55 protein-coding genes, 1 tRNA gene and 4 pseudogenes are annotated in these 49,812 nt (G+C 43.2%); 35 read left to right on the top strand and 25 right to left on the bottom strand.

All coding sequences use genetic code 11. The annotated features are described in order from the left end of the window. The first annotated feature begins 260 nt into the window (after positions 1–260). From PN470_RS13065 to PN470_RS13040, 6 genes and pseudogenes are all read left to right on the top strand, one after another. Entirely contained in the window at positions 261–494 is a 234-nt protein-coding gene (locus tag PN470_RS13065) for a DUF433 domain-containing protein (RefSeq protein ID WP_016514551.1), read from the top strand. A gap of 192 nt (positions 495–686) precedes the next feature. Then, positions 687–926: pseudogene (locus PN470_RS13060) on the top strand (hypothetical protein). Positions 927–991: 65 nt separating this feature from the next. Beyond that, positions 992–1,186 carry a hypothetical protein gene (locus tag PN470_RS13055; protein WP_016514552.1) on the top strand — a complete coding sequence of 65 codons (195 nt, stop codon included), beginning with the start codon at positions 992–994 and terminating at the stop codon, positions 1,184–1,186. Positions 1,187–1,235: 49 nt separating this feature from the next. After that, positions 1,236–1,556 carry a DUF6883 domain-containing protein gene (locus PN470_RS13050; protein ID WP_002743275.1) on the top strand — a complete coding sequence of 107 codons (321 nt, stop codon included), beginning with the start codon at positions 1,236–1,238 and terminating at the stop codon, positions 1,554–1,556. 12 nt (positions 1,557–1,568) lie between these two features. Beyond that, on the top strand, positions 1,569–1,805 hold the full coding sequence (locus PN470_RS13045) for a DUF4926 domain-containing protein (protein ID WP_103111593.1): 237 nt from the start codon (positions 1,569–1,571) through the stop codon (positions 1,803–1,805). Between the two features lie 210 nt (positions 1,806–2,015). Further along, positions 2,016–2,969 (top strand): DNA cytosine methyltransferase, encoded by a 954-nt coding sequence (locus PN470_RS13040; RefSeq protein ID WP_271936271.1) that lies wholly within the window; start codon positions 2,016–2,018, stop codon positions 2,967–2,969. 151 nt (positions 2,970–3,120) lie between these two features. On the opposite strand, the gene PN470_RS13035 is transcribed toward PN470_RS13040, so the two are convergent. Then, positions 3,121–3,771, bottom strand: coding sequence for a restriction endonuclease subunit R (locus PN470_RS13035; RefSeq protein ID WP_272104647.1), 651 nt, complete (start codon positions 3,769–3,771; stop codon positions 3,121–3,123). A gap of 284 nt (positions 3,772–4,055) precedes the next feature. Here PN470_RS13035 and PN470_RS13030 point away from each other — a divergent pair, with 284 nt between their 5' ends. The 9 genes from PN470_RS13030 to clpB all read left to right on the top strand — a co-directional run bounded on the left by PN470_RS13030 (position 4,056) and on the right by clpB (position 10,825). Further along, positions 4,056–4,442, top strand: coding sequence for a Pepco domain-containing protein (locus PN470_RS13030; RefSeq protein ID WP_103111590.1), 387 nt, complete (start codon positions 4,056–4,058; stop codon positions 4,440–4,442). 44 nt (positions 4,443–4,486) lie between these two features. Next, positions 4,487–5,908 (top strand): GUN4 domain-containing protein, encoded by a 1,422-nt coding sequence (locus PN470_RS13025; protein WP_272104645.1) that lies wholly within the window; start codon positions 4,487–4,489, stop codon positions 5,906–5,908. A gap of 48 nt (positions 5,909–5,956) precedes the next feature. Continuing rightward, the gene (locus tag PN470_RS13020; protein ID WP_002775450.1) at positions 5,957–6,169 is read left to right on the top strand and encodes a type II toxin-antitoxin system HicA family toxin; all 213 of its coding nucleotides are present in this window, start codon (positions 5,957–5,959) and stop codon (positions 6,167–6,169) included. Then, positions 6,169–6,375 (top strand): type II toxin-antitoxin system HicB family antitoxin, encoded by a 207-nt coding sequence (locus PN470_RS13015; protein ID WP_052276613.1) that lies wholly within the window; start codon positions 6,169–6,171, stop codon positions 6,373–6,375. The genes PN470_RS13020 and PN470_RS13015 overlap by 1 nt, the downstream gene beginning before the upstream one ends. Before the next feature lie 161 nt (positions 6,376–6,536). Then, on the top strand, positions 6,537–6,737 hold the full coding sequence (locus tag PN470_RS13010) for a hypothetical protein (RefSeq protein ID WP_016516387.1): 201 nt from the start codon (positions 6,537–6,539) through the stop codon (positions 6,735–6,737). Then, the gene (locus PN470_RS13005) at positions 6,731–6,943 is read left to right on the top strand and encodes a hypothetical protein (RefSeq protein ID WP_002743287.1); all 213 of its coding nucleotides are present in this window, start codon (positions 6,731–6,733) and stop codon (positions 6,941–6,943) included. The genes PN470_RS13010 and PN470_RS13005 overlap by 7 nt, the downstream gene beginning before the upstream one ends. 34 nt (positions 6,944–6,977) lie before the next feature. Further along, a complete protein-coding gene (locus PN470_RS13000; protein ID WP_190538096.1) occupies positions 6,978–7,202 on the top strand; it encodes a type II toxin-antitoxin system RelE family toxin in 225 nt (74 codons plus the stop codon). 81 nt (positions 7,203–7,283) lie between these two features. After that, the gene (locus tag PN470_RS12995) at positions 7,284–7,493 is read left to right on the top strand and encodes a DUF6887 family protein (protein WP_002734197.1); all 210 of its coding nucleotides are present in this window, start codon (positions 7,284–7,286) and stop codon (positions 7,491–7,493) included. 713 nt (positions 7,494–8,206) lie between these two features. Further along, positions 8,207–10,825, top strand: a complete 2,619-nt coding sequence (gene clpB / locus PN470_RS12990) for an ATP-dependent chaperone ClpB (protein WP_103111589.1) — start codon at positions 8,207–8,209, stop codon at positions 10,823–10,825. A 120-nt stretch (positions 10,826–10,945) separates the two neighbouring features. On the opposite strand, the gene PN470_RS12985 is transcribed toward clpB, so the two are convergent. Both PN470_RS12985 and pyk read right to left on the bottom strand, forming a co-directional pair. Continuing rightward, the gene (locus PN470_RS12985; protein WP_256094029.1) at positions 10,946–11,098 is read right to left on the bottom strand and encodes a histidine phosphatase family protein; all 153 of its coding nucleotides are present in this window, start codon (positions 11,096–11,098) and stop codon (positions 10,946–10,948) included. 121 nt (positions 11,099–11,219) lie between these two features. Next, on the bottom strand, positions 11,220–12,641 hold the full coding sequence (gene pyk / locus PN470_RS12980) for a pyruvate kinase (protein ID WP_103111588.1): 1,422 nt from the start codon (positions 12,639–12,641) through the stop codon (positions 11,220–11,222). A 211-nt stretch (positions 12,642–12,852) separates the two neighbouring features. Here pyk and bchM point away from each other — a divergent pair, with 211 nt between their 5' ends. The 5 genes from bchM (at position 12,853) to PN470_RS12955 (ending at position 15,615) form a co-directional block, all read left to right on the top strand. Beyond that, on the top strand, positions 12,853–13,545 hold the full coding sequence (bchM, locus tag PN470_RS12975; RefSeq protein ID WP_103111587.1) for a magnesium protoporphyrin IX methyltransferase: 693 nt from the start codon (positions 12,853–12,855) through the stop codon (positions 13,543–13,545). Between the two features lie 3 nt (positions 13,546–13,548). Beyond that, positions 13,549–14,316 carry a 3-methyl-2-oxobutanoate hydroxymethyltransferase gene (panB, locus tag PN470_RS12970; protein WP_271936262.1) on the top strand — a complete coding sequence of 256 codons (768 nt, stop codon included), beginning with the start codon at positions 13,549–13,551 and terminating at the stop codon, positions 14,314–14,316. Next, positions 14,309–14,827: a peptide-methionine (S)-S-oxide reductase MsrA gene (gene msrA / locus PN470_RS12965; RefSeq protein WP_103111585.1), complete on the top strand. Its 519-nt coding sequence runs from the start codon at positions 14,309–14,311 to the stop codon at positions 14,825–14,827. The genes panB and msrA overlap by 8 nt, the downstream gene beginning before the upstream one ends. A 27-nt stretch (positions 14,828–14,854) precedes the next feature. Next, entirely contained in the window at positions 14,855–15,163 is a 309-nt protein-coding gene (locus PN470_RS12960) for a carbon dioxide-concentrating mechanism protein CcmK (protein ID WP_002732196.1), read from the top strand. Positions 15,164–15,267: 104 nt separating this feature from the next. Beyond that, complete coding sequence (locus PN470_RS12955; protein WP_002733188.1) at positions 15,268–15,615, top strand: carbon dioxide-concentrating mechanism protein CcmK; 348 nt, start codon at positions 15,268–15,270, stop codon at positions 15,613–15,615. A 67-nt stretch (positions 15,616–15,682) separates the two neighbouring features. Here PN470_RS12955 and PN470_RS12950 read toward each other — a convergent pair whose 3' ends face one another. The 5 genes and pseudogenes from PN470_RS12950 to PN470_RS12930 all read right to left on the bottom strand — a co-directional run bounded on the left by PN470_RS12950 (position 15,683) and on the right by PN470_RS12930 (position 17,948). Continuing rightward, positions 15,683–15,928 (bottom strand): hypothetical protein, encoded by a 246-nt coding sequence (locus tag PN470_RS12950; RefSeq protein WP_002775412.1) that lies wholly within the window; start codon positions 15,926–15,928, stop codon positions 15,683–15,685. A 43-nt stretch (positions 15,929–15,971) separates the two neighbouring features. After that, positions 15,972–16,106 (bottom strand): annotated as a pseudogene (locus tag PN470_RS12945) (element excision factor XisH family protein); the annotation flags it as partial. Positions 16,107–16,110: 4 nt separating this feature from the next. After that, positions 16,111–16,296: a hypothetical protein gene (locus PN470_RS12940; protein ID WP_002734259.1), complete on the bottom strand. Its 186-nt coding sequence runs from the start codon at positions 16,294–16,296 to the stop codon at positions 16,111–16,113. Beyond that, positions 16,272–16,409: pseudogene (locus PN470_RS12935) on the bottom strand (ISL3 family transposase); the annotation flags it as partial. The gene PN470_RS12940 and the pseudogene PN470_RS12935, both read right to left, overlap by 25 nt. A 339-nt stretch (positions 16,410–16,748) precedes the next feature. Then, complete coding sequence (locus PN470_RS12930; RefSeq protein ID WP_016516393.1) at positions 16,749–17,948, bottom strand: hypothetical protein; 1,200 nt, start codon at positions 17,946–17,948, stop codon at positions 16,749–16,751. Between the two features lie 55 nt (positions 17,949–18,003). On the opposite strand from PN470_RS12930, the gene PN470_RS12925 reads away from it, so the two are divergent. The 3 genes from PN470_RS12925 (at position 18,004) to PN470_RS12915 (ending at position 22,056) form a co-directional block, all read left to right on the top strand. Next, a complete protein-coding gene (locus PN470_RS12925; RefSeq protein ID WP_004157994.1) occupies positions 18,004–18,711 on the top strand; it encodes a Crp/Fnr family transcriptional regulator in 708 nt (235 codons plus the stop codon). 126 nt (positions 18,712–18,837) lie between these two features. Next, positions 18,838–19,176, top strand: a complete 339-nt coding sequence (gene cutA, locus PN470_RS12920; RefSeq protein WP_271936257.1) for a divalent-cation tolerance protein CutA — start codon at positions 18,838–18,840, stop codon at positions 19,174–19,176. Between the two features lie 174 nt (positions 19,177–19,350). Further along, positions 19,351–22,056, top strand: coding sequence for a phycobilisome rod-core linker polypeptide (locus tag PN470_RS12915; protein WP_272104644.1), 2,706 nt, complete (start codon positions 19,351–19,353; stop codon positions 22,054–22,056). A 69-nt stretch (positions 22,057–22,125) separates the two neighbouring features. On the opposite strand, the gene PN470_RS22185 is transcribed toward PN470_RS12915, so the two are convergent. The 13 genes from PN470_RS22185 to PN470_RS12855 form a co-directional block, all read right to left on the bottom strand. Continuing rightward, on the bottom strand, positions 22,126–22,338 hold the full coding sequence (locus PN470_RS22185) for a gamma-glutamyltransferase (RefSeq protein WP_334310440.1): 213 nt from the start codon (positions 22,336–22,338) through the stop codon (positions 22,126–22,128). A gap of 12 nt (positions 22,339–22,350) precedes the next feature. Further along, positions 22,351–22,653: a gamma-glutamyltransferase gene (locus PN470_RS22180; protein WP_334310439.1), complete on the bottom strand. Its 303-nt coding sequence runs from the start codon at positions 22,651–22,653 to the stop codon at positions 22,351–22,353. A 48-nt stretch (positions 22,654–22,701) separates the two neighbouring features. Further along, a complete protein-coding gene (locus PN470_RS12905; protein WP_103111580.1) occupies positions 22,702–24,189 on the bottom strand; it encodes a class I SAM-dependent DNA methyltransferase in 1,488 nt (495 codons plus the stop codon). Between the two features lie 24 nt (positions 24,190–24,213). Further along, positions 24,214–24,534, bottom strand: coding sequence for a type II toxin-antitoxin system RelE family toxin (locus tag PN470_RS12900; RefSeq protein WP_002733533.1), 321 nt, complete (start codon positions 24,532–24,534; stop codon positions 24,214–24,216). Then, positions 24,521–24,862: a hypothetical protein gene (locus PN470_RS12895; protein ID WP_272104643.1), complete on the bottom strand. Its 342-nt coding sequence runs from the start codon at positions 24,860–24,862 to the stop codon at positions 24,521–24,523. The genes PN470_RS12900 and PN470_RS12895 overlap by 14 nt, the downstream gene beginning before the upstream one ends. Positions 24,863–24,906: 44 nt before the next feature. Then, positions 24,907–25,305, bottom strand: a complete 399-nt coding sequence (locus PN470_RS12890) for a GxxExxY protein (RefSeq protein ID WP_002734461.1) — start codon at positions 25,303–25,305, stop codon at positions 24,907–24,909. Positions 25,306–25,518: 213 nt separating this feature from the next. Next, entirely contained in the window at positions 25,519–27,030 is a 1,512-nt protein-coding gene (locus PN470_RS12885) for a restriction endonuclease subunit S (protein ID WP_272104642.1), read from the bottom strand. 12 nt (positions 27,031–27,042) lie between these two features. Then, the gene (locus PN470_RS12880; RefSeq protein ID WP_002732274.1) at positions 27,043–27,387 is read right to left on the bottom strand and encodes a HepT-like ribonuclease domain-containing protein; all 345 of its coding nucleotides are present in this window, start codon (positions 27,385–27,387) and stop codon (positions 27,043–27,045) included. Next, positions 27,384–27,782 carry a nucleotidyltransferase family protein gene (locus tag PN470_RS12875; RefSeq protein WP_272104641.1) on the bottom strand — a complete coding sequence of 133 codons (399 nt, stop codon included), beginning with the start codon at positions 27,780–27,782 and terminating at the stop codon, positions 27,384–27,386. The genes PN470_RS12880 and PN470_RS12875 overlap by 4 nt, the downstream gene beginning before the upstream one ends. A gap of 2 nt (positions 27,783–27,784) precedes the next feature. Next, complete coding sequence (locus PN470_RS12870; RefSeq protein WP_272104640.1) at positions 27,785–28,432, bottom strand: Uma2 family endonuclease; 648 nt, start codon at positions 28,430–28,432, stop codon at positions 27,785–27,787. A 30-nt stretch (positions 28,433–28,462) separates the two neighbouring features. Further along, positions 28,463–28,798 (bottom strand): DUF5615 family PIN-like protein, encoded by a 336-nt coding sequence (locus PN470_RS12865; protein ID WP_272104639.1) that lies wholly within the window; start codon positions 28,796–28,798, stop codon positions 28,463–28,465. Beyond that, complete coding sequence (locus PN470_RS12860) at positions 28,791–29,102, bottom strand: DUF433 domain-containing protein (RefSeq protein ID WP_272104638.1); 312 nt, start codon at positions 29,100–29,102, stop codon at positions 28,791–28,793. The genes PN470_RS12865 and PN470_RS12860 overlap by 8 nt, the downstream gene beginning before the upstream one ends. Before the next feature lie 3 nt (positions 29,103–29,105). Continuing rightward, positions 29,106–31,853: a type I restriction endonuclease subunit R gene (locus tag PN470_RS12855; RefSeq protein WP_272104637.1), complete on the bottom strand. Its 2,748-nt coding sequence runs from the start codon at positions 31,851–31,853 to the stop codon at positions 29,106–29,108. A gap of 975 nt (positions 31,854–32,828) precedes the next feature. Here PN470_RS12855 and PN470_RS12850 point away from each other — a divergent pair. Next, positions 32,829–33,209 carry a DUF1830 domain-containing protein gene (locus tag PN470_RS12850; RefSeq protein ID WP_272104636.1) on the top strand — a complete coding sequence of 127 codons (381 nt, stop codon included), beginning with the start codon at positions 32,829–32,831 and terminating at the stop codon, positions 33,207–33,209. 8 nt (positions 33,210–33,217) lie between these two features. Here the strand turns inward: PN470_RS12850 and PN470_RS12845 are convergent, their stop codons facing one another. After that, the gene (locus tag PN470_RS12845; RefSeq protein ID WP_272104635.1) at positions 33,218–35,845 is read right to left on the bottom strand and encodes a chloride channel protein; all 2,628 of its coding nucleotides are present in this window, start codon (positions 35,843–35,845) and stop codon (positions 33,218–33,220) included. 327 nt (positions 35,846–36,172) lie between these two features. On the opposite strand from PN470_RS12845, the gene PN470_RS12840 reads away from it, so the two are divergent. Then, the gene (locus PN470_RS12840) at positions 36,173–36,769 is read left to right on the top strand and encodes a DUF3122 domain-containing protein (RefSeq protein WP_272104634.1); all 597 of its coding nucleotides are present in this window, start codon (positions 36,173–36,175) and stop codon (positions 36,767–36,769) included. Here PN470_RS12840 and PN470_RS12835 read toward each other — a convergent pair. Then, positions 36,748–37,134: a DUF4359 domain-containing protein gene (locus PN470_RS12835; protein WP_002731964.1), complete on the bottom strand. Its 387-nt coding sequence runs from the start codon at positions 37,132–37,134 to the stop codon at positions 36,748–36,750. The genes PN470_RS12840 and PN470_RS12835 overlap by 22 nt on opposite strands. Positions 37,135–37,236: 102 nt before the next feature. On the opposite strand from PN470_RS12835, the gene PN470_RS12830 reads away from it, so the two are divergent. The 4 genes from PN470_RS12830 (at position 37,237) to argC (ending at position 40,150) form a co-directional block, all read left to right on the top strand. After that, positions 37,237–37,309: transfer RNA gene (locus PN470_RS12830), tRNA-His, on the top strand. A gap of 185 nt (positions 37,310–37,494) precedes the next feature. Further along, complete coding sequence (locus tag PN470_RS12825; RefSeq protein WP_002775376.1) at positions 37,495–38,484, top strand: DUF389 domain-containing protein; 990 nt, start codon at positions 37,495–37,497, stop codon at positions 38,482–38,484. Positions 38,485–38,570: 86 nt separating this feature from the next. Beyond that, positions 38,571–38,834, top strand: a complete 264-nt coding sequence (locus PN470_RS12820; RefSeq protein ID WP_002733391.1) for a DUF3146 family protein — start codon at positions 38,571–38,573, stop codon at positions 38,832–38,834. A 254-nt stretch (positions 38,835–39,088) separates the two neighbouring features. After that, the gene (gene argC, locus PN470_RS12815; RefSeq protein ID WP_052277397.1) at positions 39,089–40,150 is read left to right on the top strand and encodes an N-acetyl-gamma-glutamyl-phosphate reductase; all 1,062 of its coding nucleotides are present in this window, start codon (positions 39,089–39,091) and stop codon (positions 40,148–40,150) included. 125 nt (positions 40,151–40,275) lie between these two features. Here the strand turns inward: argC and PN470_RS12810 are convergent, their stop codons facing one another. After that, positions 40,276–41,568 (bottom strand): D-alanyl-D-alanine carboxypeptidase, encoded by a 1,293-nt coding sequence (locus PN470_RS12810; protein WP_271936235.1) that lies wholly within the window; start codon positions 41,566–41,568, stop codon positions 40,276–40,278. Between the two features lie 149 nt (positions 41,569–41,717). Here PN470_RS12810 and plsX point away from each other — a divergent pair, with 149 nt between their 5' ends. The 6 genes from plsX to PN470_RS12780 all read left to right on the top strand — a co-directional run bounded on the left by plsX (position 41,718) and on the right by PN470_RS12780 (position 49,266). Beyond that, the gene (gene plsX, locus PN470_RS12805) at positions 41,718–42,773 is read left to right on the top strand and encodes a phosphate acyltransferase PlsX (RefSeq protein WP_002775371.1); all 1,056 of its coding nucleotides are present in this window, start codon (positions 41,718–41,720) and stop codon (positions 42,771–42,773) included. A 224-nt stretch (positions 42,774–42,997) separates the two neighbouring features. Next, positions 42,998–43,999: a beta-ketoacyl-ACP synthase 3 gene (locus tag PN470_RS12800; protein ID WP_272104633.1), complete on the top strand. Its 1,002-nt coding sequence runs from the start codon at positions 42,998–43,000 to the stop codon at positions 43,997–43,999. A 110-nt stretch (positions 44,000–44,109) separates the two neighbouring features. Then, positions 44,110–45,036 (top strand): ACP S-malonyltransferase, encoded by a 927-nt coding sequence (gene fabD, locus PN470_RS12795; RefSeq protein ID WP_272104632.1) that lies wholly within the window; start codon positions 44,110–44,112, stop codon positions 45,034–45,036. A gap of 895 nt (positions 45,037–45,931) precedes the next feature. Continuing rightward, positions 45,932–47,026, top strand: coding sequence for a fatty acid desaturase family protein (locus PN470_RS12790; protein WP_272104631.1), 1,095 nt, complete (start codon positions 45,932–45,934; stop codon positions 47,024–47,026). 225 nt (positions 47,027–47,251) lie between these two features. Then, a complete protein-coding gene (gene pgsA, locus PN470_RS12785) occupies positions 47,252–47,779 on the top strand; it encodes a CDP-diacylglycerol--glycerol-3-phosphate 3-phosphatidyltransferase (protein ID WP_002743356.1) in 528 nt (175 codons plus the stop codon). 143 nt (positions 47,780–47,922) lie between these two features. Next, positions 47,923–49,266 (top strand): calcium-binding protein, encoded by a 1,344-nt coding sequence (locus tag PN470_RS12780; RefSeq protein WP_272104630.1) that lies wholly within the window; start codon positions 47,923–47,925, stop codon positions 49,264–49,266. A gap of 305 nt (positions 49,267–49,571) precedes the next feature. On the opposite strand, the pseudogene PN470_RS12775 reads toward PN470_RS12780, so the two are convergent. After that, positions 49,572–49,812: pseudogene (locus PN470_RS12775) on the bottom strand (penicillin-binding protein); the annotation flags it as partial.

Raw genomic sequence — 49,812 nt, 5'->3', positions numbered from 1 at the left:
TCAAGGGTTGCGCTTGCTTTGGTTTAACCTGAGCGACTTAGTTTTTGCTGCGCTTTTTTTCTGGCTTGAGATTTTAGGTTCGACAGCAACTCCTTGATTGTTTTTTGAGTTACCCCTTGACAATCAAGACAGTCGCTACAATAATTGCTTATATTAATTTCTGATTAATTGCCAATTCATTGCCGACACAAGAGTTAAAGCGATAACAATTGATTGCTGTATGTAACAATATAAGAGGAGTTTATCTCAGGAGTTCCACAGTGATTAAAGAGCTAGACCGTATTACTGTTGATCCACAAATATGTCTTGGACAGCCAACGATTCGAGGAATGCGTATCACTGTGGGATTTGTTCTGAAACTGTTGGCTAGTCAGTTATCTATTCAGGAAGTCTTAGAGGCTTATCCAGAGTTAGAGGAGGAAGATATTCGTCAGGCTCTTAATTATGCAGCTTGGGCCGTATCCGATTATATCGTTAGCTTCACTTCGGCATGATTTCTTATTCCGAGGCTCTGCCTTGGAACACCATATCTAAGGCTCTACCTTAAACCAGTATTCAGGTAGAAACTGAAGGGATCGTTCCTCGGTAGAATATGGGAACGGGATAAAATTGTCAAATCCATATCTTCTCGTGCATCGATTGAAATATAGTTATTAATTAATATCCATCTCACAACAATTTAAATCATGAAAGGTATTCAGTATATTGTCGATGAAACAGGAGAAAAAACAGCAGTTGTTATCGATCTAAAAGAATGGGGTCAACTGTGGAATGAGTTTTATCAAAATTTACTCGATCGCTCTCCCGTAAACGAAGACTGGATAAATCGATCGCCTTTTCGAGAAAAATTAGATTAAGCTCTGGCATGGAATGCTAATCATCCACCGCAGTTATCAAATCTAGAATTACTAGAGAGCAAACTCTAAAATCATGAGTGAGGTTTTACTTGATTTATCAATAATAATCTAGAGAACTTTTAGAGAAACTACAAATGCTAGAAATTACCAAAAACTATGTATTAGACAAAGATCAAAAGCCGATTGCTGTTCAGATTCCCATTGCTGTATTTGAAAAAATCGAAGAAATCCTTGAGGATTACGGACTGGTAAAACTCATCGAAGAAGTTGAAAATGATCAAATCCTAGACAAAGAAAAAGCCTGGCAATACTGCCCGCATATACTGTAAAATCTATTTTATAGAAGTCTATAAAGAAATTGGCTAAATTACAATATAAATGCCTTATTTAAATCCCAATGCGACAATCCCACCAGCTAAATTAACCCAGTATTTGCTAGTTTTACAACCCAAAGATGATAAATCAGGCTTTCTGGCACAAGCGGGATATAATTTAGACAACTGGCAGGTATTGGAACAAGATTTAAGACGTATTCTTCTCAACGAGGCCACCTTAAATAAACAAACAAAGTTCGGTGATATTTATGAAATTAAAGGACTTTTACAAGGGGTGAACGGGATAAACTTACGAGTCTCTACCTATTGGATTATCGACTCACTTACGAAAGAAACAAGATTTGTGACTTTATTACCAGATTAAAAGAGTTAGACTATGAAATTTGATATGTTTTCCGAAGTTCAATTAACCGAAGATTTGCCAGAATCTAATTTGTCTTGTGGCACTCACGCGATTATCGTGGATTATTGTCCTAGACCCGAAGGCCAAGAGGATGGCTATGTTTTAGAAGTGTTAAATAATCAGGGAAAAGCCTATACAGTTATCGCTGTAGAAGTTTCCAAGATTAAATCAATTCAAAATCTTAAACAGGATGAATTTCAAATTATATAATTCTGTTATTCTTCGCTGTGATTTTCTAGAAAACTGAGGTTCAAGAAGCTTAACCCACCATCCTTTTTTTGTGTATGTCCCCAGGGATGACGACTGTTTTCAGTTTGTTACTCTCAAGCGCCAATGAAATATTTACCGTCCGCTCTTTGGTGAAAGTTAGATAAGTTAAAATCAAAGAGAATATCCCTATCGCTACAATCTCAACTATCAATGAATCTCCTGAAAGATAGTAAAAAAATTCGTTTTGTTGACCTCTTTTGTGGTTTGGGAGGGTTTCGAGTCGCAATTGAACAAGTTTGTCGCCAAAAAAACTTAGAATCTGATTGTGTTTTTTCCTGTGATATAGATAAAGATGCTCAGGCAATTTATCACGCTAATTTTGGCGACCAACCCCGGGGAGATATTACCGAAATCGCTGCCCTAGATATTCCCAATCACGATATTTTAATGGCAGGATTTCCCTGTCAACCCTTTAGTATTTGTGGTAATTTAAAGGGATTTGAAGATACCAGAGGCACGCTATTTTTTGAGATTGCTCGCATTTTAAAAGCCAAACAACCCGCAGCATTTATTCTGGAAAATGTCAAGCAATTGCAGGGACATCAACAGGGAAAAACCTTGCAAGTTATTCTCGATACTTTACAAGATTTAGATTACTATACCGATTATCGGGTTTTGAATGCTCTTAATTTTGGTTTACCGCAAAAACGGGAAAGGATTTTTATCGTTGGTTTCCGAGAAACTAGGGGTTTTATCTGGCCAAAACCAGCTTTATCTAGAACAAGTTTAACAGAAATCTTAGAGGAAAATGTTTCGGATTTTTATTATGCTTCCGAAAAAATTCAAAAAAGTCGCCTGCTGAAAAGAGAGGGAAAAAAACCTTATAGTGAACCGACTATCTGGCACGAAAATAAAGGAGGAAATGTCAGCGCTTATCCCTATTCCTGTGCCTTGCGAGCAGGAGCATCCTATAATTATTTGTTAGTGGATGGGAAAAGACGCTTAACAGCAAGAGAAATGCTCCGTTTACAAGGTTTTCCCGATGATTATCAAATTGTCGGCAGTTATCAAACTATGCGAAAATTAACCGGTAATAGTGTAGCGATTTCCTGCGTAGCTGCTGTGGTTAATTCTGTAATCGAGTCTTGGTTAGATATTGAGTAAGCATCAACTAATTCATTCTCGTTCAATCGACACCTTAGTTAAGTTTATTTTTGACTTAGGAGTTTTAGATAGTGGTAATTATTCAAGACGCTTTTAATTCCCTATATAGACAGTAAAATACTAGGAGATTATAGCCTGTTTAAGTCCTAATTTATGTCTCTAAAATTAGCTGACCCATTGCCTTGAGAATTTGGAGCAGATTAATTGCTGATTCAGGATACATTAAATTAAGTTCTGGCATTATTTGATAAGTGGGGTTAGTTTCTTGTCTGAGATAGACGAACATATATTGTAAGCCATTAGTTGCTAATCCCCAAACTGAGGGTTGTCTTTCTAAGCTATTGTAGGCATAAGTCAATAATTGAGGTAATCCCTGACGCACTTCGATTCCACTCTCTTTAGCTTCAATGACTAAAATCCAAAAAGGGATATCATTGACAGTTGCTATCGAATTATTCACCGTGACAATATCAAACCATCCGCTAATAGTTTTATCTTCATCCACAAGGATAATATTATCAATCCCTTCTTCAACCCTAATCTTAATCGGATAACGATAAAAACCCGCTAACCGCAATAGGGGAAATAGGGTTAAAACTTTAACTTGTCCTTCTGATGCTTTATCTTCCATCAAATAGGGTCGAAAATCGTTGCGGATTTGAACAAGTTCTAATTTTTCTGCCTCGCTGACGGTTTCCAATGTTAAAAGCTCTGTAAATGAAACATCTTCAAGCTTTTCTTGGAAATTAAGATGACGTTGAACATCCGCAAGGGTTAGTTTACTCGTTTTGAGGGTAAGCATTGATTGAGCAAGCAGTACATCGCTGTTCCCATGATAGCGGAAAATAGGTTTCTCGGCTGTTCTTGCTAACAAAATAAGCCAAGACAGAAACACAAATTTAACAATAAAGTTGCTGGGTGGGGTGCGGATTGTTAATGTTGGTTTTTTAAAAGAATTGGTCGCCTTCTAACGCACTTTACACTCGTCGGCCTTTTTTGGGACTGTTAACCCCTATCTCTATAGGTGAGTTAGCAATGGGTAACTAGAATAATAAAGGAGAACCATTGCCGAAAAACGAGAACGCTATGCCAGAAGAAACTATTTGGATTATCACCGCAGAAGATACCCCCGTCACCCCCGATAAAGATGCCAAAGGAAACGACACCTATGACAATCCCTGGGACACGAGGAAAATTATCACCGAAGCTGCGACTCGCGGCGTAAAAGTGAGCATAGAGAAGTTAGAGACAGAACTTTCCCATTTTCTCCAGCTTATCGGCAAAGTCTTCAATCAAGCACAGAAACAGGTCAACGAGCAAACCGGTTTTAAACTCGATGAAGTAGAGCTTTGCGTAGAGATTACCGGGGAGGGTGAGGTAAAATTATTAGGGACGGGGATTAAGACCGGCACCAAAGGCGGATTAACCTTAAAATTCAAGCGAGACGAGAAAAACACACCGACCGCAGACTAATGGCGAACTGGGGATTATTTATCGGGATAAATCAATATAAGCGCTTGAAACCGCTCAAATGTGCCAAGCAGGACGCGGTAGAGATGGCGCGTTATTGTCGTGACGAGATTAATTTTGAGGAAGTTTTCCTGTTTACCGATGAGTCTGACCCAATAACCGCGCCGAATGGTTCCCAACAGGAGACGAAACCGACGTACACAAATCTAATGGCTTTCCTGCACGACTTTTTCGAGTCGCAACGCTTAGAAACCGGCGATAATTTCTGGTTTTTCTTCAGTGGCCACGGATTACGCCATCAGGGACAGGATTATCTCGTTCCCAGCGAGGGACACCCAACCTTAATCGAACAGACGACCATTTCCCTCAATTACGTTACCCAACGTTTACGGAGATGCGGTGCAGATAATATCATTCTCTTTCTCGATACCTGTCGCAACGAGAACGATTTTAGCAATAAATCCGTAGGCTGGCAAAAGCAACAGGGAGTGATAACCATCGCTTCCTGTAGTCCGACGGAGGAATCCTACGAAATTCCCGAACTACAACAGGGTTCCTTTACCTATTCACTTCTAGAGGCTTTACGAATCCAAGGAGAAAATAACTGCGCTACGGTAGAAAGACTCTGTAATCGTCTCCGCGAAAGGATTCCAGAAATCAACCGACAACACAACAAACCCCCGCAAACCCTCCATTCTATTGTCGAACCGCATTATAAAAATCATCTGATTCTGTTACCGAAACAGGCAAAGACTCCCGATATAGAGTTATTGCGAGTGGAAGCTTTAGAGTTGGAAGTGGAGGGAAAGCTAGAGGAAGCGCGACAGTTGATGAGACGAGTTCTGGCTTTGGATACAACCAGACCTAAATACTGGCAAGATTACGACAGAATTAATCGAAAATTAGCACAACAACCCGTCCCACCGTCCCCTAAAACGGAACCGATAAATGGCGAGTCGGCGAAAACGATAACAGAAACCCCGAAACCCGCACCACCCCCAGAAATCGAACTAAAAAGCGAGAAAGGAATCGATTACAGGAAGCTACGGGATTTGCTGAAACAACAGCAATGGAAAGAAGCGGACGAGGAAACCGCAACAGTGATGCTACAGGCTGCCAACCGAACAAAAGAGGGATGGTTACGGGTAGAAGATATCGATAATTTTCCCTGCGAGGATTTGCGAACCATTGACCAATTATGGGTTAAATATAGTGGCGGTCGCTTTGGTTTTTCCGTGCAGGCGAAAATCTACCGCGAACTCGGTGGGACGCGGGAGTATAATGAAAGAGTTTGGAACGCTTTCGGAGATAGAGTAGGCTGGCGAGTGAATAATATCTGGATATACTACAAAGATGTTACTTTTGACCTAAAAGCACCCCAGGGACACCTCCCGCTAATATTTTCTCGAGGTTGGTTGTGGTATTTTTGGCGAGGTTGTGGGTCTCTTCTCTCGCGTCGAGACTTGTAAAATGTAACATATAAAGGTTACAGCCAATTTTTAAGAATCACATATAACATGAAAGTTAGAGATGTAATTAGATTACTAGAACAAGATGGATGGTATTTATCGAGAACAAGGGGAAGCCACCGACAATTCAAACATTCTCTGAAATCAGGTTTAGTTACTGTTCCGGGTAAGCTGTCCGATGATTTAGCGATTAAGACTTTACGGAGTATTTTCAAACAAGCTCAATTGAATAAATATCTAGAAGAAGGAGACAATAACTAATGCGTTACGCGATTATTATCGAAAAAGCTGAAAATAACTATTCCGCTTATGTTCCCGATTTACCCGGTTGTGTTACTACCGGTAAAACCCTAGAGGAAATCACAGAAAATATGAAAGAAGCAATTCAATTTCATCTGGATGGTTTACAAGAGGAAGGTCTGCCAATTCCGCAACCAGCCACCTATTGCGAGTATATTGAAGCGTAACCGATCACCTGCATCCTGTCCGCGACTTTTATCTGTTAACATGGAACTGTAAACATATTACTAATGCTCAAATTCAGAAAAAACTTCTCAATATATGCGCGGATTTCGGCTACAAATTACCGCTAATCTGTACACCTTATGAGTTAATGGGAGAATGAGCTATGTGGGAAGATGAAATACTCGAAGAAATTCATAAGATTAGAGAAGAACACGCCAAGTCTTTCAACTACGATATAAAAGCGATTTGCGCCGATTGGAGGGAGAGACAAGCGAAAAGTGGTAGAAAATTAGTTCGGTTAAATACCGCCCAAAACATGACAAAAAATAGCGAAAATGATACTATTGAGAGAACCAAATGCTAGAAATTAACAAAAGCTATGTATTAGACAAAGATCAAAAGCCGATTGCCGTTCAAATTCCCATTGCTGAATTTGAAAAAATCGAAGAAATCCTAGAGGATTACGGACTAGGAAAACTCATCGAAGAAGTTGAAAATGATCAAATCCTAGACAAAGAAAAAGCCTTACAATATTTAGAATTGCTTAAAAATAAAAATGTAGAAGGTTGAATATAACAAGAGATTTTTAAAAGAATTAACCTCTTTGCCAAAGCACATACAATCTCGTATTGAGTTGATCGTATTTTCCGAGTTAGAAACTGACAATCCTTTTGAATTAGGCTATCTCGATAAAATGAAAGGACATAAAGATAAATATAAAATTAGAGTTGCAGATTATAGGATTGGCCTGACTATTGATAAACCCAATCAAACCATCATCTGTCAACGGGTCGCACATCGTAGAGAAATTTACAAAACTTTTCCTTGATAGAAAAATACCGCTATCTTTATCTGTCAATTGCTTTCTAATCATTTTAATCGATGAACAGGGAAATTGGAACTTTGAATTATGAAAAAATCACCTTCGGAAATGACTAACGCAGAACTCCGTCAGTATCTTTCGGAACATCGAAACGAAGAAGCTATTTTTAGTGAAGCACTAGAAGTATTATTAAGCCGAAAAAAAGACGGGTTTAACTATCCCGCACCTCAAACGATGTCCTATAAAGAAATAGAAACGATTTTCAAGGAAAAATTAAATCAAATAATTGAGGAATAGAAATCGTGCGTTATGCGATTATTATCGAAAAATTGCGATCGCCGATTTTGTAGGGTGCTTTAACGTAGTGTAACGCACCGCTAACTTTAATCATCGTGGGTTATCAATCAAGATAGATTATGATCTGAAATAGCAAACAGTACAAACCCTTGAATTTCCCATGACATTGACAACTGAGGATACTCAAGACAACCAACAACAGATCACTGAGTTACGAGAATTAAAAAAGTAACTTGAGCAATTTAACTAAAAATTCGATAACTATCAAAAAGCTACACAATGGGTAGTTCAGTTAGCATTTAGCTTAATTGCAGCCGCTACTGTAACTGTGATTGTCTCAACTGTGCTAGGTAATACTAAATCCGTTGAGTATAGGCTACATATCAGGATAGGCAAGAGGAGGAATAAATAATCAGTCTTTAATAACCGGATTTAGTAAGTACCTAAGCAAAATTAATTATGCAAGAACTCTAGTAATCAGTGGACATCTTCAATAATTAAGATTTTAGCTTGGTTGAGAGTTTGAACATTTGTACTAAAATTTCCAAGACGCAGTTTAAATCCCTGACAGCTTATAAACTTGAAACTTTAGCCGCTTAAATCGCACCATTGAGGGGAAATCCCCCTTAACTAGGTACGGTAAGCCCCTAGGAGCCGACGAACTGGTCAATCTAGAATAATCTCTAGAGTATAAAAGTAATCTCTTATAGAAAATGCAGCCAACCAATCCACAACAATTTACAGAAAAAGCTTGGGAGGCAATCGTCAAAACGCCGGACATTGCCAAACAGAACAGCCAGCAACAAATCGAAAGCGAACATCTAATGAAAGCCCTTCTTGAACAGGAGGGATTAGCGGGCAGTGTCTTTAGTAAAGCTAATATTAGTCTAGCCCGTTTGCGGGATCGAACCGATGACTTTATCCGTAGTCAACCGAAAATCTCTAACCCCGGCGACTCGATTTATTTAGGTCGTAGTTTAGATAGTTTACTCGATCGAGCGGAAAATTATCGCCGAGAATTTGGAGATGACTTTATCTCGATCGAGCATTTAATTTTAGGTTACGCTAAAGATGATCGCTTCGGGAAAAATATTTTTCAAGAATTCGGACTTACCGAAAACAAACTCAAAGAAATTATTCAACAAGTCAGAGGTAGTCAAAAAGTGACCGATCAGAATCCAGAAGGCAAATACGAAGCCCTAGAAAAATACGGACGGGATCTAACCCAATTGGCACGGGAAGGTAAATTAGACCCAGTAATTGGACGAGATGACGAAATCCGTCGCACCATTCAGATCCTCTCGCGTCGGACTAAAAATAACCCGGTTTTAATCGGGGAACCGGGAGTAGGAAAAACCGCCATTGTCGAAGGATTAGCCCAGCGGATTATTAACCGCGATGTGCCAGAATCTCTTTTAGATCGGGCTCTCATTTCTCTCGATTTAGGCGGCTTAATTGCGGGAGCAAAATATCGCGGAGAGTTTGAGGAAAGATTAAAAGCTGTCCTCAAGGAAGTCACCGATTCCCAAGGCAATATCATCATGTTTATTGACGAAATTCATACCGTTGTCGGTGCGGGAGCCACTCAAGGGGCAATGGATGCGGGCAATTTATTAAAACCAATGTTAGCCCGGGGTGAATTGCGTTGTATTGGGGCCACTACCCTCGATGAATACCGCAAATATATCGAAAAAGATGCGGCGTTAGAAAGACGCTTCCAAGAGGTTTTAGTAGATGAACCAAATGTGGTCGATACTATTTCGATTCTTCGCGGTCTTAAAGAACGTTATGAGGTGCATCATGGCGTAAAAATTGCTGATAATGCTTTAGTGGCAGCGGCACTGCTTTCTAATCGTTATATTAGCGATCGCTTTTTGCCCGATAAGGCCATTGATTTAGTTGATGAAGCAGCGGCCAAATTGAAAATGGAAATCACTTCTAAACCGGAAGAACTCGATGAAATTGATCGCAAAATTCTCCAGTTAGAAATGGAAAGACTTTCCCTACAACGGGAGTACGATCCAGCTTCGCGAGAACGGTTAGAAAAGTTAGAAAAAGAACTGGCTAACCTCAAGGAAGAACAATCGGGATTAAATGCCCAATGGCAAGGAGAAAAAGAGATTATCGATAGAGTTCGTGGAGTTAAAGAAGCGATCGAACAAGTTAATCTAGAAATTCAACAGGCCGAACGAGATTATGACTATAATCGTGCCGCCGAATTAAAGTTCGGAAAATTAACCGATCTGCAGCGGCAAATGTCCGCCCTAGAAACCCAATTGGCCGACAAACAAACCACTGGTAAAAGTTTATTAAGGGAAGAAGTTCTCGAATCGGATATCGCCGAAATTATCTCGAAATGGACGGGAATTCCTCTCAATAAATTAATCGAATCGGAAAAAGAAAAACTCCTCAATCTGGAAGACGAATTACACGAAAGTGTCATCGGTCAAGAAGAAGCGGTCACAGCCGTAGCCGAAGCGATTCAACGTTCCCGCGCTGGTTTATCAGATCCCAACCGTCCCACGGCCAGCTTTATTTTTCTCGGTCCGACGGGTGTTGGTAAGACAGAATTAGCGAAAGCTCTAGCACGCAATCTCTTTGACACGGAAGAGGCTCTAGTTCGCATCGATATGTCGGAATACATGGAAAAACACAGCGTTTCCCGTCTCATGGGTGCGCCTCCGGGATACGTCGGCTACGATGAAGGAGGCCAATTAACCGAGGCAATCCGGCGTCGTCCCTACTCTGTCATCCTCTTTGATGAGATTGAAAAAGCCCATCCCGACGTTTTTAACGTTATGTTACAAATCCTTGACGATGGGCGCTTAACCGACTCTCAAGGTCATCTGGTTGATTTCAAAAATACCATCATTATTATGACCAGTAATATCGGTTCTCAATACATTTTAGACGTGGCTGGTGATGAGTCTCGTTACGAGGAAATGCAGGCACGAGTGATGGAAGCAATGCGGAATAGTTTCCGTCCCGAATTTCTCAATCGTATCGATGAAACGATCATTTTCCATAGTTTACAAAAAGCGCAACTGCGATCGATTGTCAAACTACAGACAGCCAATCTCAGCGACCGCTTGATGGAACAAAAATTAGCCCTGAAACTTGCCGATATTGCCCTCGATTATCTAGCAGAAATTGGTTACGATCCAGTGTACGGTGCGCGACCCCTAAAACGGGCAGTACAAAGATATGTGGAAACTCCGATCGCTAAGGCAATTCTGCGCGGCGAATTTAAAGGGGGAGACACGATTTTTGTCGATGTGGCCGATGAAAGATTGACCTTTAAACGGTTAGCTTCCCCGGTAGTAACTGCTTAATTAAGTAGGGTTGGCTGAAAATTACTAGAAGCCTTACTAGAAAACGGTTTTGGGACTTTTTTAGTCAAAAAAGTCCCAGAGACAAACGTTGAGAAATCGAGGGGACTTTTTCAGCAAACCCTAGATCGTGATATTGGCCTCTTTCAGTTTACAGGCAGCGATCATGGCTTCAGCCCTACCGCGTTTCCTCAAGGGAACATCGACCCATGCAGTGAATTTATTGGCCGCATTCCAAAGACTTTGGCCGTGACGAATTAATACAAGTTTTGACATGGGTTTTCTTGGGAAGTGGGGAGATGGGGAAGTGGGGTGTGGGGTGTGGGGAGAATAAATAGAAATAATCTCCTGTCTCCTGTCTCCTGTCTCCTGTGTCCTGACTCCTGACTCCTAGAACTTAGGGAATCCTGTGAATTTTGAGGAAATTAGTGCCTTTAGTTTTCTGCATGGGAATTCCCGCCATAATCAGGATTTTATCGCCGGATTGGGCTAGATTTTTCTGAAGCAGAATTGATTCCGTTTGCTTTAACACATCCTCAAAGACGGACACCTGATGATCAAGAAGAATCGGGATCACACCCCAGACTAGATTGAGACGGTGATAGACTCGTTTGTTGGGAGTCATGGCAATGACAGGAACCGAGGGACGTTCCTTAGAAGCCAGTAGCGAAGTGTAGCCAGAGGTGGTAAAAGTGACAATATAACGGAGATCAAGGGTTTGATCGATCGCCACTAAAGCCTCACTGAGAGCGTGAGTTTCATCGGACTGATTGGGGGGAGCATTATCAAACTTCACATCCGCTTCCACATCATGGGCGATTTTGGCCAACATAGCCACAGCTTTGACGGGAAAATCTCCCACTGCTGATTCCCCCGATAACATCACCGCATCGGTTCCATCGATAATCGCATTAGCCACATCACTAGCCTCGGCCCGAGTCGGTCGGGGATTGTTAATCATGCTTTCTAACATCTGGGTGGCAGTGATGACGGGAATAGTTTTCATGTTGCAGAGTTTGATAATGCGTTTTTGCAACATGGGGACTTTTTCGGGACTTAATTCTACCCCCAAATCGCCCCGGGCCACCATAATTCCGTCACATTCCTCGATAATTGACTCCAAATTTTCGATCGCTTGCGGTTTTTCAATTTTAGCCATCACTGGCACATCCCCATGATTTCTCTCGGCTAAAAATGCCTTAATCGCCTTGATATCTTCTCCTTTACGAACAAAACTCAGGGAAACCCAATCAACCCCCTGAGCAAGACCAAATTCTAGGTCTTGTTTGTCTTTTTCGGTCATGGAAGGTAAGCGCAAATTGAGACGGGGTAGATTAACTCCCTTGCGACTCTTGAGAATTCCTCCCTCCAATACTTGACATTTTAGATCTTTTCCGTTAATTTCAACGATTTTTAGCTCTAATAAGCCATCATCAAGGAGAATTTGCTCACCTAGCTGTGCTTCCTCGGCCAGATAGGGATAATCGATCGAAACGGTGTTCGGTTCTCCCCGATACTCATCCATGGGTACAAGGGTGAGATAGTCGCCGTCGTTGATGGTAATCGAACCATTGGGGAGATTACCGACGCGAATTTTCGGCCCTTGTAAATCTTGCAGGAGAGTGATCGGATTGTCTAATTCTTGAGAAATTTGCCGTAAAAGGCTAACAACTCTCGCATGATCTTCGTAGCTACCGTGGGAAAAGTTTAGCCGCGCTACATTCATCCCCGCACCGATCATTTCCTTGAGGACTTCTGGCGAATTACTGGCAGGGCCGATCGTGGCTACGATCTTAGTTCTATGGGTAATAATTGACATGGAACCCTTACTAATCGATCTTGGGACGATTACATGATATTCACTTTAGGTTAACTAACGGTGAAGCGAAAAACAAATTAAGCTTTTCCACAGACTTGCCATCGCTCCCGGTCCTCTCCTGAGCAGTCAGGAGTCAGCTATCAGCAGCAACCGTTGAGAGCTTTCACGGTAGGATAAACTAATAACCATCTCCGCTCGTTTAGATTTCCTTATGACCAACACATTAGACGATAAAGCCATAGTCAAGGACTATTTTAACGCCACGGGATTCGATCGCTGGCGCCGGATTTATGGGGATGGCGAAGTTAACAAAGTACAAAAAGATATTCGCATCGGTCATCAACAGACGATTGATACCGTTATCGGTTGGTTAGAAAGTGATGACAATTTGCCTAATCTCTCGATCTGTGATGCCGGTTGTGGAGTCGGTAGTCTTAGTATTCCCCTCGCTCAAGCGGGCGCAACTATTTTCGCCAGTGATATTTCTGAGAAAATGGTGACAGAAGCCAAGGAAAGAGCAGCCAAAGAGTTAGCAGATACCAGTAAACTCACCTTTGCCGTTCAAGATTTAGAAGCATTAACCGGCCAATATCACACAGTCATCTGTCTTGATGTTCTCATTCACTATCCCACAGAAGAAGCCTTAGGCATGATTAAACACTTGGGAACCCTAGCTCAATCCCGTTTAATCCTCAGTTTTGCCCCTAAAACCTGTTTATTAACCATTCTCAAGAAAATTGGTCAATTTTTCCCCGGTCCGAGTAAAACCACTCGCGCTTATCAACACAAGGAAAAAACTATTATCGCCGCTTTAAACGAAAATGGCTTTAAAATTGAACGGACGAGTATGACTAGCACTCGTTTCTATTTTTCCCGTATCCTCGAAGCTGTCCGCAGTGAATAAATAATGGCAGTCACCACCAGCAAATTAATCGAGTGGAAACAGCAAAAACGCGCGATTGTCACCCTCACAGCTTGGGATTATCCGATCGCGCGACTGCTCGATCGGGCAGGAATTGATATTATCTTGGTAGGTGATTCCTTAGCTATGACCGCTTTGGGCTATCCTACCACTTTACCGATCACCCTCGAGGCGATGATTCACCACGCGGCGGCCGTGTCTCGCGGGGTAAAACAAGCTTTAGTTGTCTGTGATTTGCCTTTTCTCAGCTATCAGGAAAGTGTCAGTCAGGCAATTCACTCCGCCGGAAGGATGTTAAAGGAAGCGGGAGTGCAAGGGGTAAAATTAGAGGGAGGTTATCCCGCTATGATCGAGACTATTAGCCGTTTAACCGAGATAGGCATCCCTGTTATGGGTCATATCGGATTAACTCCCCAGTCAGTCCATCGGTTAGGATACCGTCAGCAGGGAAAAACTCCATCGGAGGCACAAAGATTAATCGAGGAAGCTTTAGCCTTGGAGAAAGCGGGAGTATTTGCCCTGGTTTTGGAACATATTCCCGCCAATTTAGCCGCTACTATTACCGATAAATTGACTATCCCGACGATTGGTATCGGTGCGGGGGAAGATTGTGATGGTCAGGTGTTAGTAACGGCGGATATCCTAGGATTAACCGAAAAAGCTCCCCCTTTTGCCAAAGTTTATGCTAATTTAAGCGAGACAATTACAAAAGCAGTGGTAGAATTTGCCAAGTATGTGAGGAGAAATGAATAGCGGCGAAAAAGCTACCTTTGGGGCCGGCTGTTTTTGGAAAACCGAGGACGCATTTCGGCGTTTATCGGGGGTTTTTGCGACTTCTGTGGGTTATATGGGGGGACATTTTCCCAATCCTAGTTATCTCGATGTCTTATCGCGAATTACCGGTCATGCGGAAGTGGCACAAATTGAATATAATCCCCAAGAAATAAGCTACGAGGCGTTATTAGCCGTTTTTTGGTCAATCCATGATCCGACTCAGTTAAATCGCCAAGGACCGGACCGGGGAGAACAATATCGATCGATTATTTTTTATCACACCCCGGAACAAAAGTTAATCGCCACTGCTTCCAAGCGTCAACTACAACTATCGGGAAAGTTTCAGCAAGATATCGTTACTTTGATCGAACCCGCAGGAGATTATTATCTGGCCGATCAGTCCCATCAACAGTATTTGGAGAAAAAACAGGCTCGATCGGTCGAGGATTTCCAGAAGAAAATATCAAGACAGGATCGGGGTATAATGTAAAATTGCTTTCGCAGGAGATCAGGAAAAATGCCCGAGGCGGTCGGAGTCATTCAAACGTTGGGTTTTCCCCCCGTTTTAGCGGCGGCGGATGCCATGGTTAAAGGGGGACGAGTCACCCTAGTTTATTTTGATCTAGCGGAAAGGGGCGAATTTTTGGTGGCGATTCGCGGTCCGATTTCCGAGGTTAAACCGGCAGTAGAGGCAGGATTAGCGGCGGCGATGACCGCTTTTGGTGGTAATGTGGTCAGTCATTACATCGTACCGAATCCTCCAGAAAATGTACTGGCGGTTTTACCAGTGCAGCATACGCCTAAGTCGGACCGTTTTCGCAGTTAATTTCCCTAGCGATTAGCCCCAAACTAGACTATAGTTAAAGACTGGAAAATAGATTGGATTCTATCAATTAAACTTATCTGATTTTTGTTATTAGGAGTTAATTTATGACAGCCCAACCCGCGGTGGGATCGATCGAGACCAAAGGTTTCCCCGGTATTCTAGCGGCCGCCGATGCGATGGTAAAAGCAGGACGGATCACGATTGTTGGTTATTTAAGGGCAGGAAGCGCCCGTTTTACCCTCAATATTCGTGGGGATGTACAGGAGGTAAAAACCGCTATGGCTGCCGGCATTGAAGCCGTCAATAAAACCGAGGGGGCAGCTTTAGAAACCTGGGTAATTATTCCCCGTCCTCACGATAACGTGGTGGCTATTTTACCAATCGATTATAGCGAGGCAGTGGAACCTTTTCGTGCTGCTGCCGACGGTGCGATGGCACCAATCCGTCGTTAATCTTCAAGGTCAATTTTTTGTTACTGGTTGGAACTTGTCTAGTTCCAACTTAGTTTTTAGGGATGATTTAAGTTTTAGTCAGAAAACCGAATTTGATAATTGCTGCAACAGTTGCACCGATAACAGTGACTATCAAAGCCCATATTTGAGCCGTTGCCCTTTCTTTCAAGTCTTTGACATCTTCTTTGAGTTGGGAAACTTCGGCCTCTATTTTCGGTAATACTTCTAGTTTTGTTTCGATTCGCTCTAACCGATTGTCAAGTTTAGCGAGAATATCTTTTAAGTCAGTTTCAATGATAATAGGGTTACTCATGGGGAGATTCTTCTTTTGGGGACTAGGGGGGATCAATTTGTGTTAACAGTTCCTCTGCTAGATCAATAAACAAGTCTTTTTTGCCAATTTTAAGACTTAAGGGATCATCGGTAACTATCCAGCCATCTTTGATTAGGGCGTGTTTTACACAATCATGGAAAATATCTTTGGCAGGCATTTTTTTATGGTTCGGCGATCGCGTTATTTAGCCAGTGACCAATAGTCTCGATTAGGTTGGGACGGATAGAGGGGAATTTTTCTGACTTGAAGCAACGTGCTAGTTGATTGATTCTTAAAAAATCAGTATCTTGAGTAAAAATCACGCGACCATTGGATAAAGCAAATTGCAATTGTATTTCATCGGACATTCAATTGTTTCATTTAAAAGAGCAAGCTTTAGGAAAATTGTCTGAGCAATTTTTTGATAATTGACCACTGTTACATTTGGTAAATCGAGGAGTTGATCAAAATTTATCCACATAACCCACCTCCTGTTCTGTTTTACTATTATACCATGCTCACACAGAACCTAGAAGAGCCATGATTGGTTATCTGCTATGAATAATAAGCTGTCCGTGTATTTAAACTGCTTGTTGAGATGAGACAAGGGGCAATAGTAAAGGGATTGGGGGAGATTGTTGCTAATCTAAGGATAGGCGGTTAAAATGCGTCTTAGCTTATAATGTCCAACTGGCAAAGCATTAAACCACCATCACTGCTACCGAATCACCAGCGCCTTTGTTGAGTATTCGACCCAATTACCCTAAAAATTCTATTCACCCCTAAATTCTGACTTTTAAATGAGGCTGAGGTCGATTTTTTAAGCATTATTGACCTTCTCACCTCTAAGAGCCGAAAATAAACAGAGACGACCTAAACCCAAGATTGCTGGTGAGAAGTTTTCCTGACTGGGTGCCTCTAGATGGCAGCCAGCAAATTCTTGCTGAATTTCTGTTAGAAAATAGGGCCAAATGGTTAAGAAAAAATTACCGCTAAAAATTATTTGATCGATATCTTTAAGACTTTTTTGCTGTTTTTCTAACAAATCATTAACTTTTTGTCTTAAATTATCTAGATATGGCATAATGACCTTCTTATTTAAATCCAGGCGACTGACCGTCCAAGTATGACCAGCTAGAGAGGAGGTAAATTCGCTTTCTTCTTGCAGGATTAATTTAGTTAATCTAGCGGCTGCCAGTAAAGATTTTTTTAAGGGATTAGTATCGGTGAGATCGGAGAGCGAAAGCGGCAAAAAAGAACGCCAGAGAGGATAAATTAACTGAGAGAGTATGGCCTGTTCATAGGTGTTTTCCCCGTAGTTAAAATGGCTTAGAGCAATTGCTGGACGGGATAAAGAGCAAGTTTGCCGTGGCACTTCCAGCAGCGCTAAAGTGGTAGTCTCTCGTTTACCTTCGATCACCAGTAGGGTTTGGGGTTGGGGTTGGTCGCTAGTGGGAATATAGGCCAGAGCAGTAGCGATCGCTGTTTCCAGACTAGAGAGGCGATCGGGGGGTATTAGTTGCGCTGTGAGAAGGGCTTTTTTTAGGTCATCCGTGGGGGTTTCCCCGTCATCGGTAATAATAATAGCTTCTAATCGCTCTAGGGCTTCCCAGAGCCAAGAATCGGTGCTAAAATCCCGATTAGATAGCCAGCTAATTAGATATTCTTCCACCTGAGAGCAGGGTAAGAGATCGCTCGTTCCCGTTGCTAGACTCCAAGAAAGAGGATAAAAATCGATCAATCCTTGGCTTTCCCGAAAAAAGACGATTTTCACCCCTGGTGGTTGTACCTCCATTCCCAGAGACCAACGGACAACTTCAGGGGTTCGATCGGGGGATAATAAAGGAAAAAGAAGCGCTTTGGCCGATTCTAAATGTTGACGAGTGGCGATAATTGTCTCGGAAGTAACTTCTTGCGGGTTAACTAGAGATGAAATCACCTTGGCAAGAATCCGATCGATCTCGGTCAGTAGAGAGGAAAAATCCTGTTTATCGGTCACTAGATAAATAAAAATACCCACAACTGTCTATTGTAGAATCACTCACTTGAAACGAACAAAATTTAAATATTAAACTATGGAAGAAAAACGCTATCCTGCCGAAAAATCGGCAGAGATTCAAAAATTATTGGATACAGCCACCTTATTGGTCGGTTTACCCCCTGAAACCATCGATAAAGTTACTTCTCATGTTGTCACCCGCACTCATCCTGCTAATCGGGCGATTTTATTAGAAAATGATTGGGGGGGGTCAGTTTACTTTATTCTGGATGGTTGGGTGAAAATTCGTACTTACAATATGGATGGCAAAGAAGTCACCTTAAATATCCTCGGTAAAGGGGAAATAGTCGGAGAAATGGCCGCTTTAGAAGAATCTACCCGCTCCACCGATGCTATCACCTTAACCACGGCCACAATTAGCAGTATTCCCGCCCAAGATTTTGTTAATCTGCTCAAATCGGAGCCTTTAGCGGGAATTCGTCTTTCTCAGTTAATGGCCAAGCGTTTGCGTCAAGTTAACCAGCGTTTACGTTTGCGCGAGGCCGATAGTCTCTCCAGAGTCGCCGATACTTTACTCTTTTTAGCCGAAGGTCAAGGAGAAAAAAGCGGTCAGGGTGCGATAATTCCTAATTTACCTCACCGGGAATTGAGTGGTATTAGTGGACTGGCCCGGGAAACCGTGACCCGATCCTTGACTAAATTGGAGAAAAAAGGCCTGATTCAACGAGAGCAGGAATCTCTCTGTATTCCCGATCTGGCCGCTTTAGAAAAAGCGATCGCCTAAATTCAGTTATCAGTTATCAGTTATCAAAGACTGATTATCTATTCCTCCTATTGCCTATTGTCTGTTGCCTGTTGCCTATTGCCTTTTGCCTGTCCTGATATGTAGCCTGTACTCAACGGATTTAGTATGACTGAAAAATTAACCGGTTTTGGAGTGGTGCTGGTGACAACGGCCAGCGAAACGGAAGCGGAACACCTAGCGATCGCCTTACTTAACGAGCGCCTGGCCGCTTGTGTCAGTATTTACCCGATGCGTTCCATTTATCGTTGGCAGGGACAGATTGAAAACGAGCGCGAATGGCAATTAGTGATTAAAACCGATTTAAAGCAGTTTGAGCAGTTATCGGCGAAGATACAGGAACTTCATAGCTATGCCGTCCCAGAAATCATCGCTTTACCGATTGTGGCGGGTTCTCAGACCTATTTAGACTGGTTAGCCTCCCATACCAGTGGGGTGTCAGAATAGACCAATCGGCAACTTGAGCGAAAAAAATCTATATAATTCTTAATAAACTATCTCAGGAAGCGCAAAAAGTTTTAATCTAGATGCTGATTAAATGTTTAAACATCTGGTTTTAAGACCGATCGCCTCCACGATTGGAGAACTCAGCACATCGTCAAGGGAGATAGTTAAAATCCAATGAGTCTTAAGGCAAGCGGTGGCAGCTCCTTAGCGCGTCCCCAACTCTATCAAACCGTCCCGGTATCTGCCATTACCCAAGCAGAACAACAAGACCGCTTTCTCGATAAACCCGAACTCAACGAACTGATCGCCTACTTCCAATCGGGGAGCAAGCGTTTAGATATTGCCCAAACGCTCACCCGGAACTCCGATTTGATCGTCTCGCGGGCAGCTAACCGGATTTTTACCGGTGGTTCCCCCATGGCCTACCTAGAAAAACCCCCCGTGGAAGAATTGGCCCTGGTGGGTGCGGGTAAAATGATCAACGTCCAGGAAGGGATGAAATTAGGAACCGTTACCTACGCTGAAAGCGGCTCTGGTGGCGGTGGTGGCTTCCTCGGTGGTTTAAAAGGGATTTTCGCCTCTAGCGGCCCGATTCCCCCCGGATTCCGACCGATTAACGTCTCTCGTTACGGTCCGAGCAATATGCAGAAGTCCCTCCGGGATTTATCCTGGTTCCTGCGTTATATTACATACGCGATCGTCGCTGGTGATACCAGTATCCTGATCGTTAATACCCGCGGTTTAAGGGAAGTTCTCGAAAATGCCTGTTCTATTGATGCCACCATCGTGGCCCTACAGGAAATGCGGGCCGCTTCGATCGAGTATTTCCAAAGAGACAAGGATGCGGCCACTTTAATCAGTGACTATTTCAATATCCTACTAGGGGAATTAAAAGCCCCCACCCCCTCTAATAAACTGCGTCAGCGTCCCAGTAGTGACCAACAGGGTTTAAGTCTTCCCCAAAGCTACTACAATGGCGCCGAAAAACGGCAAAAGTTTGTCATGAAAACCGGTTTATCGGAGTCGGAAAAATCTTCGATTATTAAGGCAGCCTACAGACAAATTTTTGAACGGGACATCACCCGCGCCTATAGTCAGTCCATTTCTGACCTAGAATCGAAGGTGAAAAACGGCGACATCTCGATGAAAGAATTTGTCCGTCGTCTCGGTAAATCGCCTCTCTATCGTAAACAGTTCTTTGAACCTTTTATCAATAGTCGCGCTCTAGAATTGGCTTTCCGTCATTTCCTCGGTCGCGGTCCTTCCTCCCGGGAAGAAGTGCAGAAATACTTCTCGATCGTCTCTAGCGGCGGTTTAGGGGCGTTAATCGATGCTTTAGTGGATTCTCAGGAGTATTCCGACTATTTCGGCGAAGAAACCGTTCCCTATCTCCGGGGTTTGGGTGCAGAAGCACAGGAATGTCGTAACTGGGGGATGCAGATCGACCTGTTTAACTACAGCGCACCTTTCCGCAAAGTTCCCCAATTTATCACCACCTTTGCTAAATACGATCGCCCCTTACCGGATCAGCACGTTTACGGTTCCGGAAATGACCCCCTAGAAATCCAATTTGGGGCAATTTTCCCGAAAGAAACCCGCGAACCTAGTTCTAGTCCCGCTCCCTTCAGTAAGGATACCAAACGTATCCTCATCCACCGCGGACCGGCGACTAATAACCAAAATAGCAACCCCGGCGCCCGAGGTGAATTCCCCGGTACTTTGGGACCGAAAGTTTTCCGTCTCAATAACGAGTTACCCGGTTCTAGCAATGGGGTAAGCGTTAAATTTGGCGAAAGTTCCACCCAAAGAGTGATTTTAGCGGCTTATCGTCAGGTTTTCGGTCGAATGCCCTACGAAGGTCAGCGTTTATCCGTGGCCGAGATTAAGTTAGAAAATGGCGATATTACTCTGCGCGAGTTTATCAAAACCCTAGCTAAATCGGAGGCTTTCCGGAAAATCTACTGGACTCCTCTCTATGTGGTGAAAGCGATCGAATATATTCACCGTCGTCTGCTCGGTCGTCCTACCTACGGTCGTCAGGAAATGAATCAATACTTCGATCTTTGCTCGAAAAAAGGCTTCTATGCTTTAATCGATGCCATTATCGACAGTCCTGAATATACGGAAGCTTTTGGCGAAGATACGGTTCCCTACGAGCGCTATCTAACTCCCCAAGGGATGCAGTTACGGATGGTGCGTTTGGGCAATCTCCGCGAAGATATCGGCCAAAGAGTTGATAAAGAGGAAACCCCGCGCTTTATTGAATTGGGTACACCGTCGAGTTCGATTCGCACTGAACCGGATATTCAATCCCGTGTCGGTCAAGGTGTCACGGTTCAACGGGAACAAACTAAGATCTTTAAACTGTTAACTAATCTGGATAAAGTTGCCGTACAAAATACTGTTCGCGCTGCCTATCGTCAGATTTTTGAACGGGATCTCGAACCCTATATCATCAATGCCGAATTTACCGCTTTAGAGAGTAAATTAAGCAATGCTGAGATCACGGTGAAAGAGTTTATTGAGGGTTTAGGTTGTTCGGATCTTTACCTGAAAGAATTCTATGCTCCCTATCCGAATACGAAAGTAATTGAATTGGGAACCAAGCACTTCTTAGGTCGCGCTCCCTTGAATCAAAAAGAAATCCAGAAATATAACCAAATTCTGGCAACTAAGGGATTAAAAGCCTTTATCGGTGCCATGGTTAATAGCATGGAATACCTACAATTATTTGGTGAAGATACGGTTCCCTATCGTCGTTTCCCAACTCTACCGGCCGCTAATTTCCCCAATACGGAACGCTTATACAATAAGCTGACTAAACAGGATAGTGAACTGGTGGTTCCCAGTTTTAAACCGGTAGTTAAGGTCGGTGGCTAATTAGTCCTTGAAGTTAGTTAATTTAGCTCGTGTTCAACACGAGCTTTTTTTTAGTTTAGTATCCCAAAGCTAACCCATCGGACCGAGGTTCGCAATTTGCCGGATAATTTGACCCTTGCCAAAATGGGAGGAATCTGCGATCGCTACCTGATGGCCTCTGGCGGTTAATCTGGGCAGTAATTCGGGGGCTGCACCCCTTTCTAAAAGTACGCTGTTTCCCCGTAAAAATCGCCATCTAGGGGCATCAAGGGCGGTTTGAGGATTGAAATGATGGTTAACCATGTTTACCGCCATTTATCGGGGGACTTGGGGGGCATCGGTGCGCCCATCAAAAGTGCCATTATCCCAACGGAGAAAACTGGGGATAATCAGATGAAAAGGGCGTTTAGCGGGGGTAATGGGGTTAGGATGACCCAATTCGACGGTAAAACCACTAGCAAGATTATGTAGGGCGATTCCCCTCTGGGGGACTAAAATACCAATGGCAAAACCATCAAAATTGGATTGAAACTTTACAATACCGGAAAATCTCGATCGCTTGTGGCCAGATAGACGGTTCCCTTCTGGGGTTTTTGGTAGAATTAATGGTGCGAACAAGTGTATTAGTCTAGAATTTCTCACCTTCCCCGATGGAAGTTGGAAGCATTAAGTCTCGGTGACTTCTAAACTGTCCACAATTGTCCGAAAGCTTTCTAATCCAGCTTCGAGGTTTTCCATAATCTCCAAAGCCAGCACATCGGGGTCAGGCAGGTTGTCAAGGTCGGTTAAACTTTTATCTTTGAGCCAAAATATATCGAGGCTGGTTTTATCCCTGGCGATAATCTCATCATAGGTGAATTTTCGCCAACGTCCTTCGGGATTCTGTTCTGAATAGGTTTCGCTGCGTTGATGACGATTTTGGGGATGATAACAGGTGATGAAGTCCTGTAAATCGGCTGGTTTTAAGGGGTTTTTCTTGAGGGTAAAGTGAATATTGGTGCGAAAGTCATAAAACCAGATAGCTTTTGTCCAAGGGTCTTTAGCGGCGGGTTTATTATCAAAAAAGATGACGTTGGCTTTCACTCCCTGTTTATAAAATACGCCGGTGGGTAATCTGAGGATAGTATGCAGGTCGGTGGTTGATAATAGTTGTTTGCGGACGGTTTCCCCGGCGCCACCCTCGAAAAGGACGTTATCGGGGACAACCACGGCAGCTTGTCCTGTGCTTTTGAGCATGGAACGAATATGCTGGACGAAGTTGAGTTGTTTATTAGAAGTGGTTGCCCAAAAATCCTGACGATTATAGGTTAAGTCTTCTCGGTCCTGTTCCCCGTCTTCATTAGTGAAAGTCAGGCTGCTTTTTTTGCCGAAAGGGGGATTAGCAAGGACATAATCGACGCTAAGGGGAGAAGGAGCAATCAGAGCATCGGTGGAGGCGATAAAGCATTGCTCATCGTTAATATCGCCGATATTATGCAGAAACATATTCATCAATGCCAGGCGTCTTGTATTGGCGACGATTTCATTACCGTGAAAGGTGCTTTTTTTGAGAAATTCTTTCTGTTCTCGGTCTAAGGGATGATTTTTGACCAAAAAGTTATAGGCTGCCAGAAAAAAGCCGCCGGTTCCACAGGCAGGGTCAGCAATAGTTGCCATGGGTTGGGGACGCAAGCATTCTACCATGGCCCAAATCAAGGGCCGGGGGGTGAAGTATTGGCCGGCGCCGCTTTTGGTGTCTTCGGCGTTTTTTTCTAGAAGTCCTTCGTATATGTCGCCTTTGACATCCGTTTCCATCATCACCCAGTTTTCTTCATCTATCATGGTGATGATTTTGAGCAGTTTGGCAGGGTCTTGGATTTTGTTTTGAGCTTTGGTGAAGATTTGCCCTAATAAGCCTTTTTTTTGCCCTAATTCGCGTAATATGCCGAGGTAATGAGCTTCGAGGTCGGCCCCTCGTTTGCTCCGCAGACTTTGCCAGTCGTATTCAAAGGGGATGCCGATTTTGCGATTATAGGGCGGTTTGGCGTATTCATCAGCCATTTTCAGGAATAGGAGGTAGGTGAGTTGTTCAAGGTAGTCCCCATAACTGACCCCATCATCCCGCAGGGTGTTACAAAAACTCCAAACTTTTGACACAATTGAGGCGGTATTCATGACATTGGTTTGTTTATTAGGGTTTTATTGGCGTTTTTTGGCTTTTTCATAAGCAGGGTCATGTTCAGCAAAGCTTAGAATAACCACTCGTTTAGGAGAAGGTTTGTCATGGATGCGATAAACAAGACGGTAGGGGGTTCCATTCCAATCGATTTCTAAGGCACGACATCCTTTGAGTTTTCCTGTTAAGTTATGACTAGGAAATCCTAACGTTTGATAGGGGTCTAAGGCGAGTATTTTTTGATAGTTTTGCCATTTTTGTTGCAGTTTTGGCGGTAATTGCGAGATGTCATTTTGTAATTCTTTGACGCTTTGAACAATATAAGGATTTTTAGCTTTGCTCATTGGCAACCCACTGTTTTAGCTCATCTTCGTCAATTTCTTGGTCTGCTTGGATAAGAGTAATTAATTGACTGGGATTATCTAATTGGGGCAGTCTTTCTATAGCTAAAGCTTCGGCTGACAGGGTTTGAGGATTGTCTTCGAGGATGACAATAACTTCGACTTTTGCCCCTTGGGGAAGTTGGGGGGTGTCGATTTTTATTGTTCCATCGGATTGAACGAAGGTGGTTTGACGAATTGCTTGTGCCATTTCTGTACTATATTTTGTGTGGTTGTTTGATTGACTATAATTAGATTTTGCTACAAGTATCAGATTTTTTGAATCGAGCATCCTATTAGTTATCTCAATCATAGTCATCATTTAATGATTCCTAATCATGGTTTTGGTTTTGGTTTCATGACTCGTTTAAATTCTAAGCTTCTTGAGCCAAAGTTAATTAGTAAACCGATGGGAAGTCTATAAATTTCTATATAATTAATGGCTTGTGCGAGGTGAACATCTTCAAGTTTAATGACGGCTTTGATTTCTAACATTATCCTTCCTTCTACAAAAAAATCAACTCGTCTTGTGCCGATATGTGTTCCTTTATAAATGATATTCATTTCGTGTTCTTGACTAAAGGAAATTCCTTGATATGTCATTTCTATGGCTAAGGCGCGCTGATAGATTTTTTCCTGAAAGCCGTTTCCTAGTATGCGGTGTACTTCCATGGCACAACCGATTATTTTACCTGTTAATTCGCTGTCTGGATATTGAGAAGAAACGTAACTCATGCTATTGACTTGATACGATTTTTTGATTGGCTATGATTAGATTTTACTACAAGTATCAGATTTTTGACCACTTTATCACCCCATCAATCCGTACTATGATTTATGTGATTTTCTGATTGGCTATGATTAGATTTTACTACAAGTATCAGATTTTTTGACCACTTTATCACCCCATCAATCCCTCAATCATAGTCCTCATTTAATCATTCCTAATCATAGTACGAGTTTACCCTCAAAGGCCCGTTTTAAGATGCTTTGGCGCAATGCTTCCGCTTTGTCTAAGTTCTCGGTGAGGGTGGCTTCTAATTGGTCACATACTGATAATCTTGATTCGATTTCTTGCACAATTTGCGTTTGTTCTTGGAGGGAAGGAAATGGAAATATGATACTTTGTAAAATGGTTTGATTTAAAAAATCTCTGGTAGAACCTTTACATAACTCTTTTACTTGCTCTCGTACACTTCCACCTCCTAAAAATAAAAATACAAAAAACTTAGGACTTATTATGGTTTTATTCAAGGAAATTCTAATAAGATTAGTTGAAATTAAAGAATAGCCAAAATAATCAGGGACTAAACAAATTTCTCCCACTGTTCCAGAACGGGAAATGATAATATCACCTCCTGAAACTTCAAAAGATGACAGTTCTCTTGCTTTCTTTTCTGTGATAAAAATTTTGTTTTTTGGTAGAAATACTCCATTACCAATATTTTCAATTCCCAAAACGGGAATACCTGATATTTGATGTTCTGATTTTTTTAATAAAGTTCCAAAAGGTCCCGTTGTCATTCCTTTTTTATCAAGAGATAGAAGATAATCAACTTTCACCCACATCCAACCATTAGGTAAACTGGGTAAATTGCTTAATTCTTCTTTGGTGAGGGGAGGTAAATCTTTTGGTTGTTGGGGTTTGGTGGGTTTTTTGGTTTCCTTGCCGTTATTTTCCCATTCTTTAAGCGCTTGTTTCCAGTCTTCTAATTGTTGCTGATAATGGCGTTTTCTTTCAGCTTTAATCTGTTCTAATAGGGTATCGGCATCCTCTAGACTGTCTTGATGTGTGTTGCGCCATTTTTCAGTTAATTTGCCCTCAAATGCCCATTTTAACACCGCTTGACGGTAGGTTTTTAGTTGTTCTAGCGCTTTTTTCAGGGATGCAACCCCGTTATCTAATTCCGAGAATAATTCTTCAATTTTCTCGACAATTCGATGTTGTTCAGGTAGGGGAGGGAGGGGAATTTCAAGTTTTCTGGCTTCTCCAGAAGTTAAATGCACTCCTTTCACCTTAGATTGTATAGCTGTATAACCATCTCTTGACAAAAAATAGAAAAAGACAAATTGAGGATTTAAAATATCTGGTTGACTTCTAATGTTGAGTAATTCACCAACAAAAAACACTCTTTCATACTCTTGAGGAATCTTTTTGACAAATGCAATTTTTTTTCCTATGTGTTCTGAAGAATGAGCAGAGGAAGTTATTAAAACATCATACGGAATAAGTTCTTTGAGTTCTGCTATGGAATTTTCTGTGACAAAACCAGCTTTTGAGTTAAACCAATCTATTCCAGAATAATCGACATCTCTAAACTTGATAATCTTGAATTTACCCTCATTTATATATTGAGATTTTTTAGGGGTTTTTCCTAAATCTACATTCGCAACGTTGCTGATAACAATCCACTTCCACCCCAGGGGTAAATCTGAATAATTTGAGTTTGAGTCAGTCATAATTAATAAAAATCACTCCTCTTGAGGATTAATAATAGTTGTCATTTTTGCAATTAAATCAGGGATATTGTCTTGGGATGTTTGCCAAAGCGTGATTAATCTAACCTCTGAATAGTCATGAATAATTTTATCTCGCATTCCTGCCATTTTCCGCCATTCTATTTGTGGATAGAGACAGGGAAACTCATCAGGAATATTTTTACTCGCTTCCCCAATAATTGCCAAAGCCATCATCACTGATAAAACTCTCTCCTCATTTTGTTCAAATTCCTCAAAAGATAAATTTATGGTTTGTTCTTGGATTATTTTAGCATATTTTAAAATATCCTCTAGATAATTTTTGACAATCCTTTTCATAGATAAACTGTCTCATTGAGAATCTGTTCACGAAGGGCAGCTTTTAAGGATTTTTTATCAATTAAATCCACAGGAAGACCAAGTTTATCACTAATTAAATACTCAACTTCTACTAAATCAAATAAGGTGGGGACTTGGGAAAATTCTACTAAAATATCCACATCACTATCTTTAGTTTGTTCTCCCCTGACATAGGAACCAAAAAGTCCTAATTCAAGGATTTTAAACCTCTCTATTAAAAAGGGCTTATAAAGGATTAAAATTGCTTTGATTTCCTCTAAAGTTTTCGGTTTAACTTCTTCTGACTTCAGTTCAGAGGAAAGCTGTTCAACGAGACGTTTTTTATCCATCGGCGATAATTGCTTGGCTAATTCCATCACATCTTGTAAGGTCATATTTACTCCTTAATTTGTTCTTTTATCCATTGTCTCACTTGCTTTAAGGTGGCTGTTTCTCCGATGATAAACCTTTGTTCTAGCCATGAAGGAATTAGGGTTATATCTAAGAGGGGAAAGGCTAAACTTTCGGTTATTTCTTCATAACCGTTTGTTTCCTGATTCAATCCATAAAACCGGAGGTTATTCCCATCATATCGCCAGATTTCCGGCACGGCTAAGGCGGCATAAATGGGGAATTTATCGAGGGAACCACTGGTAATATCAATTTCTATCGCTAAATCTGGGGGTTTATCTCCTTGGTTAAGGTCGATTGATAACTTATTTCTGACTTCCGGTTCATTTTTGAGGTAAAAACAAGCATCCGGCTCAATTCCTTTTTGAATATCATCTCTTTTCAGGGTTAGAGAACCGACACTTTTAATGTTTAAATCCCATTCTTCTGCCATGATAAAGACAAGACGGGAAATAAACCAGTTATTGTTCTCATGTTCCATTAAAGGACTCATAATCTGCAAATATCCCTGATTATAGGTCAGACGCTTACTCGAATTTTGGCTTAATTCCTCGCAGATTCGCCCAAAGGTTTGCCAACTAATGGGGTGTAGTATCAGATAATTTTCTGCGGGTGATTTTGTGAGTGTTTTCATAGTAATTTCTTAAATTCAGCAATGGTTAAGTCATAAATACTCGACAATACCGTGCATTTCTTCAGGAGACATCACCTCATAAATTAATATCAAATTACGGATAATCTCTCCAATTGAACCACTGCCCTTCTTACAAAAAGCGATGCCATAATGGGTATTGTCTTGACTTGCAATCTTGAGAAAATCCGTGTCATGGGTAACAATCACCCGTTTTTCCTGCTTCACAAATGCTAATTGTACCGCATCGGATGTGCCTGCCATATTCATCTCAAAAGTTGTCGTTACCTCAATTCCCTGACTACGAAGGGCTAAGGCAACATCAGGGTCAACATTTTCATCTAAATGATAGCGAATCCGTTTATTCACCCCCCAAAGCCCTCAATTTTTCTTGTAACTGAGAAGGATGATTTTTTTGAAATTCATCGGCAAACGCTTCATCTTCAGCCATTTGCTGGTCAATTTCCCCTTGATGCTCGTAATAATAAGACATAGCTCCATAAACCGAAGCCAGAGAAAGATGATATTTCCCTGCTATTAATTCCAAAGATTGCGCCATTTTCAGATACATAATGGCAATTTCAGCCACCGTTATGCGACTGCCGACAATATGCGGTCTGCCATTACGAATATCAGGGTTTATGGCAATATGTTGGGTTAAAGTTACAGTCATATTTTATGCCACTAAAGCGGTGTTTAATTCCTCGATAATAGCCTCCATCTCATCGCCAAAAAGCTGATGGAGTTTACCGATTCCCCCCATACTATCAAAAGGGGTATAGTCCAAATCCTCTCGCTCTAAGGCAAAAGAACTGATAATATGTTCCTTGATTGCCCGTAGCCATTGCATCTGTTCTTGATTGAATTTTACTGATGCGCCCGCCTGTTTTTGAAAAACCCAAGTTTGAAAAGCTTTATCGATGCGTTTTTCATGGGGGGTTAAAACCTCATCTAAGCCAATAACACGCCGGATTAGGGCAATTAACGCCGTTAACTCACTGGTGGGATTGCTTGGCACCGCTTCTATCTGTTGATAGGCTGCCCATACCCTCACCGGCGCTAGGTTGGGGCGGTCTTTTTTGAGAATATCTAAGACTTCCTTGACCATTTTATAGGTGACGGGACGCTGTTGATAGGGCAGGTTATAGAGGATACGCAGGGCGGTGATTTCGTCCTTATTTGCCTCAATAAAGGCTGTAAAGTCATTTATTAGGGCTTGATTGTCTATCCGTTGCGCTTCACTCCATCCTGAGAATGTCACCCTATCCAGATTCTGAGTATCTATGTACTGTTCGTGTACTTTCCGCACATTCTCAAGGTAATGACTCAATTCCCCAGTCAAATAGCCGGCAGCCGCACGAGTAAGGGCTTTTTCCGCCGCTTTTAACTGTTCTGGGGTCGGATTTGTGGTTTGATAGGTTTCTTTGGCCCTATCCTCAATATTATCGGGGTCTGTGGCATTAAGCAGGGCTTTGGCCATATCTCCCAAAGTTGCCCCTCCGGTGATTTCTTTTATCTTTTCGGCTTCTTTTGGCGTGATTTGTCGTTCTAATCGCGCAAAACGACAGGCTAGGGAGATATAGGCATCGCTATCGTCTGTTCCCATCATAATGCCCATCATCAGGTCTTTAAAAGGGACACTGGATTTTCTTTCCAGGGGCCGGCTATCGGTTTTGGCTGATTGTTCCACACCGACAGCATCGATGATAATAAAGTGAGTTTTGGCAGAAAGAGCCGATTGAGAGACTTTTTTGAGACCATCATGGTCAAGGGTGCGTGTACCTCGTCCTTTCATCTGTTCGTAGTAGTTTCGAGATTTGACATCCCGCATAAAAATTAAACACTCAAGGGGTTGAATATCGGTTCCCGTGGCAATCATATCGACTGTAACGGTGATACGGGGATTAAAATAATTTCTGAATTGAGAAAGCACAGATTTCGGGTCTTCTGGCGATTTATAGGTAACTTTTTTGCAGAAATCGTTCCCTTCGCTAAATTCTTCCCGGACTATCTGAATAATATCGTCAGCATGGCTGTCATCCTTGGCAAAAATCAGGGTTTTCGGGACTTCTTGGCGATGGGGAAATAATTCTGGCAGTTTATCGCGAAAGGTGCGGATAATTTGGCGTATTTGGCTGGGATTGACCACATCTCGGTCAAGTTGCTTGCCGGTATAGACAATATCCTCATCCGGTTGTACCCAGCGTTTTTCACGGGTTAATTTTTCCCTTTTTTCGATGTATTCCCTGAGAATACGCCCGCCATTCTTGGTTATCTCCGTTTCTATAGTATAGACTTGATAAACCACGTTTACGCCGTCCATTACCGCTTGTGTGTAGCTGTATTCACTAACCACATTTTCATGGAAAAAGGCAAATGTCCGCACGTCGGGAGTGGCGGTTAAACCAATCAGAAAAGCGTCGAAATATAATAAAACCTGTTGCCAAACGTTGTAAATCGAGCGATGACACTCATCGATGACGATAAAATCGAAGAATTCAAGAGGAACTTTCGGATTATAGACCACGGGGACCGGTTGTTTCCCTTGTACTAATTCATTTGGGTTGGTTTGTTCGGCAGCCTCATCGAGACTTTCCCCTTTAAGGATAGAATACAGTCTTTGAATGGTTGAGATGCAGACCTGAGCATCTTTGGCCAGATAACTGGAGGATAATCGCTGAACGTTGTAAAGTTCGGTAAATTTTCGGTTATCATCATTGGGAACAAAATTCCTAAACCCCCCTTCAGCTTGTTCTCCTAAGTTTTTGGTATCGACTAGAAATAACACCCGTTTGGCATCGGCAAACTTTAGGAGACGATAAATAGCGGTAATAGCGGTGAAGGTTTTGCCGCTTCCCGTGGCCATCTGCAGCAAGGCCCGGGGAAAATTTCGCTTAAAGGAGGCTTCTAAGTTGGTAATAGCTTTAATTTGACATTCTCTTAGTCCATTCGGGTCAAGGGGGGGAATATCTTGCAGTTTATCCCGCAAGCTTTTGGGTTTATCTTGCCATTCTTGCAGGGTTTCCGGTCGGTGAAAGGAAAAAACAAGACGGGAACGAGGTTTCGGGTCGCGGCGATTGGTAAAGCGCGTCAGCTTGCCTGTGCTTTCGTAAATAAAGTTAAGGGGCCGGTTATTGATATATTTCAGCTTACTATTAGCGTATTTGTTTGATTGTTCCTCCGCCACCGTTAAACAGAAGCCTTTTTCCTCTCGTTTGGCCTCAATAATACCGACGGGTTCTCTATCCACAAACAGGACATAATCAGCGAATCCGCTATCGGTTGGATATTCCCTGATAGCTACTCCCAAACTGGTATTGAAGTTGATTTCTTTTTTATCTTGGATGGACCATCCCGCTTGACGCAATTGTTCGTCAATCAGTTCACGCGATTGGTTTTCTGGGGTTTGATTGCTGGAAGGCATGGTTAGCAAATTTGGCGCGATAAGCTGACTAATTTAACAGCAAATGTCAATATTTAAGTAGGTAGGTATTGAAAACTTTCAGATCCCCCCGCCTATCGGCACCCCCCTTATCAAGGGGGGCAGGGGGGATCGAACCTAAAATCCATTTTTAATTTAATTATAACCAGCTATTTATCTTTATCTAAGCAGATTTTAGAAAGTTTTTTTCTATCTTAATGTTAATTATCAGTGGTCGGAGATAAGATATTAAGAAATGTCAATTATCGCTATTCTTACTGACCCTCAATAAATTAAAATCAGATCATAAATGCGATCGCTTGCTCAATTCTCGATGATTAATCTAGAGGCTAAAATCAGCAGCTGAGACAATTAACCTTTTTCCAGCTACCGAGTTTAGGTGGTAAGCTCTTGACTATCTAAATTACTCGTTAAGATTGCAGGGGAGCAGCAAGAGGCAGTTTGAGCATTTGTACTAAAATTCTCAATACGCAGTTTAAATTCAGTGCAGCTTAGTCCGCTAAACGGTAGTGAACTTGACAATGTTGTTGATATTGTTACCGAACAGGGACGAAAAGATAGAATCAGATAGCGCATACTTAGGGCCGGCTAAATAAATCTAAAAACCTTGTTGGGTAAGAATTTTAGACTTTTTGTCAATCAAAAAATACCAGAGCTGGGAGTGAGCAGGGGGAAAATTCAGGTACTTTTTCCCTGAAAATTAGGATTGACCCTAAATAGCTGGGCAAAAAATTGAGAAAAACAGCAAAAAAGCGTAGTTTCCCCCTTGACAAATAGCCAAAACTAGGCATTAGTTAAATTTAATGATTTTTTAATAAAAACCGCTTTCTATCACCAGAAAAAGCTATCGGTAGATTTTTATCCGAGTAATGTAATCATCTTTACAACTATCGGGGATCAAAGGATGTTAGGGTGAAGGAGCGATGACAAATCCACTTTAAGATCACCTCAATTGCTATGGCACAGATTCTCGATCCCCTCCCCAACGGCAAGAAAAATAGTATTCTTTGTTGCTATGTCAATGCGACCAATCATATTCAAATTGTTCGCATCACCAATATTGCTAACTGGTATTTTGAAAGGGTGGTTTTCCCCGGGCAGCGTTTAGTATTTGAGACCCTAGCGGATGCTTTCTTAGAGATTCATACCGGGATGATGGCCAGTGCCATCCTTTCCGATAATATCCCCTGTGAACGCCTTTATATCAGCGATGGGGATGACGATGACTCCGACGGTCAACTGGACGGGGAAACATTCTACCCCCATTCCCTAGGGGAAAGTCAAGGGGCGAAAATTGACAATACCGTACCCTTCGGTTTAACTTTAGCTTCCGCCTAGCTAATAACCTAATCTGATAATTCCCCTCGCACGAGAATCACAGTGCAATTAACCGCACGGGCAATCGTCGAGGGGATATTGCCATTTAATAACTGATTGAGCAAACTTTCCCTAGATGCACCCAAAAGCACCAAAGAACAGTCTTCCGATTCTACCAGATTAATTATTGCCTCGGCTGGAGAGGCCGAAGGAATCGGTAAAGGCACAATCGGCTGTGCGATCGCTTTCTGTAAAGATGCTTGTAAAACTTCCAAAATAGACAGATCTGGCAGTAACTCCGTCGGAGAATAGATTTTACATAACCAAAGTTTGGGATAATCCGAAGACTCGGACAAGGACAGCAAACTAGGCAATAATGCTAAGGCGCGTTGGGCATTGGGACCGCCGGCGGTGGGAATCAGCCAAATCCTTTCCCGGTTAGGATCATTGGGAAAACAATCCTTTGTACCCAATTTTACCAAAATGGTTTCACAGGGAGCTTGGGCGATCAAAGTATCGACTAAAAACCCAAAAATCGCCCCAGTAGTGGATCTTTCCCCCGTCCAACCCATAATTAATAAATTGCTGTGTCGTTCGCGAATCGTGGCCAAAATCCCTTCGGCGATATCCTGAGCCACCGAAATTTGTGTATGAACAGAGATATTCTGCTGTCGCGCTAATCTTTCCAGACGATGAAGTAATTTGCGTCCTTCCCGCGTATCTACCCGGACTTCCGCCGGAGAACTAAGACGAGGTACAGTAATCACATAGAGACAATCTATCTCATAATTGCGTTCACGGGCGACAGCAGCGGCAATTTTAAACAAAGCGGTAGCGGTGTCGGGATTGGCAATAGGTAACAAAATCCGGCCTATTCCCACAGCCGGAGAACGAGTTTGATAAACCACATAGGAAGGGGTAGTGGGTTGAGGCAGTTGACAAACCCCCCCCAATTGATCAGCTTCCACCCGGATAATATCAGTGCGGGTGATGATCCCCACCAGTTTTTGACCATCGGTAACGGGTAAACGGGAAAGCTGATAGCGATTTAACAGAAATAAAACATCGCTTAAAGCTGCTTGGGGAGCTACAGTAATCGGATTGGGAGTCATGATCTCCCGCAGGACAGTTTGACTGTTTTTTGATCGCCATTTATCCAGATCACTTTGGGTAAAAATCCCCAATAGTCGCCCCTGTTCCACCACGGGAAAACCGCGATGATGGGAACGAGACATAATTTTCACCACTTCCCCTAGGGGTAAATCCGCCGGCAGAATTTCCACCTGCGATTGCATCACATCTATAGCCGACAGATGGGCCAACACATCATTAGCAGGGGTTTCCTCGTTGAGAATAATACCACTAGCGGAAAGTAAATGCTGATAGAGAGAACCGGGTAGAATGCTTTCGGCAGTGATATAAGAAACGGCACAGGTCAACATCAGGGGCAGCACAACATTAAAATTGTGATGCAGTTCAAAGACAATCACGATCGCCGTTACCGGAACCCTGACTACTCCCGTAAAAAAGGCCCCCATACCGGCTAGAGCATAACTAGGTTCGCTGCCGAAACCCATAATTTTCGTCTCGATTCCCCCCACCAGAAACCCCAAACAGGAGCCCAACACCAAAGCAGGGGCGAGCAGTCCTCCCGGTGCGCCGGAACTATAGGAAATCATCGTCAGGAAAAAATAGACCACAAAAGCGAGGGCGGTATTCTGCCAACTTAATTCCCCTGCCAGCAAAAATTCGCGTAAACCCGTATTATCTCGAAAAAAGTCGGGTAAAAAAGCCACTACCGTTCCCGATAAGCAACTGACCAGACCGATGCGCCAAGCTAAAGATAACCGCCAACGCCGCTGCATCTGGCTACAAAAAAGGATGCCTTGATTGAATAAAGCCCCCAATAAGCCCGCTAAAACCCCCAAAAGGCAATAAATGGGTATTTCTTGGGCAGAGAAGCTAATATTGGCATATTCAGTGATGATCGAGGGGGTATTCTGCAGCATCATCGAAACCACGGCCCCGGTAAAGGAAGCCACGATCGCCGTTTCTAGGGTCATACTGGAAACATCGCGCATTAATTCCTCGATCACAAAGAGGACTCCGGCGATGGGAGTAGTAAAACCGGCCGCTAACCCGGCGGCTGCCCCGGCTGCGATCATCTGACGACGGTGATCGGGACTGGTGGGCAGCCAGACGCTTAATTGGGCCGCCAGGGCTGCCCCGATGTGTACCGTGGGGGCCCGACGACCAAGGGTTAAACCACCGCCAAGGATCAGGATCGCCCCGATCATTTTTACGACGGCGACGCGCCAAGACAGGGGCAAAGGGTATTTAGCTAGGGCTGCTTTTACTTGGGGAATACCCCCCCCGGCGGCTGCGGGGGAGAAGTGTTCCACAATCCAGCCGGCGCTATAACCAAGCAGAAAACCGCCGAGGGGCAAAACTAGGAAAGGAGAGGAATTGGCTACTAGATGCACCCGCCAACCACCTAACCAACCGATGCCCAATTTCAGGATAATAGCGGCAAGGGCGGAGAGAATTCCGATTAAACAGGCGACCAGTAAAGCATAACGACTATCGGTGGCGCTACGTCCGAAGTGTTGGGATTTAAACCACTGACGGAGGTTTTGGTAACGGGCAAAAAGTCCCATAATTATCAGGGAGAATCAAGGCAATGGCAGGGCGAGGATTTATTTCGGGTTGGCTGAATAAATCTAAAAACCTTGTGGGATAAGACTTTTAGACCTTTTTGAAATCCAAAAGTGCCGAGACCGGGAGTACTCAGGGGGAAAATTCCAGGACTTTTCCCCTGAAAATTAGGTAATTGACTACCTGAAAATCGGTAAAACCCTACACCCTACACCCTACACCCTACACCCTGCTCCCACCAACAAACTTTTTCAGCAAACCCTAATTATGTTAATTTGGCTCAAGTGCCGAAGCTCTTATCATATTTTTGAGCTAATGTCAATAAAGTTATGAAACGATTCCTGTTATTATTTTGTGTTCTCGTCAGTTTTTTGCTATTTATCAGCCTTAAAATCGATTTTTCCTTGTCCGCACTAGCTCTAACTCGACAACAGTCAGAAGGACCGGGGCAGCTGTTGTATCAATCCCGTCATAGTTTGCGCGATGATGTCGGTAGTCCTTGGCAGGTGGTGTTATTCAAACGAGTTAAAGATGGGGAAACGGTAGAAATTAGTTTGCGCTTGGTGGGATTTCCAGAGGGGATTGAGTTTCTTCACCCGGAAAGATTAACGATAACCACTGCTAAAGGTCAAATTTTAGCGGCTGAGGATGCTTTTGCCCAAGAATCACCCGCAGCTAACGTTGGTCAATACAAGATGCAGGATATCTTAACGCAGCTACCCGTTACCGAAGCGATCGAGCTTTCCCTACCCCTAGACAATCCCCGCTCTCTCACTATCCCGACTCCTGTACTTTTGGAATGGCAAAGTCTGCTTTTTTCCGTAAATGGAGGAAATCCCAATCACCGAGCTACAATAAAATCACTACCATCAGGATTTACTCTCAGAAAATTTCAATTGTCTGACTACAGTTCTAAAGCTTCGTAGATGTATAATTTATTCAAAAAACCGACGCTGCTGAATTGATAACTAGGTAAAGGGGGAGGGAACGATAATTCCGTTTGATAAACGCTGAAAATGAGAAAATTCTTTCTAGTGGTGTTAGTGGCGATCGCTTCTTGTAAAAAAGGATGACCCGTATCCACCAACATTTTACAGTAACCCCGTAAGAGAGCTTGCACCTCGGGGGAAGCTTGCGCCCGAGCGCAGACATTATCCTTAAGATAGCTAGTTAACCTCTGGGAAGCGTATTGTTCGTAATCTTGACGATTAGGGTTAGTTGTCAGCAATATACCCGCAATTCCCCCTAAAACCACTCCTAACACCATTCCCCCTAACCGCGCCAATTTCATAAGCTCTCAAATCATCACTCACTTACCCTAACCATAGCCTGAATTAGGATAAAAAACCTCTTGTCAACCATTCGTCTTGTGTTATACTTGAAAAAGTGTACGGCGAGCGTAGCCAAGTGGTTAAGGCAGTGGATTGTGGTTCCACCACTCGGGGGTTCGAGTCCCCTCGTTCGCCCTCTTTTCAAAGATCGCTAATTGTTCTTTTCCTATATCTTCCCTATCGACAAAGGATTTCTCGGCTAGTGAGAGAGGCTCTATCTTTCTCTAGAAAAGTCGCATTTCATCCATTGCTTAAAAAGACAATGGCTTTCATGCTCCCGTGTTATTTCGGTAAAATAAAAGTCCATCTTCCTCAGCACAATGACGAGAAAAGAACGGCCCCACTCGTGGTTCTCAAGAAAACCCTTGACCTGGCAACAATCGCGGGCCATGTGGCGCGATTTATGGTTAGAAGCGTCCCTCGATTTTCCCTATCTAGCTTTGATTGTTAGTTCTTGTGCGATCGCCACCTTTGGCTTAGTTGCCAATAGTGCAGCCGTGATTATTGGGGCGATGATTATTGCCCCTTTGATGTTGCCGATTCGTAGTCTAGCTTTTGGTGGTTTAATTGGTAGTTGGCGATTAATTCGTAAGTCAGCCCTGGCGATTTTAGTCGGTACGATTATCGCTTTAGCGATAGCTTGGTTGCTAGGATTATTAATCGGAATTTCTGAATTTGGTAGTGAAATTCAAGCCCGTTCTCAACCGAATCTTTTAGATTTAGGAGTGGCAATTACGGCAGGGGCAATCAGTGGTTATGCCAAAATAGAACCGAAAATTTCAGGTACTTTAGCGGGAACAGCGATTGCCGTGGCTTTAATGCCACCAGTTTGCACGATTGGTTTAGGATTATCCCAAGGCAATTGGATCCTAAGTTTGGGGGCGACTCTGTTATATATTACCAATTTATTAGGCATTGCTCTCGCCTGTTTGTTGGTCTTTTTGCTGGCAGGTTATTCTAGTTTTCATCGGGCGCGTAACGCTCTAATTTTGACTTCTATCCTGACAGCGGTTTTGCTAATTCCCTTAGGAATAAGTTTTGCAACTCTGGCTAATCAAGCTCGCTTAGAAAGGCTGATCAAAAAAGCTTTATTACAACGAACGATTACTTTTCAAAGGGCAGAATTATTGGAATCTTCGATTAATTGGCTCAAGCAGCCTCCCCGGGTGAGATTAGTCGTAAGAACTGCGGAAAGTATTACCCCCAGACAGGTAGAATTGTTGGAAGAATTTATTACTAAGGAAATGGGGCGACCTTTTCAATTAAATGTCTTGGTTTCTAAGGTTAATGAAGTCACTTCCCCGGAATAGCGTCGAGAAAATTAGCTGAAGTAATGACAAACAAGGATTAATTCGCTATCTTAATGTTTGATATTTAATCTATAGGTAGGGTTCAGGTGAGTGGCGGCAATCGACCAGAAAGCACGGCTTATGTGCGGATAATTAAGCAATCTTGGCAAACGGGGAAATTAGAGGGAGAAGTGCGAACGGAACAATATCAATGGCGTTTTCAGTGGCATTTTCTTCAAGGCAAGTTATTAGTACAACCTTCCCTAGGTAGGGCTTTGATTTTTGAACCCTTGAATCGGTTTTTAGAACGCTACGATTATCAATTAGAACCGGGAGGAGATTATGAATTCACAGTGCGCTCAAAATTTTAAATATGGGGGATTGAATTACAGCCTTTCTCCTAAGGATGAAGTTTAACTTAATTTGGCATCATAAAAGGAAAACCTTGTACCTCATCATTAAGATAACTGCCTATTGATCAAAAGAAATTGACGGTTTAGGGACAACCCGGCCAAGATACTAGGTTTTTAAAGGAAGTTTTTTGATTTAAATCCCACTGGTTAGGCTAAAATTCAGCCATACTAAAGCGTTATATTAACGATAAGAATTTTTAGGAATAAGGGAAATGACGCAAGAACAGAAGGTTTCAGTGGGTATTGTCGGCGCTTCCGGATATGGTGGCGTACAGTTGGTACGTTTGCTCAAAGAACATCCCTTCGTAGAATTAGCCTATCTGGGGGGCGATAGTAGCGCCGGAAAACCCTACAGTGATTTATATCCCCATCTCGGTCATAGCATTAATCTTAATGTGGAGGCGATCGATTTAGAGATAATTGCCTCCCGTTGTCAAGTGGTTTTCTTAGGTTTACCCAATGGTTTAGCCTGTGATTTAGCCCCTCCTTTGCTCGCTAAAGGGTGTAAAGTTTTGGATCTGTCGGCAGATTATCGTTTTACTAGCCTAGAAACCTATAGTAAATGGTATGGCAAGGAACGTCAGGATCAAGCGATCGCATCTACGGCTGTGTACGGTTTGCCGGAACTTTATCGGGAAGAGATTAAAAATGCCTCTTTGATCGGTTGCCCCGGATGTTATCCTACTGCTAGTTTAATGGCGATTTCTCCCCTGTTAAAACAGGGTTTAATTCTCCCGGAAACCACGATTATCGATGCTAAATCGGGAACTTCGGGAGGAGGAAGACAAGCTAAGATTAATATGTTATTGGCAGAAGCAGATAGTTCGATCGGGGCCTATAATGTAGCGGGAAAACACCGTCATACTCCCGAAATTGAGCAGATTTGCAGCGATTTAGCCGGTCATGAGGTGCGCGTCCAGTTTACTCCCCATTTAATGCCCATGGTTCGGGGTATCCTGTCCACAGTCTATGCAACATTGCGGGATCCCAATCTGGTGCGGGATGATTTAATCACTATCTACAATGCTTTTTATCGCACTTCTCCCTTTGTCAAAATCCTACCCGGGGGAGTCTATCCACAAACTAAGTGGGCCTGTGGTACTAATTTATGTTATCTCGGTATTGAAGTGGATCCGAGAACCGATCGAGTGATAGTGATGTCAGCGATCGATAATTTAGTTAAGGGACAATCGGGACAAGCGGTACAATGTCTCAATCTCATGATGGGTTGGGAAGAATCCCTTGGTTTACCGCAAATGTGTTTTTATCCTTAAAAATTCGGCTTGGGCGCAAGCTTTGCGCCCCTACATTGCAGCCAGTATGATTGGTGAGGACCCATAGTGTACGCCCTCCCTTCGATCAGATTCGCTCATCACCATAACCTCTTAGCCAATCAATTCTAGAAACCTTGACTTATTCGACTGGGATCACCTAGAAAGGATCTTTCAGGAATCGATCCTTGAGTCGCTTCTGGGAGAATTTGCCAGTGTTGATCTAAAGCTTGTAACACCCGATCCTGCTGATTTCTGAATCCCTCGATATTGCTACTACCGGCATTCATAATTACAAACCAAACTTTACCCCTTTCTTGGGTGGGAATTTCTCCAGCTAAGGCGCTAACTTGGGCTAAAGTTCCAGTTTTAATCATCACTCCTTTAGGAATGGCCCGCCACTGCATAGTTCCTTTGGTATCGCGTCCCCCCACCGGAAATAAATCAGCGACTTTGATCGGTTGATTGGCTAACTTGCGATCCAATGCTTTCAGAATCTCAATAACTGCCCGGGGAGACAAGCGATTTTCTACACCCAATCCCGAACCATTAATTAATTGAATTTCTTCCGCTCCTACCCCAGTAATTTTAGTATTAATTGCGTCCACTGCCGCGGGGCCACCGAGCAGTTCCGCTAACATTTCTGACATGACGTTATTACTATAAATATTCATCTGACGCAACAGTTCCGTTAAAGTTAAGGACTGATGACGCAATAATAATCGGGCATTTTCGGGGCGAATTTGACTGGCTCGAACCATGCCCAAAATCTTCACCTGTGGGGCTTGTGTGCCGACAGGAAGACTCTGAAAAGCTTTTTGGGTTTCTTTTGACCATTTCGATTGATCAAGCCCAATTTTCAGCAATTCTCCCGCTTTGAGGGGATCGGTTTGAAAATTCATGGCGAATTGACCCGTAATGATCAGATCGCCTTTGACCTGACGGATGCCTAATTGATCCAGTCCATTGCCCACTGCGATCGCTTCTTCCCAGACAAAAAGCGGATCCCCTTCCCCTTCAATAATTAAATCTCCCTCTAACACCCCGTTTTTTACCTCTCCCGTGCTGTAAAAACGAGTAGCAAAACGATGATCGAGAGGCCAGGTTTCCACGGCGGCGAGAGTAGTGGCGATTTTAGTCAATGAAGCCCCCGAAGCGGGTAGATTACCCTGATGATCGGCTAAATCAGCCCATTCCGTCTCAATTAAGACCCGTTGTTGACGAGAGTTTAAACCTTTTTTAGTCAAGTCTTGCAGATAATCGGCCACGATCGCCGCCACCCGGGGATCGGGAGCGGTGGGAAGGTCAAAAATAGGCTGATTTTGCCAAGAAATTAGGGGAATATTGGCGATCGGTTGGGATTGCCCCCCCAGCCAACCCAAGAGAAAGCCGAAAACTGCCAAATTAAAAACTGAGAACATCTTTTCCTTAATCGCAATGATGCCTTATTGTATAGAAATGATTGGTAATTTTTAACAATTGCTCGATCAGAAAACACTAATCCTCGATCGGCCAGCTTTTCTCAAGAGCTGCCGCTCAACTTATTAAAGATTTCTATCCCACTGACTCAATGGCAGAAACGGCATTAAATCGGGCAAGAATCGCGGTAGATGCGATGGGAGGTGACTACGCTCCCAACGAGATTATCGCGGGATCGATGCGAGCTTCCGAAGAATTAGATGTAGAAGTATTATTAGTCGGCGATTCTGAACGGATTGAGGCTTATTTCCAGCATCATCCCCGTCCCAAGAATCTCACGATCGTCCACGCGGAGGAAGTGGTGGCTATGGACGAAGAGCCGATCACCGCTATCCGTCGTAAACCGGCGGCCTCGATTAATGTGGCCATGGATTTAGTCAAACAAAATCGCGCCGATGCGGTGGTGGCCGCCGGTCACTCCGGGGCAGCCATGGCGGCGGCGTTGCTGCGTTTAGGTCGTTTAAAAGGAATCGATCGCCCGGCGATCGGTGCGGTGCTGCCGACGATGTTAGCGGGTAAATCGGTGATTATCCTCGATGTCGGGGCGAATGTGGACTGTAAACCCAAATATTTAGAGCAGTTTGCCCTAATGGGGACAATTTACAGTAAATACGTTATGGGGGTTGAAGATCCGAAAGTCGGTTTACTCAATATCGGCGAAGAAGCCAGCAAAGGTAACGATCTCGCCCTAAAAACCTACGAATTATTGGAAAATAACCAGCAAATTCCCTTTATCGGCAATGCTGAAGGCCGGGATGTGCTATCGGGACAATTTGATGTGATCGTCTGCGATGGTTTTGTCGGCAATGTCCTGTTAAAATTTGCCGAAGCGGTGGGAGGAGTTATCCTACAAATTCTCAAAGAGGAATTACCTAGGGGGATACAGGGTAAAGTCGGGACGGCTTTAATTAAACCCAATCTTAAACAGATTAAACAACGCATGGATCACGCGGAACACGGTGGTGCGCTGTTATTTGGAGTCGATGGGGTCTGCGTGATCAGTCACGGCAGTTCCCAAGCGCCTTCGATTTTTAACGCCATCCGACAGGCGAAAAATGCCGTTGATAATCGCGTTTCTGAGCGCATTCAAGCCTACAATGACCACCATCATCAATTAAAAAAGTTGTCGGTGAACGGTGAAGATTAAGCTGTGAGCTGATAACTGATAACTGGTCACTGATCACTGATAACTGACATCATCAATTAAAAAAGTTGTCGGTGAACGGTGAAGATTAAGCCGTCAGCCATCTTGAAGCGGTCAGGAGACTCCGAGACGGGAGACGGGAGACTATTTTTATTTATTCTTCCCACTTCCCACTTCCCACTGATAACTGATAACTGATCACTGATAACTGAAAAAGGGGGAATATTTTGAACGGATTCGGGGCAGCAGTCGTCATTACTGGTTGTGGATCGGCCACACCAAGGCAATTTCTCAGTAATGAAGAACTCAGCCAAATTGTCGAGACTTCCGATGAGTGGATTAAAAGTCGTACCGGCATCGGTAAACGTCATTTAGCGGATCAATCGGTGTCTTTAAGCCAATTAGCGGCCCAAGCGGCGATTAAGGCTCTAGAAATGGCTCAGGTGTCCCCTAGTGAGATCGATCTGATTCTTTTGGCTACTTCTACCCCCGATGATCTGTTCGGTAGTGCGGCCCAAGTGCAAAGTCGGATCGGGGCCAATCGGGCGATCGCTTTTGATCTCACCGCCGCCTGTTCGGGTTTTCTGGTGGCATTAGTCACCGCCACCCAGTTTATCCGTACTGGTACTTACCGCAATGTCTTGGTTATCGGGGCCGATGTTCTCTCCCGTTGGGTGGATTGGAACGATCGCGCTACCTGTGTCCTTTTTGGTGATGGGGCAGGGGCGGTTCTTTGTCAAGCAAATGATACAAAAGATAACATTCTCGGTTTTGAACTCCATAGCGACGGCAGCCAGAATAGTTCTCTCAATCTCGCCTATCAGGGGGAGGAATTGCCCCTTAAAGAGGGGGTAAGGGTTCAAAAAGGGACCTATAAGCCTCTAACGATGAACGGACGGGAAGTCTATCGTTTTGCTGTGGCAAAAGTGCCAGAGGTCATCGAAAAAGCCCTCTATCGGGCTAATTTAACCACCAGTGACATCGATTGGTTAGTTCTGCACCAAGCTAACCAAAGAATTATGGACGCGGTGAGCGATCGCCTGAAACTGCCTCCGGAAAAAGTGATCAGCAATCTCAGCGAGTATGGCAACACCTCCGCCGCCTCGATTCCTCTAGCCCTCGATGAAGCTGTCAGGAGTGGTAAGGTCAAAAAAGGTGATATTATTGCTTCTTCCGGCTTTGGTGCCGGTTTAACTTGGGGTGGGATTATCTTCCGTTGGGGAGATTAATTCAGTAACCAGTAACCAGTAACCAGTAAACTAAAAACTCACATCTGATAACTGATAACTGATAACTGATAACTGACCAAAACACAACTATCTATCTATTTTAAGAACTTATGAAAACAGCGTGGATATTCCCGGGACAAGGATCGCAAGCGTTAGGAATGATTGGAGATTTAGCGGAAAGCGCACTTGGCCAAGAGAGATTAGAAAGAGCAGCAAAAATCCTTGGTTGGTCGGTTTTAGAAAAATGTCAAGGGGATGAAGAAACCCTATCTCGTACTCTTTATACTCAACCTTGTTTATTTGTGGTGGAGAGTATTTTAGCGGATTTGTTGCAAGAAAAAGGTCATTTTCCCGATCTAGTTGCCGGTCATAGTCTCGGTGAATATTCCGCTTTATATGCGGCCAGGGTGTTTAATTTTGAAACAGGATTAAATCTAGTTCAAAACCGTTCCCGTTTGATGGATGCGGCCGAAGGTGGTAAAATGGCCGCCTTGATGAAATTTGATCGCACCAGTCTAGAAACAGTGGTTAATCAGACGGAAAATGTAGTTATTGCTAATGATAATAGTGCTGAACAAGTGGTGATTTCTGGGACTCCTGAAGCGGTGGATTTAGTATTAGGTCAAGTGAAAGTTAAGCGGGTTATCCAGTTAAAAGTATCCGGTGCTTTTCACTCTCCCTTGATGGAAAATGCTGCCATTCAATTTCAGCAAATTTTAGAATTAGTTAATTTTCGGTCTGCAAAAGTTCCTGTGATTTCTAATGTCGATCCCAGCCATCCTACCCAGGACGGGGAAGAATTAAAAAAATATCTGATCTGGCAGATGACTAGCTCGGTTCGCTGGCGAGAAATTATGTTAAAATTGCCAGATGTGGGTGTGAAGAAAGCGATCGAAGTGGGTCCAGGTAAGGTTTTAACTGGTTTAATTAAACGAACTGCTCCCGCAATTGAGTTAGAAAATATTAGTCAATTAGCTGATATATCCAAGAATAGCGACGATGTTATATTCCAGGGTTCATTAATTGGTGTTGGTTAAATTATCTGGCAATATTTTCGATGAAATAAATTGATCGATCCTATGTAGGGTTTGCGGCAAAAAGCTGTTCCTAGGGGCAGGGTGTGGGGTGTGGGGTTTTACCTATTTTGAGGTAGCCAGTTACCTAATTTTCAGGGAAAAAGTACCTGAATTTTCCCCCCGATCCCCGCAACGGCTGGCACTTTTTGAGGGAAAAAAAGTCTAAAAGTCTGATCCAACAAGGTTTTTAGATTTATTCAGCAAGCCCTATGTAAGTTAAACTTATCACACAGAACCTAGAAGAGCCAAAATAAGTACCCAAGCAAAATTAATTACACATATCTAACCCCGCTCTTGCCTCTTGCCTATCTTCACTAGGAAATTAATTTTGCACGACTACTTAGGGACTTGCGTAGGAATAATATCCCAGCCAGAAATCGCTCTGTAGAAGAACCAGACCAGCCAGATGGCACATTATCAAAGCGCAAGTCCCTAACACCTCGAAGGCTCTCCCCCTACTTAAGGTGATCAGCAAACCTGAGCGATCGGAGGGCGCAAGCATTGCGCCCCTACAGTAACGGATTTTGTCTACAATGTAGGGGCGAACTGCGTTCGCCCAAAAGGTACATTATCAAAGCGCAAGTCCCTAGTACAAAAGTACCTAATGCTCATCCCTATCACCGGCTACAGGTATCTGCTATCTGATTAGGTAAAAACCGAGGATTTTTTGCAAGCGTAGCAAAGAAATTGAGCGATTCCCTTGCCAAGCGCACCTCTTTCTCTGACAATAGATGAGAGACTGATGAGAAACTGTCAGTTGTAGTGAGACAGCCTTAGCAAACCAGTCAAAGACTCATAAATTCACTCTGAGCTGCCACAAATTGCCGTCATACCAACTTCTAGGACAAAAATAGGAATGCGAGTAACCTTTACCGAAAATCAGGGTTTTAGAAAGGAATTGAATAAACGGGTTGATGCTTATTTTACCGAAAACGGCATCCCCACCAGAGATAATTTGGCCATGTACCTGAAGACAATCACGATTTTAACTTGGGTAATTGCCGCTTGGTTATTTGTGCTTTTTGGTCCGGATATCTGGTGGCTAAAAATCATCGGTTGTCTGGTTTTAGGAGCAGGATTAGCAGGGATTGGTTTTAGCATTGGTCATGATGCCAACCATGGCGGCTATTCTAGTAAAAAATGGGTTAATTCCCTCCTTGGCATGACCTACGATTATATCATCGGCGCTTCCAGTTATCTCTGGCGTTTTCGTCATAACTATCTCCATCATACCTACACCAATGTTTTAGGGTACGATCTGGAAATTCACGGGGATGGTGTGGTGCGAATGACTCCCCATGCCGAGCATAAATGGTATCATCGATATCAACATTTATTTATCCCAATCCTCTACGCTATAATTCCTATCTATTGGTCATTCTCCGATGTGCGCTCTATCCTCTTTCGTCATCGTTTTGGCGAGATTAAAATTCCCAATCCTAAAGCGATCGATCTATTCATTTTATTGAGCGGAAAAGTTGTTTATCTCTTTTGGTTTATTGGCATTCCTCTCTTAGTTGGTTATAGTCCCCTAGAAATAGCGATCGGTTTTCTCATTGTTTTTATGACCTATGGAGTGCTTGCCTGTCATGTATTTATGTTAGCTCACGTTTTGGAACCCGCCGAATTTATTCAACCCTCGGCAGCTAATCAAATCGAAGACGAATGGGCAATTTTTCAAGTGCGAACTACCGTAGATTTTGCCCCTAAAAATATCTTTTTAAATTGGTATTTAGGGGGATTAAATTATCAAGTCGTTCATCATCTTTTCCCACAAATTTGTCATATTCACTACCCCAAAATTGCCCCAATTTTAGCGGAAGTTTGCCAAGAATTTGGCGTTAATTATGCCGTTTATCCCACCCTCTGGGGTGCTTTAGCTTATAATTATCGTTGGCTCAGGCAATTAGGCAATAAACAAAGTAATTTCGATCTCAAATTAGCCAGCTAAAATCAGTTATCGGTTTTCAGTTATCAGTTATCAGTTTTGGCTCTTCTAGGTTCTGTGTGATAAGTTTAACTTACTATATGATCGATCGATCTTTGTGTCCTTTGTGTCTTTGTGGTTCCTTCCACTCGCTCGCCAGCAGGACTGTATCTTAGAATACATTTTGCCCACCAAACCTAAGAGAGCTTGATTACTGATCACTGATTACTGTTTACTGATCACTGAAAAATGAACCTACCCAACTCGATTACCCTATCGCGACTCTTGGGACTGCCATTAATTTTATACTGGTTGCATCAAGGCACAGAAATCGATCGCTGGTTAAGTTTAATTATCTTTCTGATTGCTGCCAGTACCGATTGGCTCGATGGTTATCTAGCGCGAAAATTGGATCAAATCACCGAATTAGGGAAATTTCTCGATCCTTTGGTCGATAAATTACTGGTTCTCGCTCCTCTTTTAGCTCTGATTGAAATGGATGTAATTGCCGCTTGGGGAGTATTTTTGATTCTTGCTCGCGAATTAGCGATCGCTGGTTGGCGCATTAATCCCAATTTAACGGGAAATAGCGACATAAAAGGGGCTAATTGGTGGGGAAAAAGCAAAACAGTCAGCCAAATTATCGCTATCGCTCTCTTAATCGCTCCCTTGCCTTCTGAATATAATTTAATTGCTCAGGGGGCTTTTTGGCTATCAGTAACATTAACTTTAATTTCTGGGGTGATTTATATCATACCCAGCCAAAAATTAACCTAGAATTGATAAAAACTTAACCATTAGCAATAATTCCAGAAACAAGCCTAGAACACAGGGTTGTATTTTTTTTCTCGGTATATAATAATCGGGAGGAGGACTATCAAACTCTTCACATTCAAACATATCATTACAAAGGAAAAACCATGCCCACTATAACCACATCATTCGCCTCCCTCACCGGTCCCACTGGTGCTAATTTCAATCCTGCTACCACCACTCCGACAGTGCGTGATTTCCTAACCAACCCTGCCTTTAATAATATCCTCATTCATGTATCAGGACCGGGCATTATCATTCCGGGCAATAATCTCACTTCCCAGGGCCTTTTACTCGACGGCGTTACTACAGCTTGGAGAATAACCACATCCGGCTCTCCTCCTGCTAACTTAACCCTTACCCGGCTCGGTGGAGGCTTTTCTCCTCTGTCCTTTCCCGCGCTGCCAGCCAATAGCTATACCTTTGTTAAAGGTGGGGCTGCCGGCAATTATGTCCTAACCGGTGATAATTTCACGAAGCAGTTAGCGTCGGGTACGCAACAAAGGTCGATCTGGAGGTTCCAAGCAGCAAACCTTATTACCGACGATTTCTATAACATTACAGGTAGTGATTACAACGATACCCTAACCGGTGGCGGTGTAGCGGATACCCTAATCGGTGGCAGCGGAAGCGATAGCCTAGATGGTGTAGGGGGAAACGATAGCCTACTTGGTGACGGCGGGAACGACACCCTATTTGGTGACACGGGAAACGATAGCCTACATGGGCAACTTGGCGACGATCGCCTAGATGGTGGCGACGACGAGGACACCCTATTCGGTAACGACGGAACCGACACCCTACTTGGTGGCGCGGGAAACGATAGCCTAGATGGTGGTACGGGAAACGATAGCCTAGATGGTGGCGACGACAACGACACCCTATTTGGTGGCACGGACGACGACACCCTACTTGGTGGATCGGGAAACGATAGCCTAGATGGTGGATCGGGAAACGATAGCCTAGATGGTGGTGCTGGCACGGATAACCTATTTGGTGGCACGGACAACGACACCCTACTTGGTGGTACGGGAAACGATAGCCTAGATGGGGGTACGGGAAACGATAGCCTAGATGGTGGCGCCAACGCGGATACCCTAATCGGTGGCGGCGGATTGGACACCCTAACTGGTGGTTCGGGTATAGACCAGTTTGTTTTAAACAGTCCCAACCAAGGCTCTGTCTCCATCACCGATTTTGGTAATGGTGGTGCAGATGCTATCGTAGTTTCTAACGCTGGTTTCGGTGGTGGACTGCCTCTCGGTACTTTGGATCCTACCCTATTCGGGACAACTGGGGGCGGTGCTGTCAGATTTGTCTACGTTACTGGTACTAATAATTTTTTATTTTTTGACACAGACGCTAGTACTGGTGTTAATCTGGTTGAAATCGCACAGATTGCTGGCCCTACCGCAGGGAGCCTCGGTGCGAGCAATATTCTGGTGATTTGATTGCCTAATCTATCCCTGTCCCTCCCCTGCGGTGAGTCGGACAGTTGTGGATTTTTGGGGTAAAACCAAGCCACCAGAAATAATCTCTGTGGGTGTGTTAGCTAGGACTAGGACACCCTTATTATGTAGGAAGTCTCTGGTTTGAGGGAACTCTGGAACAGGCAACGGCAACGGTAGCTAGTCCTAAGTAGGGTTTGCTGAATAAGTACGGGCGAAGCATTCGGATAGAAAATCTACCTTTTCACCGATAGGTTATTGTCCGAATGCTTCGCCCCTACAGGACGCGGGCCGATGAAGACGCAAGGTTTAGCTTGGATAGCGCGGTTAAATTGGCTTTTTTGATAATCAACCCCCCCGACTAAAGCGAGAATTTCCCCAGTTTGACTGTTTAGGGTAACTAAAGCCCCTTGGGAGTATCGATAGCGAGGGCCTTGGTTTAAAATATGAGTTTTTAAGCTTTTTTCTGCGATCGCTTGCAGCCGGCGGTCTAAACTGGTTTCAACGATAAAATTGCCCTCTTTCGCTACTTCTTCCCCTAAAAGATCC

The organism is Microcystis sp. CS-574 (assembly GCF_028329095.1).
Taxonomy (GTDB): domain Bacteria; phylum Cyanobacteriota; class Cyanobacteriia; order Cyanobacteriales; family Microcystaceae; genus Microcystis; species Microcystis ichthyoblabe_A.
The sequence above is the reverse complement of the archived record's forward strand: the minus strand, read 5'-3'. Positions and strand labels throughout refer to the sequence as shown.

Bases quoted from the DNA above. Each gene is read 5' to 3' on its own strand.
- PN470_RS13055 (WP_016514552.1), top strand. From the start codon at position 992: ATGCTAGAAATTACCAAAAACTATGTATTAGACAAAGATCAAAAGCCG.
- PN470_RS13050 (WP_002743275.1), top strand. From the start codon at position 1,236: ATGCCTTATTTAAATCCCAATGCGACAATCCCACCAGCTAAATTAACC.
- PN470_RS13045 (WP_103111593.1), top strand. From the start codon at position 1,569: ATGAAATTTGATATGTTTTCCGAAGTTCAATTAACCGAAGATTTGCCA.
- PN470_RS13040 (WP_271936271.1), top strand. From the start codon at position 2,016: ATGAATCTCCTGAAAGATAGTAAAAAAATTCGTTTTGTTGACCTCTTT.
- PN470_RS13035 (WP_272104647.1), bottom strand. From the start codon at position 3,771: ATGCTTACCCTCAAAACGAGTAAACTAACCCTTGCGGATGTTCAACGT.
- PN470_RS13030 (WP_103111590.1), top strand. From the start codon at position 4,056: ATGCCAGAAGAAACTATTTGGATTATCACCGCAGAAGATACCCCCGTC.
- PN470_RS13020 (WP_002775450.1), top strand. From the start codon at position 5,957: ATGAAAGTTAGAGATGTAATTAGATTACTAGAACAAGATGGATGGTAT.
- PN470_RS13015 (WP_052276613.1), top strand. From the start codon at position 6,169: ATGCGTTACGCGATTATTATCGAAAAAGCTGAAAATAACTATTCCGCT.
- PN470_RS13010 (WP_016516387.1), top strand. From the start codon at position 6,537: ATGTGGGAAGATGAAATACTCGAAGAAATTCATAAGATTAGAGAAGAA.
- PN470_RS13005 (WP_002743287.1), top strand. From the start codon at position 6,731: ATGCTAGAAATTAACAAAAGCTATGTATTAGACAAAGATCAAAAGCCG.
- PN470_RS12995 (WP_002734197.1), top strand. From the start codon at position 7,284: ATGAAAAAATCACCTTCGGAAATGACTAACGCAGAACTCCGTCAGTAT.
- clpB (WP_103111589.1), top strand. From the start codon at position 8,207: ATGCAGCCAACCAATCCACAACAATTTACAGAAAAAGCTTGGGAGGCA.
- PN470_RS12985 (WP_256094029.1), bottom strand. From the start codon at position 11,098: ATGTCAAAACTTGTATTAATTCGTCACGGCCAAAGTCTTTGGAATGCG.
- pyk (WP_103111588.1), bottom strand. From the start codon at position 12,641: ATGTCAATTATTACCCATAGAACTAAGATCGTAGCCACGATCGGCCCT.
- bchM (WP_103111587.1), top strand. From the start codon at position 12,853: ATGACCAACACATTAGACGATAAAGCCATAGTCAAGGACTATTTTAAC.
- panB (WP_271936262.1), top strand. From the start codon at position 13,549: ATGGCAGTCACCACCAGCAAATTAATCGAGTGGAAACAGCAAAAACGC.
- msrA (WP_103111585.1), top strand. From the start codon at position 14,309: ATGAATAGCGGCGAAAAAGCTACCTTTGGGGCCGGCTGTTTTTGGAAA.
- PN470_RS12960 (WP_002732196.1), top strand. From the start codon at position 14,855: ATGCCCGAGGCGGTCGGAGTCATTCAAACGTTGGGTTTTCCCCCCGTT.
- PN470_RS12955 (WP_002733188.1), top strand. From the start codon at position 15,268: ATGACAGCCCAACCCGCGGTGGGATCGATCGAGACCAAAGGTTTCCCC.
- PN470_RS12950 (WP_002775412.1), bottom strand. From the start codon at position 15,928: ATGAGTAACCCTATTATCATTGAAACTGACTTAAAAGATATTCTCGCT.
- PN470_RS12940 (WP_002734259.1), bottom strand. From the start codon at position 16,296: ATGTCCGATGAAATACAATTGCAATTTGCTTTATCCAATGGTCGCGTG.
- PN470_RS12925 (WP_004157994.1), top strand. From the start codon at position 18,004: ATGGAAGAAAAACGCTATCCTGCCGAAAAATCGGCAGAGATTCAAAAA.
- cutA (WP_271936257.1), top strand. From the start codon at position 18,838: ATGACTGAAAAATTAACCGGTTTTGGAGTGGTGCTGGTGACAACGGCC.
- PN470_RS12915 (WP_272104644.1), top strand. From the start codon at position 19,351: ATGAGTCTTAAGGCAAGCGGTGGCAGCTCCTTAGCGCGTCCCCAACTC.
- PN470_RS22185 (WP_334310440.1), bottom strand. From the start codon at position 22,338: ATGGTTAACCATCATTTCAATCCTCAAACCGCCCTTGATGCCCCTAGA.
- PN470_RS12905 (WP_103111580.1), bottom strand. From the start codon at position 24,189: ATGAATACCGCCTCAATTGTGTCAAAAGTTTGGAGTTTTTGTAACACC.
- PN470_RS12900 (WP_002733533.1), bottom strand. From the start codon at position 24,534: ATGAGCAAAGCTAAAAATCCTTATATTGTTCAAAGCGTCAAAGAATTA.
- PN470_RS12895 (WP_272104643.1), bottom strand. From the start codon at position 24,862: ATGCTCGATTCAAAAAATCTGATACTTGTAGCAAAATCTAATTATAGT.
- PN470_RS12890 (WP_002734461.1), bottom strand. From the start codon at position 25,305: ATGAGTTACGTTTCTTCTCAATATCCAGACAGCGAATTAACAGGTAAA.
- PN470_RS12885 (WP_272104642.1), bottom strand. From the start codon at position 27,030: ATGACTGACTCAAACTCAAATTATTCAGATTTACCCCTGGGGTGGAAG.
- PN470_RS12880 (WP_002732274.1), bottom strand. From the start codon at position 27,387: ATGAAAAGGATTGTCAAAAATTATCTAGAGGATATTTTAAAATATGCT.
- PN470_RS12875 (WP_272104641.1), bottom strand. From the start codon at position 27,782: ATGACCTTACAAGATGTGATGGAATTAGCCAAGCAATTATCGCCGATG.
- PN470_RS12870 (WP_272104640.1), bottom strand. From the start codon at position 28,432: ATGAAAACACTCACAAAATCACCCGCAGAAAATTATCTGATACTACAC.
- PN470_RS12860 (WP_272104638.1), bottom strand. From the start codon at position 29,102: ATGACTGTAACTTTAACCCAACATATTGCCATAAACCCTGATATTCGT.
- PN470_RS12855 (WP_272104637.1), bottom strand. From the start codon at position 31,853: ATGCCTTCCAGCAATCAAACCCCAGAAAACCAATCGCGTGAACTGATT.
- PN470_RS12850 (WP_272104636.1), top strand. From the start codon at position 32,829: ATGGCACAGATTCTCGATCCCCTCCCCAACGGCAAGAAAAATAGTATT.
- PN470_RS12845 (WP_272104635.1), bottom strand. From the start codon at position 35,845: ATGGGACTTTTTGCCCGTTACCAAAACCTCCGTCAGTGGTTTAAATCC.
- PN470_RS12840 (WP_272104634.1), top strand. From the start codon at position 36,173: ATGAAACGATTCCTGTTATTATTTTGTGTTCTCGTCAGTTTTTTGCTA.
- PN470_RS12835 (WP_002731964.1), bottom strand. From the start codon at position 37,134: ATGAAATTGGCGCGGTTAGGGGGAATGGTGTTAGGAGTGGTTTTAGGG.
- PN470_RS12825 (WP_002775376.1), top strand. From the start codon at position 37,495: ATGACGAGAAAAGAACGGCCCCACTCGTGGTTCTCAAGAAAACCCTTG.
- argC (WP_052277397.1), top strand. From the start codon at position 39,089: ATGACGCAAGAACAGAAGGTTTCAGTGGGTATTGTCGGCGCTTCCGGA.
- PN470_RS12810 (WP_271936235.1), bottom strand. From the start codon at position 41,568: ATGTTCTCAGTTTTTAATTTGGCAGTTTTCGGCTTTCTCTTGGGTTGG.
- plsX (WP_002775371.1), top strand. From the start codon at position 41,718: ATGGCAGAAACGGCATTAAATCGGGCAAGAATCGCGGTAGATGCGATG.
- fabD (WP_272104632.1), top strand. From the start codon at position 44,110: ATGAAAACAGCGTGGATATTCCCGGGACAAGGATCGCAAGCGTTAGGA.
- PN470_RS12790 (WP_272104631.1), top strand. From the start codon at position 45,932: ATGCGAGTAACCTTTACCGAAAATCAGGGTTTTAGAAAGGAATTGAAT.
- pgsA (WP_002743356.1), top strand. From the start codon at position 47,252: ATGAACCTACCCAACTCGATTACCCTATCGCGACTCTTGGGACTGCCA.
- PN470_RS12780 (WP_272104630.1), top strand. From the start codon at position 47,923: ATGCCCACTATAACCACATCATTCGCCTCCCTCACCGGTCCCACTGGT.